The sequence below is a fragment of the Streptomyces sp. NPDC060205 genome, from assembly GCF_042728395.1.
In the GTDB taxonomy this organism is placed as follows: Bacteria; Actinomycetota; Actinomycetes; order Streptomycetales; family Streptomycetaceae; genus Streptomyces.
The window spans coordinates 1-48,995 of the sequence record NZ_JBHWZP010000030.1 but is presented as its reverse complement, the minus strand read 5'-3'; the positions used below and the strand labels follow the sequence as shown (position 1 = coordinate 48,995).

General features: G+C 71.5%; 54 protein-coding genes. 27 read left to right on the top strand and 27 right to left on the bottom strand.

Features of this window, described 5'->3' with window-relative positions; genetic code table 11:
- Positions 1–85 precede the first annotated feature (85 nt).
- Positions 86–1,033 carry a DMT family transporter gene (locus tag ACFWGJ_RS08120; protein ID WP_387321760.1) on the bottom strand — a complete coding sequence of 316 codons (948 nt, stop codon included), beginning with the start codon at positions 1,031–1,033 and terminating at the stop codon, positions 86–88.
- A gap of 73 nt (positions 1,034–1,106) precedes the next feature.
- Here ACFWGJ_RS08120 and ACFWGJ_RS08115 point away from each other — a divergent pair, with 73 nt between their 5' ends.
- The gene (locus ACFWGJ_RS08115) at positions 1,107–2,009 is read left to right on the top strand and encodes a LysR family transcriptional regulator (protein ID WP_387321759.1); all 903 of its coding nucleotides are present in this window, start codon (positions 1,107–1,109) and stop codon (positions 2,007–2,009) included.
- Positions 2,010–2,034: 25 nt separating this feature from the next.
- Here the strand turns inward: ACFWGJ_RS08115 and ACFWGJ_RS08110 are convergent, their stop codons facing one another.
- Positions 2,035–2,502, bottom strand: coding sequence for a pyridoxamine 5'-phosphate oxidase family protein (locus ACFWGJ_RS08110; protein WP_387321758.1), 468 nt, complete (start codon positions 2,500–2,502; stop codon positions 2,035–2,037).
- Positions 2,503–2,678: 176 nt separating this feature from the next.
- On the opposite strand from ACFWGJ_RS08110, the gene ACFWGJ_RS08105 reads away from it, so the two are divergent.
- Positions 2,679–3,329, top strand: coding sequence for a cysteine hydrolase (locus ACFWGJ_RS08105; protein ID WP_387321757.1), 651 nt, complete (start codon positions 2,679–2,681; stop codon positions 3,327–3,329).
- Here ACFWGJ_RS08105 and ACFWGJ_RS08100 read toward each other — a convergent pair.
- The 14 genes from ACFWGJ_RS08100 to ACFWGJ_RS08035 all read right to left on the bottom strand — a co-directional run bounded on the left by ACFWGJ_RS08100 (position 3,316) and on the right by ACFWGJ_RS08035 (position 17,016).
- A complete protein-coding gene (locus ACFWGJ_RS08100; RefSeq protein ID WP_387321756.1) occupies positions 3,316–3,771 on the bottom strand; it encodes a Rieske (2Fe-2S) protein in 456 nt (151 codons plus the stop codon). The genes ACFWGJ_RS08105 and ACFWGJ_RS08100 overlap by 14 nt on opposite strands.
- 122 nt (positions 3,772–3,893) lie before the next feature.
- Entirely contained in the window at positions 3,894–6,035 is a 2,142-nt protein-coding gene (locus ACFWGJ_RS08095) for a prolyl oligopeptidase family serine peptidase (RefSeq protein ID WP_387321755.1), read from the bottom strand.
- A gap of 131 nt (positions 6,036–6,166) precedes the next feature.
- Complete coding sequence (locus tag ACFWGJ_RS08090; protein ID WP_387321754.1) at positions 6,167–6,991, bottom strand: hypothetical protein; 825 nt, start codon at positions 6,989–6,991, stop codon at positions 6,167–6,169.
- Between the two features lie 26 nt (positions 6,992–7,017).
- Positions 7,018–7,560 carry a pyridoxamine 5'-phosphate oxidase family protein gene (locus ACFWGJ_RS08085; RefSeq protein WP_387321753.1) on the bottom strand — a complete coding sequence of 181 codons (543 nt, stop codon included), beginning with the start codon at positions 7,558–7,560 and terminating at the stop codon, positions 7,018–7,020.
- 40 nt (positions 7,561–7,600) lie between these two features.
- Positions 7,601–8,392 (bottom strand): SDR family NAD(P)-dependent oxidoreductase, encoded by a 792-nt coding sequence (locus ACFWGJ_RS08080; RefSeq protein WP_387321751.1) that lies wholly within the window; start codon positions 8,390–8,392, stop codon positions 7,601–7,603.
- Entirely contained in the window at positions 8,392–8,856 is a 465-nt protein-coding gene (locus tag ACFWGJ_RS08075) for a DUF3237 domain-containing protein (protein ID WP_387321749.1), read from the bottom strand. Before ACFWGJ_RS08075 ends, ACFWGJ_RS08080 begins: the two co-directional genes overlap by 1 nt.
- Positions 8,853–9,776, bottom strand: coding sequence for a hypothetical protein (locus ACFWGJ_RS08070; RefSeq protein WP_387321748.1), 924 nt, complete (start codon positions 9,774–9,776; stop codon positions 8,853–8,855). Before ACFWGJ_RS08070 ends, ACFWGJ_RS08075 begins: the two co-directional genes overlap by 4 nt.
- A complete protein-coding gene (locus tag ACFWGJ_RS08065) occupies positions 9,773–10,993 on the bottom strand; it encodes an aromatic ring-hydroxylating dioxygenase subunit alpha (protein WP_387321747.1) in 1,221 nt (406 codons plus the stop codon). Before ACFWGJ_RS08065 ends, ACFWGJ_RS08070 begins: the two co-directional genes overlap by 4 nt.
- On the bottom strand, positions 10,993–12,003 hold the full coding sequence (locus ACFWGJ_RS08060) for a class I SAM-dependent methyltransferase (protein WP_387321746.1): 1,011 nt from the start codon (positions 12,001–12,003) through the stop codon (positions 10,993–10,995). Before ACFWGJ_RS08060 ends, ACFWGJ_RS08065 begins: the two co-directional genes overlap by 1 nt.
- Before the next feature lie 114 nt (positions 12,004–12,117).
- Positions 12,118–13,128, bottom strand: a complete 1,011-nt coding sequence (locus tag ACFWGJ_RS08055) for a polyprenyl synthetase family protein (RefSeq protein ID WP_387321745.1) — start codon at positions 13,126–13,128, stop codon at positions 12,118–12,120.
- The gene (locus tag ACFWGJ_RS08050) at positions 13,125–13,841 is read right to left on the bottom strand and encodes a flavin reductase family protein (RefSeq protein WP_387321744.1); all 717 of its coding nucleotides are present in this window, start codon (positions 13,839–13,841) and stop codon (positions 13,125–13,127) included. The genes ACFWGJ_RS08055 and ACFWGJ_RS08050 overlap by 4 nt, the downstream gene beginning before the upstream one ends.
- On the bottom strand, positions 13,813–15,069 hold the full coding sequence (locus ACFWGJ_RS08045; protein WP_387321742.1) for a DegT/DnrJ/EryC1/StrS family aminotransferase: 1,257 nt from the start codon (positions 15,067–15,069) through the stop codon (positions 13,813–13,815). Before ACFWGJ_RS08045 ends, ACFWGJ_RS08050 begins: the two co-directional genes overlap by 29 nt.
- Before the next feature lies 1 nt (position 15,070).
- A complete protein-coding gene (locus ACFWGJ_RS08040) occupies positions 15,071–16,858 on the bottom strand; it encodes an adenosylcobalamin-dependent ribonucleoside-diphosphate reductase (RefSeq protein ID WP_387321741.1) in 1,788 nt (595 codons plus the stop codon).
- The gene (locus ACFWGJ_RS08035; protein ID WP_387321739.1) at positions 16,855–17,016 is read right to left on the bottom strand and encodes a hypothetical protein; all 162 of its coding nucleotides are present in this window, start codon (positions 17,014–17,016) and stop codon (positions 16,855–16,857) included. The genes ACFWGJ_RS08040 and ACFWGJ_RS08035 overlap by 4 nt, the downstream gene beginning before the upstream one ends.
- Positions 17,017–17,677: 661 nt before the next feature.
- On the opposite strand from ACFWGJ_RS08035, the gene ACFWGJ_RS08030 reads away from it, so the two are divergent.
- The 8 genes from ACFWGJ_RS08030 (at position 17,678) to ACFWGJ_RS07995 (ending at position 25,208) form a co-directional block, all read left to right on the top strand.
- Positions 17,678–18,682, top strand: coding sequence for a hypothetical protein (locus tag ACFWGJ_RS08030; protein ID WP_387321738.1), 1,005 nt, complete (start codon positions 17,678–17,680; stop codon positions 18,680–18,682).
- Complete coding sequence (locus ACFWGJ_RS08025) at positions 18,679–19,200, top strand: hypothetical protein (RefSeq protein ID WP_387321736.1); 522 nt, start codon at positions 18,679–18,681, stop codon at positions 19,198–19,200. Before ACFWGJ_RS08030 ends, ACFWGJ_RS08025 begins: the two co-directional genes overlap by 4 nt.
- On the top strand, positions 19,197–20,222 hold the full coding sequence (locus ACFWGJ_RS08020) for an SDR family oxidoreductase (protein WP_387321734.1): 1,026 nt from the start codon (positions 19,197–19,199) through the stop codon (positions 20,220–20,222). Before ACFWGJ_RS08025 ends, ACFWGJ_RS08020 begins: the two co-directional genes overlap by 4 nt.
- Positions 20,219–21,736, top strand: a complete 1,518-nt coding sequence (locus ACFWGJ_RS08015) for an acyl-CoA dehydrogenase family protein (protein WP_387321732.1) — start codon at positions 20,219–20,221, stop codon at positions 21,734–21,736. Before ACFWGJ_RS08020 ends, ACFWGJ_RS08015 begins: the two co-directional genes overlap by 4 nt.
- Complete coding sequence (locus ACFWGJ_RS08010; protein ID WP_387321731.1) at positions 21,733–22,965, top strand: aspartate aminotransferase family protein; 1,233 nt, start codon at positions 21,733–21,735, stop codon at positions 22,963–22,965. Before ACFWGJ_RS08015 ends, ACFWGJ_RS08010 begins: the two co-directional genes overlap by 4 nt.
- A gap of 34 nt (positions 22,966–22,999) precedes the next feature.
- Entirely contained in the window at positions 23,000–23,452 is a 453-nt protein-coding gene (locus tag ACFWGJ_RS08005) for a type II toxin-antitoxin system RatA family toxin (protein ID WP_387321730.1), read from the top strand.
- A gap of 110 nt (positions 23,453–23,562) precedes the next feature.
- Positions 23,563–24,444, top strand: coding sequence for an ABC transporter ATP-binding protein (locus ACFWGJ_RS08000; protein WP_387321729.1), 882 nt, complete (start codon positions 23,563–23,565; stop codon positions 24,442–24,444).
- A complete protein-coding gene (locus tag ACFWGJ_RS07995; RefSeq protein WP_387321728.1) occupies positions 24,441–25,208 on the top strand; it encodes an ABC transporter permease in 768 nt (255 codons plus the stop codon). The genes ACFWGJ_RS08000 and ACFWGJ_RS07995 overlap by 4 nt, the downstream gene beginning before the upstream one ends.
- A gap of 47 nt (positions 25,209–25,255) precedes the next feature.
- Here the strand turns inward: ACFWGJ_RS07995 and ACFWGJ_RS07990 are convergent, their stop codons facing one another.
- On the bottom strand, positions 25,256–25,756 hold the full coding sequence (locus ACFWGJ_RS07990) for an NUDIX hydrolase (RefSeq protein ID WP_387321727.1): 501 nt from the start codon (positions 25,754–25,756) through the stop codon (positions 25,256–25,258).
- Between the two features lie 72 nt (positions 25,757–25,828).
- Between ACFWGJ_RS07990 and ACFWGJ_RS07985 the strand changes: the two genes are divergently transcribed.
- From ACFWGJ_RS07985 to ACFWGJ_RS07955, 7 genes are all read left to right on the top strand, one after another.
- Positions 25,829–26,668: a HipA family kinase gene (locus ACFWGJ_RS07985; protein WP_387321725.1), complete on the top strand. Its 840-nt coding sequence runs from the start codon at positions 25,829–25,831 to the stop codon at positions 26,666–26,668.
- The gene (locus tag ACFWGJ_RS07980) at positions 26,665–27,087 is read left to right on the top strand and encodes a DUF3037 domain-containing protein (protein ID WP_387321724.1); all 423 of its coding nucleotides are present in this window, start codon (positions 26,665–26,667) and stop codon (positions 27,085–27,087) included. Before ACFWGJ_RS07985 ends, ACFWGJ_RS07980 begins: the two co-directional genes overlap by 4 nt.
- Before the next feature lie 181 nt (positions 27,088–27,268).
- A complete protein-coding gene (gene fabG, locus ACFWGJ_RS07975; protein WP_387321723.1) occupies positions 27,269–28,030 on the top strand; it encodes a 3-oxoacyl-ACP reductase FabG in 762 nt (253 codons plus the stop codon).
- Positions 28,031–28,046: 16 nt separating this feature from the next.
- A complete protein-coding gene (locus tag ACFWGJ_RS07970; RefSeq protein WP_366786977.1) occupies positions 28,047–28,805 on the top strand; it encodes an SDR family oxidoreductase in 759 nt (252 codons plus the stop codon).
- Positions 28,806–29,047: 242 nt separating this feature from the next.
- Positions 29,048–30,637, top strand: a complete 1,590-nt coding sequence (locus tag ACFWGJ_RS07965; RefSeq protein WP_387321722.1) for an ABC transporter substrate-binding protein — start codon at positions 29,048–29,050, stop codon at positions 30,635–30,637.
- A 90-nt stretch (positions 30,638–30,727) separates the two neighbouring features.
- The gene (gene ung / locus ACFWGJ_RS07960; RefSeq protein ID WP_387321721.1) at positions 30,728–31,411 is read left to right on the top strand and encodes a uracil-DNA glycosylase; all 684 of its coding nucleotides are present in this window, start codon (positions 30,728–30,730) and stop codon (positions 31,409–31,411) included.
- 376 nt (positions 31,412–31,787) lie between these two features.
- Complete coding sequence (locus tag ACFWGJ_RS07955; RefSeq protein ID WP_387321763.1) at positions 31,788–32,393, top strand: hypothetical protein; 606 nt, start codon at positions 31,788–31,790, stop codon at positions 32,391–32,393.
- A gap of 31 nt (positions 32,394–32,424) precedes the next feature.
- Here ACFWGJ_RS07955 and ACFWGJ_RS07950 read toward each other — a convergent pair whose 3' ends face one another.
- From ACFWGJ_RS07950 to ACFWGJ_RS07940, 3 genes are all read right to left on the bottom strand, one after another.
- Positions 32,425–32,898: a hypothetical protein gene (locus ACFWGJ_RS07950; RefSeq protein ID WP_387321720.1), complete on the bottom strand. Its 474-nt coding sequence runs from the start codon at positions 32,896–32,898 to the stop codon at positions 32,425–32,427.
- 113 nt (positions 32,899–33,011) lie between these two features.
- Entirely contained in the window at positions 33,012–33,524 is a 513-nt protein-coding gene (locus ACFWGJ_RS07945; RefSeq protein WP_387321718.1) for a DinB family protein, read from the bottom strand.
- A gap of 78 nt (positions 33,525–33,602) precedes the next feature.
- Positions 33,603–34,031, bottom strand: a complete 429-nt coding sequence (locus ACFWGJ_RS07940; protein ID WP_387321716.1) for an ATP-binding protein — start codon at positions 34,029–34,031, stop codon at positions 33,603–33,605.
- Positions 34,032–34,208: 177 nt separating this feature from the next.
- Here ACFWGJ_RS07940 and ACFWGJ_RS07935 point away from each other — a divergent pair, with 177 nt between their 5' ends.
- From ACFWGJ_RS07935 to ACFWGJ_RS07925, 3 genes are all read left to right on the top strand, one after another.
- Positions 34,209–35,447 carry an XRE family transcriptional regulator gene (locus tag ACFWGJ_RS07935; protein ID WP_387321762.1) on the top strand — a complete coding sequence of 413 codons (1,239 nt, stop codon included), beginning with the start codon at positions 34,209–34,211 and terminating at the stop codon, positions 35,445–35,447.
- Positions 35,432–35,971 carry a GNAT family N-acetyltransferase gene (locus ACFWGJ_RS07930; protein WP_387321714.1) on the top strand — a complete coding sequence of 180 codons (540 nt, stop codon included), beginning with the start codon at positions 35,432–35,434 and terminating at the stop codon, positions 35,969–35,971. The genes ACFWGJ_RS07935 and ACFWGJ_RS07930 overlap by 16 nt, the downstream gene beginning before the upstream one ends.
- Positions 35,972–36,068: 97 nt before the next feature.
- Complete coding sequence (locus tag ACFWGJ_RS07925; RefSeq protein WP_387321713.1) at positions 36,069–36,992, top strand: Gfo/Idh/MocA family protein; 924 nt, start codon at positions 36,069–36,071, stop codon at positions 36,990–36,992.
- Here ACFWGJ_RS07925 and lnt read toward each other — a convergent pair.
- The 3 genes from lnt to ACFWGJ_RS07910 form a co-directional block, all read right to left on the bottom strand.
- Complete coding sequence (gene lnt / locus ACFWGJ_RS07920; RefSeq protein ID WP_387321712.1) at positions 36,898–38,541, bottom strand: apolipoprotein N-acyltransferase; 1,644 nt, start codon at positions 38,539–38,541, stop codon at positions 36,898–36,900. The two genes, ACFWGJ_RS07925 and lnt, sit on opposite strands and share 95 nt — an antisense overlap.
- Positions 38,542–38,672: 131 nt before the next feature.
- Entirely contained in the window at positions 38,673–39,158 is a 486-nt protein-coding gene (locus tag ACFWGJ_RS07915; protein ID WP_387321711.1) for a nuclear transport factor 2 family protein, read from the bottom strand.
- Between the two features lie 52 nt (positions 39,159–39,210).
- Positions 39,211–39,822 carry a TetR/AcrR family transcriptional regulator gene (locus tag ACFWGJ_RS07910; RefSeq protein ID WP_387321710.1) on the bottom strand — a complete coding sequence of 204 codons (612 nt, stop codon included), beginning with the start codon at positions 39,820–39,822 and terminating at the stop codon, positions 39,211–39,213.
- A gap of 128 nt (positions 39,823–39,950) precedes the next feature.
- Here ACFWGJ_RS07910 and ACFWGJ_RS07905 point away from each other — a divergent pair, with 128 nt between their 5' ends.
- Together ACFWGJ_RS07905 and ACFWGJ_RS07900 are read left to right on the top strand one after the other, a co-directional pair.
- Positions 39,951–40,391, top strand: a complete 441-nt coding sequence (locus ACFWGJ_RS07905) for a nuclear transport factor 2 family protein (RefSeq protein ID WP_387321708.1) — start codon at positions 39,951–39,953, stop codon at positions 40,389–40,391.
- The gene (locus ACFWGJ_RS07900) at positions 40,388–41,272 is read left to right on the top strand and encodes an NmrA family NAD(P)-binding protein (RefSeq protein ID WP_387321707.1); all 885 of its coding nucleotides are present in this window, start codon (positions 40,388–40,390) and stop codon (positions 41,270–41,272) included. Before ACFWGJ_RS07905 ends, ACFWGJ_RS07900 begins: the two co-directional genes overlap by 4 nt.
- 69 nt (positions 41,273–41,341) lie before the next feature.
- On the opposite strand, the gene ACFWGJ_RS07895 is transcribed toward ACFWGJ_RS07900, so the two are convergent.
- Together ACFWGJ_RS07895 and ACFWGJ_RS07890 are read right to left on the bottom strand one after the other, a co-directional pair.
- Positions 41,342–41,521: a hypothetical protein gene (locus ACFWGJ_RS07895; protein WP_387321705.1), complete on the bottom strand. Its 180-nt coding sequence runs from the start codon at positions 41,519–41,521 to the stop codon at positions 41,342–41,344.
- A 124-nt stretch (positions 41,522–41,645) separates the two neighbouring features.
- On the bottom strand, positions 41,646–41,921 hold the full coding sequence (locus tag ACFWGJ_RS07890) for a winged helix-turn-helix transcriptional regulator (protein ID WP_387321761.1): 276 nt from the start codon (positions 41,919–41,921) through the stop codon (positions 41,646–41,648).
- Positions 41,922–42,105: 184 nt separating this feature from the next.
- Here ACFWGJ_RS07890 and ACFWGJ_RS07885 point away from each other — a divergent pair, with 184 nt between their 5' ends.
- Positions 42,106–42,666: a carboxymuconolactone decarboxylase family protein gene (locus ACFWGJ_RS07885; protein ID WP_387321704.1), complete on the top strand. Its 561-nt coding sequence runs from the start codon at positions 42,106–42,108 to the stop codon at positions 42,664–42,666.
- Positions 42,667–42,980: 314 nt separating this feature from the next.
- Here the strand turns inward: ACFWGJ_RS07885 and ACFWGJ_RS07880 are convergent, their stop codons facing one another.
- Positions 42,981–43,856, bottom strand: a complete 876-nt coding sequence (locus tag ACFWGJ_RS07880; RefSeq protein WP_387321702.1) for an undecaprenyl-diphosphate phosphatase — start codon at positions 43,854–43,856, stop codon at positions 42,981–42,983.
- A 306-nt stretch (positions 43,857–44,162) separates the two neighbouring features.
- Between ACFWGJ_RS07880 and ACFWGJ_RS07875 the strand changes: the two genes are divergently transcribed.
- The 3 genes from ACFWGJ_RS07875 to ACFWGJ_RS07865 are packed head-to-tail and all read left to right on the top strand — an operon-like array spanning position 44,163 to position 47,106.
- Positions 44,163–45,428: a Gfo/Idh/MocA family protein gene (locus ACFWGJ_RS07875; RefSeq protein WP_387321701.1), complete on the top strand. Its 1,266-nt coding sequence runs from the start codon at positions 44,163–44,165 to the stop codon at positions 45,426–45,428.
- Positions 45,425–46,381, top strand: a complete 957-nt coding sequence (locus ACFWGJ_RS07870) for a PmoA family protein (RefSeq protein WP_387321700.1) — start codon at positions 45,425–45,427, stop codon at positions 46,379–46,381. Before ACFWGJ_RS07875 ends, ACFWGJ_RS07870 begins: the two co-directional genes overlap by 4 nt.
- Complete coding sequence (locus ACFWGJ_RS07865) at positions 46,375–47,106, top strand: cupin domain-containing protein (protein ID WP_387321699.1); 732 nt, start codon at positions 46,375–46,377, stop codon at positions 47,104–47,106. Before ACFWGJ_RS07870 ends, ACFWGJ_RS07865 begins: the two co-directional genes overlap by 7 nt.
- 24 nt (positions 47,107–47,130) lie before the next feature.
- On the opposite strand, the gene ACFWGJ_RS07860 is transcribed toward ACFWGJ_RS07865, so the two are convergent.
- Positions 47,131–47,619 carry a winged helix-turn-helix transcriptional regulator gene (locus tag ACFWGJ_RS07860; protein ID WP_387321698.1) on the bottom strand — a complete coding sequence of 163 codons (489 nt, stop codon included), beginning with the start codon at positions 47,617–47,619 and terminating at the stop codon, positions 47,131–47,133.
- Positions 47,620–47,740: 121 nt separating this feature from the next.
- Between ACFWGJ_RS07860 and ACFWGJ_RS07855 the strand changes: the two genes are divergently transcribed.
- Positions 47,741–48,910: a thiolase family protein gene (locus ACFWGJ_RS07855; protein WP_387321697.1), complete on the top strand. Its 1,170-nt coding sequence runs from the start codon at positions 47,741–47,743 to the stop codon at positions 48,908–48,910.
- Positions 48,911–48,995: the final 85 nt, after the last annotated feature.

Genomic DNA, 48,995 nt, shown 5'->3' with positions numbered 1-48,995 from the left:
GCGCGCAGCGCGATCAGGGGGGCGAGGGGGCGCAGCCCCCATGCAGTGACGGGAATGGGTAGGGGCGGCGGGGGCGAGATCCCTTTCAGGTGGCGCGTGGTCTCGACTGTGTGAGGGCCGCGCCTGTCAGGACGATTGCTGCGCCCACCGGGGTCGACCACGTCAGAGGTTCGTTCAGGATCGCGACGCCCGCCGCCGTGGCGATGACCGGGATGAAGTACGTGACCATCTGGGCCGTGGTCGGGCCGACCTCCGCGACCAGGCCGTACTGGACGAGGAACGCGAAGCCCGTGCCGAGGGTGCCCAGGGCGATCACCGCGAGGAGCGGGACGAGGGCGAAGCGGGTCGGAGTCGACGTGAACAACGATGTCACGACGGCCAGTTGCGCTGTCGCGAGGAACAACTGGGCGCCGGACAGCGACAGGTTGGAGTGGCTGGAGCCGGCCAGCGTGCGGCGGACGTAGATCCAGCCGATCGGGTAGCTGAGCGAGGCCAGCAGCGCCATCGCGGTGCCCGCGGCGTCCAGACCGTGAAAGCCCTGCCAGGCCCCTAGCACCGTCAGCACGCCGAGGAATCCGATGCCCAGACCCGCCACCCGGCGCCGGGTCGGCCGGTCCTCGGAGAGGGCGACCATCGACAGCGCCATGCCCCACAGGGGCGAGGTCGCGTTGCAGATGCCCGCCAGGGTGGACGGGATCGTCAGCTCGGAGTACGCGAACAGCGAGAACGGCAGGGCGTTGAGGAGCAGGGCCGCCACCGACAGATGCCCCCAGGTGCGCACCCCGCGTGGCAGCCGCTCGCGCTTCCACGCCATCGCCGCGGCGAGTACCAGCGTGCCGAAGAGCAGTCGGCCGAACGTCACCTGGAACGGGGCGTAGCCGTCCGTGCCCACCTTGATCAGAAGGAAGCTGAAACCCCAGACGAGGGCGAGGGCGCCGAAGCGCAGGCGCCAGCCGAGAGCGGGGCGGAGCGGGGGCGAGGGGGTGGTGGGTGCGGCGAGGAGGGGCGTGCGGGGCTCGGTCGGGGCGCTCATGCGCTCACTCTGGCCGAAGCGATCCCTTAGAACAAGCGAGACTTTTGGTCCGGTATCGCGTAGCATCGCTTACATGTTGAACCTGGAGCGGCTGCGAACTCTCGACGCCCTGGCCCGCCACGGCTCGGTCGGTGGCGCGGCCGACGGGCTGCATGTGACGACCTCGGCGGTCTCCCAGCAGATGTCCAAACTGGAGCGCGAAGTGGGACAGCAGCTGCTCGCGAAGAACGGGCGGGGGGTGCGCCTGACCGACGCCGGGCGGCTGCTCGCCGACCATGCCGCCCGCATCCTGTCCCAGGTCGAGCTCGCCCAGTCCGATCTGGAGGCGCAGCGCGGTCAGGTGGTGGGGGAGCTGCGGCTGTCCGCGTTCCCCACGGCCGCGCGCGGCCTGTTCCCCGCGGCCCTGGCCACGCTGCGCGCCGAGCATCCGGGACTGCGCGTCCGCTCACGCGAGCTGGAGCCGGAGGACGGCGTGGCGGGGGTGCTGCGCGGCGACATCGATCTGGCCGTGGTGCTCGACTGGTACAACAGGCCGTTGCCCCTGACCGAGGGACTGGTCAAGGCCTCACTCCTCGACGACCCCGCCGATGTGGCGATGCCCGCGGACCACCGCCTCGCCGATCGCTCTGAGGTGGACCTGGAGGACTTCGCCGACGACGAGTGGATCGCCTGGGAGGAGGGCGAGTTCTGTCATGAGTGGCTGCTGTTCACCTTGCGGGGCAAGGGGATCGAGCCGGTGATCGCCCACCGCGCGGAGGAGCATCACACCCAGCTCGCCCTGGTCGCGGCCGGGCTCGGCGTGTGTGTCGCTCCCAGACTCGGCCGCGGTCCGGTGCCGGCCGGCGTGCGGACGGTCCCGGTGCGGCACCGGGTCACCAGACATGTGTACGCGGTGTGGCGGGCGGACGCCGACCGCCGCCCGTCGATCAGAGCGGTGGCGGACGCGCTGCGGACGGCGGGGGCGGCGTACGGGTGACACCGTCCGCCGGCCCCACGCGCTGTCACAGGCCGGCGAGTTTGCGGAAGTCCCAGGAGGCCGTCGCCTCGGGCGTCAGACGCATCCAGGCGTGTCTGCCGTCGTGCGGCATCTCGTCCAGGCCGAAGTTCTTGCGGGCGAACGACCGCTCCACGGCGTCGAGTTCGGGGCAGGGCTCGCCCGTGCGCGGCACCTCACCGACGAACTCGACCGAGCCCGACACCTCGACGCCCCGCAACTGGTCGTACTCCTCGCCGGTGTCGACGACCACGGCCACCCGCGGATCGCGGCGCAGGTCGGCCCAGCGCTTGCTGCGGGTGATCGAGTACAGCCAGAGCGACTTGCCGTCCCAGGCGAACCAGAGCGTGCTGACGTGCGGGGCGCCGTCCGCGGAGACCGTCGCGACACGGCAGGTGCGCTGGGTGGTCAGGAACTCGTCCAGCTCCTCCGGCGTCATCATGATTCTTCGTCCCCGGCGCTGAGTTGCGGCCATGCGGCTCCCTCTTCTCCGACTGCTGCGGCATCTTCCACGCGGTGTCTGATGCCGCGTCAGGAAAGCATGGGTCGTCTTCCGTCCGTACGCAATGGTGGTTACGCTCGCCCGCCATCGCCGGTCGGACCGAGCCGGTCCGGGCGGACCGGGAAGACCGTCCGCGACAGGGGAAAGCCATGCCGTCGTACGAAGTGCTCAGCGAACTCCTCGATCCCGCGACCACGGTGCTGCTGACCGTCGAGTGCCAGCAGGGTGTCGTCGGTCCGGACAGCGCGCTGCCGGAACTCGCCCGGGAGGCCCGTTCGTCGGGCGTGCTGGAGCGGATCGCGCGCCTGGTGGCCGCGGCCCACGAGAGCGGCGTACAGGTCATGCACGCGATCGCCGAGCGCCGCCCGGACGGCCGCGGCGCGAACCACAACGCCCGGCTGTTCCGCGCGGCCGAACGTCTGCCGGTGCAGCAACTGGCCGGCAGCACGGCGGTGAGGGTCGCGCCGCCCGTGGAGGTCGCCGCGGAGGACCTCGTCGTACGCCGCCTGCACGGTCTGTCGCCCCTCGCGGGCACCGACGTCGACGCGCTGCTGCGCAATCTGGGCTGCCGCACGCTCGTCGTGACCGGCGTCTCCGCCAACGTGGCCGTGCCCAACACGGTCTTCGACGCGGTGAACCGCGGCTACACCGCCGTGGTCCCGGGGGACGCCATCGCGGGTGTGCCCTCGGACTACACGCCCGCGATGATCCGCAACACGCTCGCCCTGGTGGCCACCATCACCACCACGGACGACGTGCTGACCTGCTTCAAACGGCCCCGCCGGGTCAGGCGAGCGTGATCGAGTCCCCGCTGACCTTGATGTCGGCGGCGGTCAGTCCGCTGGTCGCGGGCCCCTTCTTGACGGCGCCGTCCGCGACGCTGAACTGGCTGCCGTGGGCGGGGCAGGTGATCACTCCGTTGTCCACGCTGTTCACGCGCTGCTGCTGGTGCGGGCACACCGTGGAGAAGGCCTTGAACTCGCCGGCCGTCGGCTGGGTCACGACCACGGACTGGTCGGCGAAGACCTTCCCGCCGCCCTCCGGGATGTCGGTGGTCTTGGCGAGCACCGCACCGCCGGCGGATCCGGTCGACGCGCCGGAGGAGTTCGAGGAGGAGTCGGACGACTTGTCGTCGGAGCCCCCGCAGGCGGTCAGCGCGGCGGCCAGTCCGGCCCCGCCCAACGCTGCCAGGACGGTGCGACGACAGAGTGCCGGAGCAGGCTGGAGCGATTCGCTGGACATAGTGGCGGTCCCTTCCACAGATGTGCAGGTGTGCAGATGTACAAGTGTGCAAATGCCTGGTCGTGCGTTTGCGTGGATGTGCGTCGATCCGATCAGGAGTACGGGCACGTCACCCGCATGGTTCAGGCGCTCCGGAGATCGAGCGACTTCTTGATGAAATCGAGATCCATTCGGAGCAGGGTGTCTATCACGCCTTCCTGTGCCACCAGATGGGTCGCGCCTGCCAATGGGAGCACGCTGTGGGGCCGGCCGGCGGCCAGCAGGGCCGCCGAGAACCGCAACATATGTGCCGGGAACACATTGTCGTCGGCCATCCCATGGACGAGCATCAAGGGGCGTGTGAGCTTGTGGGCGTGCGCCACCAGTGAGCAGCGGTCGTAGTGCTCCGGTTGTACGTCCGGGTGCCCCAGGTAGCGCTCCTTCCAGTGCGTGTCGTACAGCCGCAGATCGGTGGGCGCCGCGCCCGCGACGGCCGCGTGGAACACATCGGGCCGGTGCAGCACGGCTCCCGCCGCGAGATAGCCGCCGAAGGACCAGCCGCGGATGGCCACGCGGCCCGTGTCCAGTTCCGGGAAGAGCTCCGCGGCGGCGCGTACGGCGTCGGCCTGGTCCTCGATCACCGGCATCAGCTGGTCGCCGTGGATGGCCGTCTCCCAGGCCCGGTCGCGCCCCGGAGTGCCGCGCCCGTCGACCGACAGCACCGCGAACCCCTGATCGGCGAACCACTGGTTGACGGCGTGGTGCCACCTGGTCGCCTTCACGACCGTCTGCATGCCGGGCCCGGAGTACGAGTGCACGATCACCGGGAGGCGGTCGGCGCCCGGATCGGACGTTGCCGACGGGCCGGACCCCGGCTCGTACGACGTCGGCAGATACAGCGCCGCACGCAGCGCGCGTGCGCCGAGTGTCAGCAAGCGGGGGCGCGGCCGGGTCACCGGCCGCTCCGCCAGCACCTCGATCCGCCCGGCCGGGACGCCGTCCCGCAGCACGGGCACCGTCTGCCCGTCGAGCGTCGAACCGTCCAGCACGACGGTGCCGCCCCCGACGGCCGCACGGTGCACACCAGGTTCGTCGGTCAGCCGGACGAAACCGTTCTGCGGGTCGTACGACCAGACGTGTGCCTCGGTCGGTTCCCCGGCGGCTGTGAAGTAGAGCCGGTCACCGGCCGTGCCGAGCAGTTCGTGGACGTACATGCCCTCAGGTGTACGGACCCCGGTGCCGGTCATCAGTAGTCCGCGCGTGCCCTCCTGGGTGGTGAGGACGAGACCGGTGGCCGTGGTGGAGGCGGGGGTTCCGGGGACGAACTCCAGCCAGGCGGGGTCCGTCAGGTGGTGCAGCGTCGTGGTCGCTCCGGTCGCCGGGTCGATGCCCAGCACGTACGCCGAACGCTGGTCGCGGGTCTGTACGACGGCGAGGGGCCCGGTCCCGCTCCAGTCCGCCTGCGCGACGTACTCGAAGGCCGGGTCGGTCCACGCCCCGCCCGGATGCGACACGGCCTCCTTGGGCAGGTCCACGTCGACGCGAGTGCCGTCGAGGCCCACGACGTGCAGGGACAGCCGCGCGTTGGCCGTGCCCGCGGCCGGGTAGCGGATTGCGCGCGGGGGACGCCCGGGGTGCGCCGGATCGCCGATGTACCACTGCTGGACCGGCGCGTTGTCGACCCGCACCACCAGCAGCGCGTCCCCGTCCGGCGACCACCAGAAGGACCGCGAGCGGTCCAGCGACTCGGCCGACACATGGTCGGAGAGCCCGTAGGTGACCTCCGGGCCCTCCGGCTCGGCCAGTGCGCGATCACCGGTGCCGTCGGCGCGTACGACCCGCAGGGCGCCCCCGCTCACGTACGCGATGTGTGTGCCGTCCGGACTGGGGCGCGGGGTGACGACCGGGCCGGCCGTGGGAATGCGGCGGGTCACGCCCTCGTCGGTGCGTACGGTCCACAGGGCGCCCGAGAGGGCGAAGGCGACCAGGCGGACGGCCGCGTCGGTGGCGTACGAGACGATGCCCGCGCCGGTCTCGCGGGCCCGTTCGCGACGGATCCGTTCGGCCTCCGGGACCTCGCCGCCGTCACCGAGGGCGAGCGGGTCGGCGAGCGTCCGTTCGCCGCCGTTCTCGTACAGCCAGAGCAGACTCGTCGTGGAGCGGCCGCTCGCGGTGCGCAGGAACAGCACACGGTCGCCGTCGGGCGAGACGACGAAACCGCGCGGCACCCCGAGGGAGAAACGCTTCGTCCGGGCGAACTGCAGGGGCAGGTCCTCAGCGGTCATGGGCACGGGGGTTCCCTTCGGGAGGATGGAATCATGCGGTCGGGCGTTGCTCGGCCCCAGCCTGTTCCGTCCCTCAGGGCCCACCGAAAGAGATCTCCCGGCCGCCCGTGAGTGGGTTCCCTACGGCCGCGTCATCGCGCCGCCGCGGCAAGGATGGTGTGTGTCACCCTCTCGGACGCCGGACCCGCCGCCTCCGAGGCGGCGTTCACGTCGACTATCGTCCAGTCGTGCGTCCTCGCGAAGGTCTCGTACTCGCGCGCGCAGTCGGACTGGAGGTCCAGGAAGGTCTGACCGGGGTCTCCGCCGAAGGCATGATAGTTGTCGAACACCCCGATGTTCTCGGCTTTTCTTGCCGCCAGTACGCGCGCCGGGTCCTCCCGCAGGTAGATGCCCACCCGTGGTGCGAGCACCCTGCCGAAGTAGTCCCTGACGTGGGCGCGGACGGCGGTCAGGGCCGCCGCGTGCTCGGGCGCGCTGAATTCCGCCATGAACAGGCTCTTCAGCACGTTCTTGATGCCGAGCGAGTCCTGGATCACCACATGGCCCTCGTCGACGAGCGGCTGTACCACGGAGTGGTACAGCAGGCTGTGGCCCGCCATCTCCAGCCAGCCGGTCGCCAAAGGGGAGGCCGGGCGCATGCCGGTGATCCGGGACTTCTTCACGTGCTCCACGAGGCCGCTTCCGCGGAGCTCCGCGAAGGACCGCGGTGCCTCGACGCGGCGCCCGGCCACGGTGGCGTCCGCGAAGAAGACGGGGAACAGCTCCAGCCACAGCCGTTCCAGCTCGTTGTACGGATACTCGCCGAGCCGGCCGCCAGCGGTGGCCGCGGCGAGTTCGCCCTGCCAGGACACCCGCCTGACCGACAGCCCGGCCGCCGTGCAGCGGCGCTCCACCACCGGCAGCAACTCCCCTTTCCCCAGGCCGTCGATGCCGAGGATCTGCACGCCGAAACCCACTGTGTCTCCCCGCGCCGCCGGCCGGGTCATTCTGATTCCGGCAGGAACCAGCGGTCCCACGTGTCGTCGTCCCCGTACTCCGGCAGGGCGCGGATCGCCGCCTTCATGGAGCGCAGGCTCCAGGTCGCCCACCTGCCCGGGGTCAGTTCCCCCACCGCGTCGTCGATGCCGTCCAGGTAGCGGGAGACGGGGGCCATGCCCTCCGCGGTCAGGTATTTGCCCCTGATCCGCGCGCAGACCCTTCCGGCCTCGTCGCCGGTGAGGAGACGCCCCGTGCCCTGCCCCAGCACGACCAGGGTGCTGCCGTCCGCGGCCTGGCCCTTGACCAGTACGGACGCCAGACCGTTGGCCGCGATGTTGCGGGCCTTCCTCGTCGCGGAACTGCCCTCGAAATACACCCTGTTGTCGTCCCACAGGAACCACACCCGGGCCAGGTGCGGCGTACCGTCCGGATTCACGGAACCGATCGTGGCGTTCGTCCGCCTGCGCAGCACCCGTTCCACCTCCGGCGTCAGACCACGCCGGGCCCGGTAGGGATCGGGAATGCCCTGTGTTCGGGAGACCGTCATGTGCTGCTCCTCTCTCAGACCTCTCAGACCTCTCGGGCTCTCAGACCGCGGTGAAGCCGCCGTCCACGACGAAGTGCTGACCTGTGATCCACGCCGATTCGTCGGAGGCGAGGAACACCGCCGCGTTGACGACGTCGTCGAGCGTCCCCAGCCGTCCCAGCGGATAGTTCTCCGCCGCGCCTTTCAGGTTCTCCGCATGTGTACGGGGCCTCTTGAGACCTGCCGAGATCTGCGCCTCCAGCGTGCGGTCCACGAGGGAGGTGGGCACGGTGCCGGGGCAGATCGTGTTGGCCCTGATCCCGTGCCGGGCGAAGTCGGCCGCGACCTGGCGGGTGAGTCCGATCGCCCCGGCCTTGGCCGCCGAGTAGGGCGCCAGGCCGGGCACCCCGACCACCCCGGCGACCGAGGCCTGCACGACGATCGAGCCCGACCGCTGCGCGACCATGCCGGCCAGCACGGCGCGCATGCTGAGCCAGGTTCCCGTCAGCATCACGTCCAGCGCGCGGTCCCACACGCTCCGCTCGGTAACCAGGGCGGTGCCCACCGCCGGTATGCCGGCGTTGCAGTAGAGGGCGTCGACGCGGCCGTACCGCTCCACCGCGGTCGCGGCCATCTCCGTCATGTCCGCCTCGGAGCTGACGTCGGAGCGGACCGCCGTTGCGGTACCCCCGCGTTCGGCTATGGCGGAGACGACGGACTCGGCCCGCCCCAGGTCGCGGTCGGCGAGCACCACGGCGGCGCCCTCCGCGGCGAAACGCAGGCACGCGGCGGCCCCCAGGCCGGACGCGCCGCCGGTGACGACCACTGTCTTCCCGGTCAGCCTCCCGGCCATCACAGCACCCGGTAGACGCGGTAGGCGATCCCGGTACTCGTCCTGCGGCCCACGCCCACCGCGACGGTCCGGTTCAGCCACCCGTACTTGGCGGAGCCGGTCTCGAACCGGGGCGTGGTCCGGAAGTAGTACGTGGACGGCGGGACGTCCTCGCCGCCGTCCATGCGTGCCTTCACCTCGGGCGGCACGTGGTAGATGCCGCGGTAGTGGTTGTAGATCAGTTCCCCGTCGTCCGTACTGAGGGTCGCCCGCACATCCAGTTCGGAGGTCCCGTCCGCCCCGCGGACCAGCCAGTCGCCCGCGCCGCCGAGGATCTCCCCGCGCAGCCTCGGGCCCGTGAAGGTGCCGCCCGAGACGACGTAGACGCGGCGGCGCCCGAACGCGGTGTCCCCGATGTCCAGCCGGCTCTCGACCTCCGCCCGCAGCTCGAACAACAGCTCCGTACGCAGCTCCAGATCCTTCATCGTGCCCCCGTCTCCTTGAGATCGCGCTGCCTGGGTTCGCGCTGCCCGGGGCCGAAGTCCCCGAGATCGAACTCCGTGAGGTCGAGGCGGTCGGCCAGCGGACTGCGGGCCAGGGCCGCCAGGATGCGGCGCCGGTTCTGCGCGCGGGGCGCGTCCAGGACGTCGACCCGGGTCCAGCCGTGGGTCTGCGCGAACGTCCCGAAGGCCCGCGCGGTGTGCTCCTGGAGCCGTAGGAAGGAGGACTCGGCGCTCTCCCCGGAGGAGGCGAACGTCTCGAACGTGCCCAGCTCGGACTGCTGCCGCCGCCAGCGCAGGGCCGTCCTCGGGTCACCGGCCACATACACCCCCACATCGGGCTGCAGCACCCGGCCGAAGTAGTCGGCCACCAGCGCGCGGCCGATCGACGCGGTCTCGGCCATCCGGGGCGACAGATGCTCGGCGTAGGCGAACAGCTTCAGCAGATGCTTGTAGCCGTACGACTCCTGCAGCACCGCGCACCCCTCGGCGACGGCCGGTTCGATGACGGCCTGGTGCAGCAGCGTGTTGGCGGCGAGTTCGATCCAGGCCGAGGCCAGCGCGCCGTCGGGCCGCAGATCGTGGACGCGCACCCCGTTCAGGTACTCGGTGCCGCCGCGCGCGTACAAGTCCTCGAAGGAGACGGGCAGTTCGACGGGGGTGCCCTGTGCCGTGCGGGCGCCGCCGAAGTAGGCGCGGAACGACTCCACCCACAGACGGCGCAGTTCCGCTTTCGGGAAGGAGCTCTCCTCTCCTTCCTCCTCGACGACGCCGCGCCAGGAGACGGTGCGTACGGGGAGGCCCTGGCCCCGGGCGGTCTCGGCGAGTTCCTTGACCAGGGTGCTCTTGCCGACTCCGTCGATGCCCATCAAGGCCAGATGGAACCCGGGGGCGCAGGTGGTCATCGCCGGTCCTCCTTCTCCGAGAGGGCGGGGTCCTGCTCCGCCAGGGCGGCGTCCACGTTCGCGCGGAACAGCTGGAGGCCCCACTCGTTCCTGCCGAACACGACGCTCCCGTGCCCGGGGGCGCGTACCGCGCCGGGCCGGCCGAACCCGTCCTGGGCCAGTTCCAGCGCGGCGAAGTCCTCGGCCGCCGCGTCCATGAACTTGCCGATGTTGTCGTCGTAGTACGCCCGGCGGTGAAGGGTGTCCTCCCGGACGGCGTGCAGAAAACGCACGTCGCACGCGTCGACGGCCGTGGGCCGCATCGACATCACGGTGATGTGCCGCTTCTCCAGGAACAGGACCGTGCTGGGGAAGAGGACGTAGGCGATCGTGGCGTGGTCGCGGATGCGCCGGTCCTCGGGCCGCAGGTCCCGGTTACCGAGTACGGACTTCTTGGGGGCGACCAGGCGTACGTGCCTGCCGATGCCGTCCACCAGGGACAGGTCGGGGGCGAAGACGTACTTCTTCATGGCCGGGTGCAGCCAGCGGAAGTGGTAGGTCTCCAGGAACGCCTCGATGCCCAGCTTCCAGTTGAACCGGCCGGGCCGCCGGGAGTGCCCGTAGACGGTGTGCGTGTCCAGTCCGAGATCGGTGAACTCGGCGTCCAGCGAGCCCAGTTGCCTCGCCACATCCGCCACATCCGCCAACTCCGCCGCACCCCGCTCGCCGTCCGCGTCAAGCGTGGCCCATACGAACCCGTGCCGTACCTCCGTGGTCAGGGAGAGCAGTCCGCGTCGGGCCATGTCGATCCCGGGAAACCCGCGCTGCCGGTCGGTGATCCCGCACAGTCCGCCGTCCAGCCCGTACCGCCAGCCGTGCCAGGGGCAGGTGAACCCCTCCGCCACCGCACTGCCCGCGCCGGGCGCGACCAGCCGCGTACCCCGGTGGCGGCACAGGTCGACGAAGCCGCGTATCTCGCCGTCGGACTGTTTGACCAGCAGGAACGGGACGCCCAAGAGGTCGTCGGCCACGTAGTCGCCGGGGGAGGCCAACTGCGTGACGTGGGCGACGATGAACGGCTCCCGGCGGAAGATCCGATCCACTTCACGCCGGTACACCTCCTCGTCCCCGTACGGATCGCTCGACCGCAACGAGACGTGCTCCGAGACGTCGGTGGTCGCCTCGTCGATGTGTGTCAGCAGACGTCCGACGAGCTGGGACTGGGTCTCTTCTCGCATCAGTGGGTTCCTCCGGTCCGACGCCGCGTCGGTGCAGTCGGTGCAGTCGGTGCAGCTGGTGCAGCTGGTGCAGCTGGTGCAGCCGATTCAGTCAGCGTGCTGGTGTCGCGGCGCGGGGCGGCGGCCCGTCGGGCGGACAGCAGCATGGGGACGAGCCGGCCCGCGCGGAACTCGTTGCGGGCGGTGCCGAGCGTCGCGCGGATCGAGTCGACCGACCGTTCGCCGTAGATGCCGTCGGCGCTGCCCCGGAAGATGCTCACCACCTTGAGCCGCTCCTCAAGCAGTGCGATGGCCCACTGCCGCAGGGGCCGTTCGGTGGTGGCGACGAATCCGGCCCGTCGCAGCTGTTCCAGCCGTTCGTCGACGGGCGTGGTGAAGAAGACGCCGGGCGGATGCCTCTCGCGGAACGCGGGGCCCGGCCCCCGTCGGCTGCGCGTCAGGCTGACCTCCTCCGTCAGCACCAGGAGCCCGCCGGACCGCAACAGCCTCGCGGCCTCGCACAACACCTCGCCGGGGCGCGGGAAGTGCGGCATCGAGCCGGTGACCGTCACCACGTCGAGCGAGCCGTCGGGCAGCGGCACGTCGGTCGCGGACGCGCAGATCTCGGTCACCGCGGCCCTGCCCTGCCGTGCGCTGATCAGGCGGCTGACCGCGCAGTGCTCGGGCACCAGGTCGACGCCGTAGGCCCGGCCGACGTCGACACCGTGGGTGGCCAGCCTGTCCACGGTGTGGCGCAGCGCCCCGCCGAAGCCGCTGCCCAGTTCGCACAGCGCCGGTACGCGGCGGGGGAACGCCTCGCGGACGACGTCGGCGATCAGGTCGCATCCGTGCGGTCCGAAGTGCCCCATCTGGTCGAGACCGAGCAGCCCGCTCGGCCGGCTGTCCTCGCTGAACTCCACGATCGCCCGCTCGGTCCGCTCCCAGTCGTAGAGAGCGGGGAACAGGCCCCGGTGGTAGGCGTGTTGAGTGCTGGTCTGGTCGACGTTCTGACGTTCGGATGACCGGGTCATCGGCACACTCCATCCGGGTGCCTCGCGTGCGGTTCAGTGGTGGTAGGGGTCAGCGGGCGTACGGATTGGGGGGTGGTACGGGCCAGTGGTCGTACGGATCGGGAGTGGTACGGGTCAGTGGTCGGGGCGGCCCATCGCGGCGATCTCCGTGAAGCCGCGCCGGATGTCCCCGGCGAGGTCCAGGGACTCCAGCGCCGTCAGCGCGTCGGTGACCTTCGACGACGCCAGCTCGGCCGTACGCTCCCGGCCACCCCCCTTCTCGACCAGCTCGGTGGCGCGCGCGACCTCCGCGTCACTCGGTCCGGGGCGCAGCAGGAACTCCCGCAGCTGGTCCGCCGCCGCGCCCTTCTCCTCCAGGGCGAAGGCCACGGGCAGGGTCGCCTTGCGGGCCTTCAGGTCGAAGCCGGGCGGACGCCCGCCCGTCTCATGGGGGGCTCCCCAGATGCCCAGCAGGTCGTCCCGCGCCTGGAAGGCGACGCCCAGGGCCTCTCCGTACACGCGCAGTTGCTCCAGTACGGGCGTGGGGGCGCCCGCGAGGACCGCGCCCATGGTGACCGCGCAGCGCATCAGCGAGGCGGTCTTCCACTCCGTCATCCGCACGCACCGCTCGACGCTCACCTCGCTCGCCCCCTCCATCTCCAGATCGAGGGCCTGACCGGCGAGCATCGTCGCGAAGGTGTCGTCGTACAGGCTCACCGCCTCGTGCCGGTGGGGTGAGTCCGAGCGCAGCAGCGTCGCGTTCCCGAGGACGAACAGGGAGGCGCCGGCCAGCGTGGACATGCCCTTCCCGAAGACCACCCAGGCCGTCTCGCGCTGCCTGCGGTGGCGGTCGCCGTCCATCACGTCGTCCAGCAGGAAGGCGCAGTTGTGCAGCGCCTCCACCGCGACCGCCCCGGGGACGGCCGACTCGTCCGGTGCGTGCCCGGCGGCGGCGGTGGCCAGGAGGGCGAGCGTCGGCCGTACGCCCTTGCTGCTCTGCTTCTCGACCGGCCGGCCCTGCGCGTCGCGCCAGCCCATGTGGTAGTCGACCACCGCCCGCAGCTCGGGCGAGAGTTCACCGAAGGCGGATCGCAGAGCGGGGACGATCTGGGCGTGGGCGTTCTCCAGAACGGATGGAAGTTTCACGGGGTCCTCTCCTCTTCGCGGGTGGTGTTCGTGCCCTGCGCGCCGCCGAGACTGCGGTAGGCGCGCATCCGTTCCCTGCGCTTGCGCGGATCGTCGGTGAACCGCTGCTCCCCGAGGACGGCCCCGCGCCGGGCGTAGACGCGGTTGAGGTAGAGGAGGACCGGCATGTCCTCCAGCCGCACCTCGTCCTGCCCCAGCCACCGCGCGTCGACGAGGCACTCGGCGATCCGGCCCAGGACCGTCTGGTGGGACGGCGCCGCCTGCAGGTTCAGCTCCTTGCGGCCGAGGTGCCCCACGGCGTCGCAGGCCATCACGATCGGACAGCTCTCCACGTACGGCAGCCCGGTCCCCGGCAGTTCACGGATCTCCAGGCCCGATTCCGCGACCTTGTCGCCGCTGCGGCGCCAGGACCGGGTACCGGTGAAGTCGGCGGCCCACAGGTCCTTCTCCAGCGGCAGGTTCACCACGAAACGGCCGGTGCGGCGGATGTTCTTGTAGGTGTGGCGGCGCGGTTTGATGCCCACCGCGATGATCGCGGGGTCCAGGCACACCACGCCGACCGCCGACATCGCCGAGACGTCCACCTCGCCCTGTTCGCTGACCGTCGTGAGCAGGACGACGGGGGAGGGGACGTAGAAGGCGTTGGGCGGGACCGAGATCTTCGTGGTCGCGCCGCCGCCCGTCTCAGCGGGCCGCCCGGATGATGCGTCCAACGTTCCTCACCACCTTGTGGATGCCGTCCTGGTACGCGTCGAGAAGGTCGTCGCAGGGGTGGTGCAGGCGGGGAGCGGGGAAGCTCAGGCTCGACCGGTAGTACTGCTCCGCGCCCGGCAGTTCCCCCTGCCGGTAGAGCGGGCGGGGCCGGCCGGGACGGTAGTGGGGCGGTTCGAGCCGGTGGCCGGTGAACATCGCCTGCCGGTGCAGCGGCCTGTTGGAGGGGCGGCCGACGTCGAGCCCCTCGGCCCGCAGCGCGGTGACGAAGTCGTCCAGCGGCAGCCCGTCCAGCTCCTCGGGGACGTAGCGCGCCTTGTAGCCGTACCAGCCCCCGCGTGTCACGTGCGCCGCCGTGCACGGGGGCCGCAGCCCGGGGATGTCCGAGAGCCGTTTGCTCAGCCCTTCCAGGACCGCCGTCTTGACGGCGATCCGTTCGTCCAGGTCGCGGTACTGCTCGATGCAGATCGCGGCGGCCGGCAGCCCGATGCGGTGGTTGCCGCCGAGGCCGACCGCCACGTCCGCCGCGGGCAGGGACCGGCCGGCCCGCTCGTGGGTGTGGCCGAGGCGCTGCGGGGCGCGGAAGGTGTCCTCGTCCGCGGTCACCAGGACGCCGCCCATGCCACCGCTGACCATCTTCCGTGCGCCGAGGCTGAAGACCCCCGCGTCGCCGAAGGTGCCGACCGGACGGCCGCGGTACCGGGCGCCGTGGGCGTGCGAGCCGTCCTCGACGACCTTGAGGCCGTGCCGCTCCGCGAGCCGCCCCAGCGCCGTCAGGTCCACCGGGTGGCCCCACAGATGCGTCACCGCGACGGCCCTGGTCCGCTCGGTGATGCGCGACTCGGCGTCGGCGAGATCGATGTTCCCCGTCAGCGGGTCCACGTCGCACAGCACGGGGACCGCGGAGAGCAGGAACAGCGGGGCCACCGTCGCGTGGAAGCTGTAGGACGGTACCAGCACCTCGTCGCCCGGCCCGACCCCCACCGCGAAGTACGCGCACAGGAGCGCGTCGGTGCCGCTCGACGAGGCGAGCGCGTACGGCAGTCCGTGGTAGCCGGCGACGGTCCGCTCGAACTCGGCCAGCACGGGACCGTGGTCGTAGTCCGACAGGTCACCCGAGTCCAGCAGCCGCTCCACCCGCGCCCTGGCGGCCGGTGAGAGCTGGGGCCAGGCGGGCGGAGGGGGCACGGTGACCGCCTGCGGGCCGCCCTCCAGCGCCAGTCGGTCCATCTCAGCCCACCTCCGCGTTCGCCCGGCCCGCGAGCAGCGCCCTGCTCTGGCGGAACCGGTCCTCGGCGGCCACGCGGGCGTCAGCGCCCGCTCGGCTGTCAGTGGTCACCCGGGTCTCCATCAGGTCGCGCTCGCGGGAGCCCTGCCGGTAGAGGGAGGTGCCCTTGCAGCCCAGCTCCCAGCTCAGCCGGTAGACCTCGGCCGCGTCCGAAGCGGTCGCCGAGTGCGACAGATTCACCGTCTTCGAGACCGCGTTGTCGATGTACCGCTGCCACCGCGCCGCGACCCGTACATGCCACGCGGGCGAGATGTCGTGGGCGTACCGGTACTTGGCACGGGCGCCGGGAGGCAGAGGCAGGTCCGCCGGCGCCTTCGTCCGTACGAGGTCCAGCGCGTCCTCGGCGGTCAGCCCCGCGAAGCGGCGTACCTCGGCGAGCAGTTCCCCGTCGACGAAGGTGACCCCGTCCTCGGTCAGCACGTCCTTGTTCCAGACGGCGGCGAAGCGGGGTTCGATGCCCGCCGAGCAGCCGGCGACCATCGAGATCGTCCCGGTGGGCGCGACCGTGGTGATCCCGCAGTTGCGCGCGGGCCTGCTCCAGCCGGTGTGCTCCCAGTTGGGGAACGAGCCGCGCTGCAGGGCGAGTTGACGGCTGACATCCCGGGTCACGTCGCGGATCCGGGAGCCCAGCTCGTCGATCAGGGCGAGCGCGGCCTGCGAGTCGTACGGGATGCCGAGGTGGACCAGGAGGTCGGCGAAGCCCATCACTCCGAGCCCCAGCCGCCGGTTGGCGTGTGCCATCGCGGTGATCCGGGGGTCCGGGTAGCGGCTGGCGTCGATGGCGTTGTCGAGCAGCCGTGTCGCGTCCGCGACGGTCTGCTCCAGCGCCGGCCAGTCGACGCGGCCCGCGCGGCCGAAGGCGGCGAGGTTGACGGAGCCGAGGTTGCTCGCCTCGTACGGGTAGAGGGTCTGCTCCCCGCACGGGTTGGTGGTCCGGATGGGGCCGAGGCGTCCGGCGAGCGGGTTGGCGCGGTTGACGGTGTCGAGGAACAGCACGCCGGGGTCGCCGGTACGCCAGGCGTTGTGCGCCAGCCGCTCCCAGATCTCCGCGGCGGGCACCGTGCGCACGGTCCGGCCGTCCTGGGGCCGGACGAGGGCGATCTCCTCTCCCGCGGCCAGCGCGTGCATGTACGCGTCGTCCACGGAGACGGAGATGTTGAAGTTCGACAAGTCACCCACCCGCGCCTTGGCGTCGAGGAACGCGAAGATGTCCGGGTGCCGCACGGAGAGCGAGGCAAGGTTCGCGCCCCGCATCTTGCCGCCCTGCATCGTCACCGTCGTCTCGGTGTCGAACAGACGCAGCCAGGAGACCGGACCACTGGCGCCGGCCGCCTCGGCGGAGCTGATGCCGGCCCCGGACTCACGCAGCGCGCTCAGGTCGAATCCGGTGCCGCCGCCCGTGCGGTGGCAGGCCGCGGCGAGCCCCAACGTGTCGAAGATCCCGGCGAATTCGTCGGGCAGGGGGAGTACGAAACAACTCGCGAGCTGCCCCTGCCGGGTGCCGCAGTTGTTGAGCACACGTCCACTGGGCAGGAACCGGTTCTCCGCCATCATCGCCCGGAACCGGGCCGCCCAGTGGTGGGCGGCGGACGCGCTCGTGTACCGGGACTCGACGCCGCCCAGTGTCCCGGCGACGCGGTCGAGGATCTCCTCCGCCGTCTCGGTGCGCACGGAACCGGTGCGCGTGGCCGTCCGGCGGCCCAGCTTGGCTTCGAGAACCGAAAAGTTCACCGCGGCCCTCGCAGACCGGGATGCCCCCACCTCACGTCCGTGCTCGCGTCCACGGCCTCGTGGCCCGCGTGTGCCGGCCCCTCACGCAGTGCTGCGGCCACCGAGGACCTGCCGCCCCCTTCGATGCCGAGCAGGGCCACATAAACCCCCCGTTCCACGCGCGGCTCCTTTCGAAAAACACCTGAGGAAACACCTGAGGTGAAGGCCGCTGTACACGGCTCCCGGAAATGTCCTGGGCGTGACGTGATCCCCGGCAAACGGGTTGCCACTTGGCGAACAAGGATAGTGAAGAAAATTGGGAAATCAATGTTGATCCGTTAACTATCCGCTGAGCAGGCATTCCTTTCGGGGAACAAAAGATTCCACGGAGCCGTTCGGGTCGGAGGGCTCTCGATGCCCCTTGCGGTCACGGCTGACCGCGGCCAAGAATGAGGCATCCCATTGGGTGCGGTCACGCTCTTGAGCGGGGCCTGCATGGTGAGTTCGTCGATGTCCCAGGCGGTGCGAGCGTCGAATGACCCGTGCGGCCGGCTCATGGTGAATTCGACAAGCGGGGTCGCGTGTTCTTTTCGGACGCCGACGGATGTCGACGGATTCCGGCGGATTGCGGTGGACACCGGCGGACGCCGGCGGACAGCGTCGGATTTCATCGGACGGGACCGGACGCCACCGGACATCACCGGACGCCAACGGAAGTGCGACGCGAAGAGTCGTGGAGATCGGTATTGCACAGGACGCGGATTCACGGAGAGAGAATCTTGAGGAATGCGCGGCGTCGGAGCCCGAGGGGGAAATACGCAGATGGAGAAAGCCGGCAGTGTGACAACGGCGCGCCGCGACGTGCGGACCGAACGGTTCGCCGCGCACATCGAGGCACACGGGCTGACCCGCGCACGCGTGCTGGAACAGGTGGACGAGTCCTTCGGCGACCCGTTGCTCGTCGTCGCCGCGGGCTCCGTCATCGCGGGCTTCGGCAACGACACCAGCGACCTCGACCTGTACGTCGTCGTACAGGACGACGTGGCCAGCACGCTTCCGCTGATGTCGTACGCGAAGAGCGCGCGCATCGACGTCATCATCACCGGCGCCGGCCAACTCAAGGCCCGGCACGCGGAGTTGAGCGCGGGAGCCTGGCCGCCTCAGGACATTTCCCCGGGCGACCTGGTCGAACAGCGCAAACTGTTCGACACGTTCAGCCGCTTCGGCCTGGGACTCCCGCTGGACGGCACACCGCAGTGGCTGGACTGGCAGCGCCGGCTCGACGGGGAGATCACCGGGTGGCTGCGCGCCTGGTACGCGGTCGAGGCCGTCCGTATGCGGTCCGCCGCACGCGCGCTGGCGGGACACAAACCGCTGGCGGCCGCACTGCGGGCGGGTGAGGCGGTGATCGCCGCCCTGGAACGGCACGCGGTCACCAAGGGCGAGCGCTATTTCAAATGGAAGTGGGTTGGTGAGAAGCTGCGGCGGCTCGGCGACAGGGACGGGCTGGCGGCGTTCGAGCTGGCGATGCGCCCACCGCTGACGGCGGACGAGGCACCCGCGTACCTGCGCCGGGCCGAGGAAGTCCTCGACACCTATCTCTCCGACGTGGACGCGTCCGGCTGGGAGGTGTGTCTGCTGCCCGCGGCCGGCACCTCCTGGCGCCCCTTCGGCGAGGGACACCTGGTCTCCCGCTGGGGGCTGCGTGCCGCCGCCGTCTCCACGGGCAGCCCGGTGAGCGCTCGCGGCCGCTGGACCTACCACCCGGGCGAGCCGTGGCACCCCGATGTCGTGTCGCTCTTCGCCGAGGACATGCTCTGGCTGGGGATTCGGAGCGCGCCGTGACCGTACGCCCCACGCGCGACCTGCGCACCCACGTGACGCACGTCAGCCACGGGGCCGTCATCACCATGGTCGTCACCCAGTCGGCGCTGGAGGACGTCGGAGGCGGCGTCCGCGCAGGTCAGTGGCGGCTGGTGGCCGCCCAGACCCGTCACCTGGTGCAGTCCTGCCTGTACGTGCGCGGCCTGGCGAACGGCGGCGAACCGTACCTCTACGAGGACGGCGGGGCCGTCGACCCGTGCGCCCGCGTCCCCGACGACGTCCGTGTCGAGGGGCTGCGGTTCGTCCACGAGGCCAACGCCCTCGCCGCCGACCCGACCGGGGCCGGGGAGTGGCTCGGGCGCCTGCGCGACTGGGTCGCCGTCGCGCAGGAAGAACTCGGTCTGCACGGCGAACTGCCCGAACTCCGTTCTCCCAACGGCATGTTCGGCGGACTCCGCCTCGTGCGCGGCTGGCAGGAGGCCGTCGACGAACTCGGCCTGCCCGCCATGCTGCCCAGCGAATGGATCAAGCCGCTGTGAACACACCAGGCACGATGCTCATCACCGGCGTCACCGGAGTGGTCGGAGCCGAACTGGCCGGGCAGGCACGGGCAGCCGGCTGGCAGGTCACCGGCTGCTCGGCCCGGGGCGGTACCGGCGCCACGGCCTGGCGGATGGGGGAGACCCCGGCACCACCGGAACTCACCGGCCCCTGGGACGTGATCGTGAACGCGGCGGCCCGCCCCCGCTGGAACCTCCCCGAGGCGCGGGCCACCGCCGCGAACGTCGCCCCCGTCGGCGCCCTCGCGCCCCTGGTCGGCCCCCGGACCCACGTCGTCCATGTCTCCACCGCGTACGTCACCGGCCTGCGCGGCGCCGCCGGATCACAGAGCCCGGACGACTACCGCAACAGCTACGAGTGGTCCAAGGCCGCCGCTGAGCGGGAGGCCGTCGAGCGCTACGGGGCCACGGTGGTGCGCCCGCCCCTGGTGGTCGGCCGCCGCTCGGACGGGGCGGTCAGCAGGTTCACCGGCCTGTACGCGCTGCTCCGCAGCTGCGTCACCGGGCTGCTGCCCGCCGTCGTCGGGGACGGGGAGGCATGCGTGGAGACCGTGACGAGCTGCGACGTCGCCGCGTGCGTACTGGACCTCGCGCGCGAGGGACACGACGGATCGGCAGGACAGCCCGTCGTGCTGGGCGCCGGCGAGGACGCGTGCTCGGTGAAGGAACTGGTCGAGGTGGAGTTCGTCGCGCTCAACGCATGGCGCGCCGCACGGGGGTGCGCTCCTCTGGAGGTCCCGACGATCGTCACCCCTGAGCAGTGGGACCGCTTCTACCTGCCCTTCGCGCGCCCGCACCTGACGGCACGCCAGCTCCGTGCGGTGGAGCTGCTCAGCGCGTTCATCCCGTACATGTCCACGCACGACCCCATCGGAGTGACCCGGCGCGTACCGCCCGTCAGGCCCGCCCTGCGGACGTGCGTCCGGGCGTGGGCCGACCGGCATCCGCGGCTGGCCCAGGGCAGCCCCACACCGTGGGCCGGCGAGGAGGAGAAGACGTGAACGCCGCACACGACCACGACCAGGACGCAGGCGCGTACGGCACAGGCACGTACGACGCAGACGCGTACGACGCTCGCACGTACGGCACAGGCACGAACGACGCGGGCACGAACGACACGGACGCCTATGACTACCGGCGTGGAATCCAGGCCATCTGGCCGGAGACGGAACGGCTGCTGCCCACCTCGGTCACCGAGACGCTGGCCGGGCTCGCGGAGCGGAACGACCGCGCGGGCCGGCTGTCCGACAGCAGTGTCGGGGCGCTGCGCGAAGCGGGCTGGTTCGGGCTGCCCGTACCGCGTGAGTTCGAGGGCGGCGGCGGTTCGATCGAGGAGTGCTGCGCCCTGCAACGCCGGATCGGCGCGGCGGACCCGGCGCTCGCCATCGCGGTCACCATGCACCTGTTCTCGGTGGGCGTCCTCGTCGAGCACTGGCGCCGCGAGCGCGACGAGTCGTGGATGCTGCTCGAAGCGATCGCCGGCCAGCAGCGCATCGTCGGCAACGCCTTCGCCGAGCCCGGACTGGCCGGTGCGCTGACCCGGTCCCACTGCACCGCCCGCCGCACCGGCAAGGAATGGACGGTGAACGGCGTCAAGGTGCCCTGTTCCCTGGCCGAACGCAGCGACCTGCTCTGTCTGCAGGTGCGCGACGAGGCGGGCGGTCCGGAGAGCCTGCTGGTGGCACTCGTCGCCACCGACAGCCCCGGCATCACCGTCGAACGCACCTGGAACACGCTGGGCATGCGCGCCTCCGAATCCGACACGGTACGGCTGCGGGACTGCGTGATCCCCGACGAACTCGTCTTCCACCGCACGCGGCCCGGCTCCCAGGGCGACGAGGTCTTCGCCGCCGGACTCGGCTGGTTCTGCGTGTCGATCACGGCCTGCTACCTCGGGCTGATCTCCGCCGCGGTCGACCAGGCACGTGCCGCGCTGGAGAACGCGCGGATCACCCACCTCGGCGCGTCCCGCTCCGAACTGCCCTCCTTCCAGTCCGCGCTCGGCGCCCTCCTAGTCGAGGTCCTCCCGCTGGAGGCGGCTTGCGCCGGGCTCGCACGGCAGCTGGACGCCCGTACGGCCGATCCGCGCAGCCTCATCCCGGCGCTGCTCGCCCTCAAGTGCCGGGCCGCGGAACTGGCGACCCGGGCCGTCGAGGCGGCCTCCGAACTCGTGGGCGTGGCCTCCTACGCGGCCACGGGGACGGCCTCGCGGCTGCTGCGGGACGCCCACGCGGCCCGCTTCCACCCGCCGACCCGTTTCGCCACCCGCCAGCTCCTCGGCCGCTGGGCCCTCGGACTCCCCTTCACCTTCGAACTGGACGAACGCCCCGGCTTCGCGGGGGACGAGCGGCACAGCGCACGTCCCGACGAGCGGCCCGGCCTCAGGCGGAACGAGCGGTACAGCGCACGTCCCGACGAGCGGCCCGGCCCCGGACGGAACGAGCGGCACAGCGCAGGACCTGGCGAGCGGCCCGGCCCCGGACGGAGTCAGCGGGCCGTGGGCGAGGCCCCATGACGGCCCTGCTCGACCTCGTTCGTGCCCATCAGTCCGCCGGGCGCGCCCTCCTCTTCCGGCTGACGGGCGCCACCGACCCGGAGGTCAGCGGCGACGGCGCCTGGGTCACCAGCGCGGGCGGTGAGCGCTACCTCGACATGGGCTCCTTCGCGGTGTTCCTGCTGGGCCACGGCCACGCCGGACCCGTCGAAGCCGTGGCACGGCAGCTCCGTACGCTCGCCGGGTCCACCAGGACGCTCCCCAACGAGTCCCACGCGCGCGCGGCGGCGGCACTCGCCGCACTGGCTCCGGAGCCGCTGACCAAGGTCATGCTGCTCAACTCGGGCGCGGAGGCCGTGGAAGCGGCCCTCAAGCTCGCCCGCGCCCGCACCGGCCGGACCGGTCTCGCCCACCTCGCGGGTTCCTTCCACGGCAAGACGACGGGCGCGCTGAGCCTCACCGACGCCGCGCCCTTCCGCGCCGGACTGGGGCCGCTGCTCCCCGGCGTGCTCCGGCTGCCGCGCGACGACGCCGCCTCGGCCGCACGGCTCGTACGCGAACAGCGGCCCGCCGCGGTCTTCGCCGAACCCGTACAGGGCGAGGGCGGTGTCCACCCCCTGACCCCCGAGTACGCCGGGGCGCTGCGCCGGGCGTGCGACGAGGCGGGCACGCTCCTCGTCCTCGACGAGATCCAGTGCGGCCTCGGCCGCTGCGGCACGCTGTGGGCCCACGAGCCCCTGGGGGTGCGGCCCGACATCCTGCTGTCCGGCAAGGCACTGGGCGGCGGAGTCATACCCGTCTCGGCCCTCGTCGCCACCGAGGACGCCTTTCGCCCCTACGACCACGACCCGCTGCTGCACACCTCGACCTTCGGGGGCAATCCACTCGCGTCGGCCGCGCTGCTGGCCACGCTGGAGGTCGTCGCCTCCCACGACGTACCCGCGCTGGCCCGGCGGGCCGGACGGAGACTGCACACCGTCCTCACCGGTCTGGTGCGGGACTGGCCGGGGCTGTTCACCGGCGTCACCGGCCGCGGTCTGATGCTCGGACTGCACGGGACACGGCCGGACGTGTCGGCCGAGATGATGCGGGCCGCGCTGAGCGGGCGAATCCTGCTGACCATGTGTCTGACCGCGCCGGGGGTGCTGCGGTTCACCCCACCGGCGTTCATCGACGAGGACGATCTCGCGTTCCTCGCACGCGGACTGCAACAAGCCGCGGCGACGACCCGGAGAGAACTGAGCACGTGACGGAGGGAACCGAGCACATGACGGAGGTCCTGACATGCCCGTGGTGACGGTCAGCGAGCGCCTGCACGCCCCGGCGGAAACGGTGTGGGAGAGGGTCTGCGACGTCGAGTCGTACCCGGCCTTCATGGAAGTGGTCATCTCGACCAAGGTCTACAACGAGAAGGCCCGCGACGACGGCAGCATGGAGGCGATGACCGACTGGGAGGTACTGCTCAAGGGTTCCGTCCTCAAGTGGACCGAGCACGAGGTACGGGATCACCGCGCCCGGCGTATCCGGTACACGCAGGTCTCGGGCGACCTGGAGGTGTTCCAGGGGTACTGGCAGGTCGTCCGTGAGAGCGACACGGTCACCAGGGTGACCCTGGAGGTGGAGTTCGAGATCGGCATCGCCATGCTCAAGCCCATGCTGGAACCCGTCGCCGTACGCGCCATCGAACGCAACTCCACCGACATGCTCCTGGCGCTCGGGGAGCGCGCCACCCGGTGACGCCCGGACCGGCATGGCGACCCGCACCTGCACCGGCATCGCGGCCGACACCGGCATCGCGACCGGCACCGGGATCAGCATCGGCACCGGGGCTCCGGATCAGCGGACTCGTGAAGTCCTTCGGAGGCAGGCGGGTGCTCGACGAGGTGGATCTCGTCGCGGAACGGGGAGAGGTGGTCTCCCTGCTCGGGCCCAACGGAGCCGGGAAAACCACCCTCGTGTCCGTCGTCGCGGGCCTGCTGCGCCCCGACGCGGGCTCCGTCTCGGTCCTCGGCACCGACGTCGTACGCGCCCCCCGCGCCGCACGCGGCCGGATCGGTCTCGCCGCACAGGACGTGGCCGTCTACCCCACCCACACCGTGGAGGAGAACCTGCGCTTCTTCGGGGCCCTGGCCGGCCTGCGCCGCGGCGAACTGCGCACCTCGGTCGACAGCCTGCTGGAGACACTCGACCTGGCGCCGCTGCGCCGACGCCGGGCCCGCGAACTCTCCGGCGGCCAGCAGCGCCGGCTGCACGTGGGCTGCGCGCTGGTCCACCGGCCCCGGCTGATCCTGCTCGACGAACCCACCGCGGGCGCCGACCCGCAGACCCGCCGCGGCCTCCTGCGCCAGGTCCGCGCCCTGGCCGACGAGGGCAGCACCGTCCTGTACACCACGCACTACCTGCAGGAGGTGGAGGAGCTGGACGCACGGGTCGTCGTGCTCGGCGACGGCCGGGTGCGGGAGGACGCGGGCGTGGACCAGCTCATCGCGCGCTGGACCCGCAGCGAGCTGGTGCTCACGTTCGCCGGTAAGGCTCCGGAGCTGCCCTGGCCCGGCGCCAGAGCGGCCGGTGACACGGTGTTCCTGCCCACGGACCGGCCCGGCGCCGACCTGGTCAAGGCGGTGGAACTGACCGGGCGGGACCGCGAACGCCTGCGGGCGGTGGAACTCTCCCGCGCCGGGCTCGAAGCCGCGTACCTGGAACTGCTCGGGGCGGAGCGGGCCGAGTGAACCGCGCCCTGACGGTGGCCCGCCACGATCTGCTCTGGCTGCGCCGCGAACCGGCACCGGTCATCACCATGCTGCTGACGCCCGCGCTGCTCATGTTCTTCATCAAGCCCCTGTACGCCGGGGCCCTGGACCGGCTCGGCTACCGCGGCGTCAGCGGCGCCGAGCTGGCGGTGCCCGGCATGACGGTGATGTTCTCCTTCTTCATGGCGGGCCTCGTCACGGAGTCCGTCTTCCGTGAGCACGGCCTCAACACCTGGGCGCGGCTGCGGGTCTCACCCCTGCGCGACACCGAGCTGATGACGGGAAAGGTGGCGCCCTGTCTGGCCCTGGTCATGGCCCAGTCCTGTGTGCTGTTCCTGCTCGGCCGGACGCTCATGGACCTGCGGGTACGGGGGAGTCTGCTCGCCCTGCTGGCCGTCATGGCCGCGCTGTCCGCCTGTGTGGTGGCCTTCTCCTTCCTGCTGTGCGCCGTCGCCCGGACACGCCGGCAGGCCTTCGCCTACGAGCGGGTGACGACGCTGGTCTGGGTGATCCTCGGCGGCACTCTCGTCCCGACGGAGCTGATGGCGGACTGGGTGGGCTCGCTCGCCAGGTTCACCCCCGTGTACTGGGCGAGCCACGGCTACCGCGAGGTGATCCTGAACGGTGAGGGGGTGGCCGGGGTGCTTCCGCACATCGGGGTGCTGTGCGCCTTCGCCGCCCTGTTCGTCGCGCTCGCGGTGTGGCGGTTCGACGGGGAGGCCGACAAACAGCACTGGGACTGAGGGTGCGGGAGCCAAAGGCCTGCCCCGTCAGGCCACGACCTGTCCTGTCAGGCCACGACCTGTGCGATCAGGTCGTGCACGAGATGGTTCCCCGGCGCGCAGTTCTCCTTGAGCCGGTGGATCTCGCCCGGACCGAACCAGTGGTAGGCGGAGTTCTTCGACCACTCCAGGGCCGGACGGGAGAGATCGCCGTCCACCTCGACGAGGAAGTCCGCCTCGTGCCGCAGGGCCCCGCCGTCGTCACCGACCCACTGGGTGACCCGCAGCAGCCGGCGGACCCGGCGCAGGCGCCAGCCGGTCTCCTCCTCGACCTCGCGGGCCAGCGCTTCGAGCAGGCTCTCCCCGGCTTCGACATGCCCGCCCACGACGTCCCAGGTCCCGGGGAACAGCCGCCGGTGGGGCCCGCGCTTCTGGGCGAACGCCTCGTCCCGCTCGTTCAGGATCACCGCCCCGACGGTCCACAGCTCGCCCTCCGCCGGACAGGGCACCTCGACGCCGGGGTCGACCCGGACCGCCCCGTCCCCCTCGGACCCGTCTGGCTCGGACATGCCGTCCCCCCTGGCCGCAGCGATCGGGGAGCCTCCGGACGACGACTGTGGCAGCCCCTATAACCTGGGGAAATGCTGACAGAAGTCACCGCGACCCGCTACATCACGCCCCTGCGTGAGGGCGGCTCGCTGCCGGGACTCGTCGAGGCCGACGACCTCGGTACGTACGTCATGAAGTTCACCGGCGCCGGTCAGGGACGCAAGACCCTCGTCGCGGAGATCGTCTGCGGTGAACTGGCCCGGCGCCTGGGGCTGCGCGTACCGGGACTGGTCACGATCGGGCTCGACCCGGTCATCGGACTCGGCGAACCCGACCAGCAGGTGCAGGAGTTGCTCAAGTCGAGCGGCGGGCTGAACCTCGGCATGGACTTCCTCTCCCGGGCGATCGGCTTCGACTCCCTCGCCCACGAGGTGAGCCCGGAGGAAGCCGGGAAGGTCGTCTGGTTCGACGCGCTGGTCAACAACGTCGACCGGTCGTGGCGCAACCCCAACCTGCTGTTCCGGGACGGCGAGCTGTGGCTCATCGACCACGGCGCCACCATGATCTGGCACCACAACTGGCCGGGCGCGCAGGCCTCGGCGGCCAGACCGTACGACGCGACCGACCACGCCCTCGCCCCCTTCCGTCCCGACATCCCGGGCGCCGCCGCGGAGTTGGGGCCACGCGTCACGGCGGAACTGCTCGCCGAGGTGACCGCCGCGATCCCCGAGGAGTGGCTGAAGGACGAGCCGGGCTTCGACTCGGCCGACGCGCTCCGGGAGGCGTACGCGCGCCCGCTCCTGGCCCGGGCCGCCACGATCCACGAGCGCATCCGCCTCCAGAGCGACACCGCCGGCAGCGGTCGCACCAGTGACACCAGCGGTACCAGCGGTACCAGCCACGTCCGTGACATCCGGAAGGGCACGAAGTGAGCGAGCGCGACGGCCGGGAAGGCCGTGTCGGCGAGGCCGTCGACCGGGTGGTCTACGAGTACGCGGTGCTGCGCGTCGTGCCACGCGTCGAGCGGGGGGAGTACTTCAACGCGGGCGTGCTCGTGTACTGCCGCGCGCACTCCTTCGTGGCCGCCCGCACCCATCTCGACGAGACCAAGCTGCTCGCGCTCGACCCGGCGGCGGACGCGCCCGGCGTCCGGGCCGCGCTGCGGGCCGTCGAGGGCGTCTGCGCCGGGGGCGCGGCGGCCGGACAGGCCGCGGGCGACGACGCCGGACGCCGCTTCCGCTGGCTGATCGCGCCCCGCTCCACGGTGGTGCAGCCGGGCCCCGTCCACACCGGTCTCACCGCCGATCCCGAGGCCGAGACGGCACGCCTGCTCGACCTGCTCGTCAGGTGAGGAGCACCTTTCCGCCGGGGACGGGCCACCTCCCGGCCAGGTAATGGATCACATGGGCGCGGTGTGCCGTTGACACTGGGTGCCAAGGCTTCTAGCGTCTCGTCCGTTGAAGGTACTAAGCGGTCGCTCACCAGTGGGGTGTACCGTTCAAGGGCTTCCCCAAGGGCGAGGAGAACCAGCAATGTCCACCACTGAGCAGCGCGTCGCCGTAGTCACCGGTGCCGCGCGCGGCATCGGCGCCGCGACCGCCGTACGACTGGCCGCCGAGGGCCGTGCCGTCGCGGTGATCGACCTCGACGAGGCCGCGTGCAAGGACACCGTCGAGAAGATCACCGCCGCCGGCGGCAAGGCGATCGCGGTGGGCGCCGACGTCTCCGACGAGGCGCAGGTCGAGGCCGCCGTGGCGCGCGTCGCCCAGGAGCTCGGGGCGCCGACGATCCTGGTGAACAACGCGGGTGTGCTCCGCGACAACCTGCTGTTCAAGATGAGCGTGTCCGACTGGGACACGGTCCTGAACGTGCACCTGCGCGGCTCCTTCCTGATGACGCGGGCCGTCCAGAAGTACATGGTGGAGGCCAAGTTCGGCCGGGTCGTCAACCTCTCCTCGTCCTCGGCGCTCGGCAACCGCGGCCAGGTCAACTACTCCGCGGCCAAGGCCGGTCTGCAGGGCTTCACCAAGACCCTCGCGTTCGAGCTGGGCAAGTTCGGCGTCACCGCGAACGCCGTGGCGCCCGGTTTCATCGTGACGGACATGACCGCCGCGACCGCCGAGCGCGTCGGCATGGGCTTCGAGGAGTTCCAGGCCGCCGCCGCCACCCAGATCCCCGTCCAGCGCGTGGGCAACCCGGACGACATCGCCAACGCGATCGCCTTCTTCACGGGCGACGCCGCCGGATTCGTCTCCGGCCAGGTGCTGTACGTAGCCGGCGGACCGCTCAACTAGGACGGGGGACAGGGACATGACCACTGTGGAACTCTCGGGCAAGGTCGCCCTCGTCACCGGCGCCAGCCGCGGCATCGGCTACGGCGTCGCGCAGGCGCTGCTGGCCCGTGGCGACCGGGTGTGCATCACCGGCCGCAACGAGGACGCGCTCAAGGAGGCCGTCGAGCAGCTCGGCGCCGACCGCGTCATCGGCGTCGCGGGCAAGGCCCACGACGAGGCCCACCAGGCCGTCGCCGTCGAGCGCACCATGGAGGCGTTCGGCCGCGTCGACTTCCTGGTCAACAACGCTGGTACGAACCCGGTGTTCGGGCCGATCGCCGACCTCGACCTCAATGTGGCGCGGAAGGTGTTCGAGACCAATGTCGTCTCCGCGCTCGGCTTCGCCCAGCAGACGTGGAAGGCGTGGCAGAGCGCGAACGGCGGCGCCATCGTCAACATCGCCTCCCTCGCGGGAGTCTCGGCCTCGCCGTTCATCGGCGCGTACGGCATGAGCAAGGCCGCGATGATCAACCTGTCCCTGCAGCTGGCGCACGAGTTCGCACCGCTGGTGCGGGTCAACTCGATCGCGCCAGCCGTCGTCAAGACCAAGTTCGCGCAGGCCCTGTACGAGGGCCGCGAGGAGGAGGCCGCCTCGGCGTACCCGCTCGGCAGGCTCGGGGTGCCCTCCGACATCGGGGGCGCCGCGGCCTTCCTCACCTCGGAGCAGTCGGACTGGATCACCGGGCAGACGCTCGTGGTCGACGGCGGGATCTTCCTCAACGCGGGCGTGTCCTGACCGGTGACGACAATAAATTCGGCGTTTTAAACCCTGCGTCGTACACGGGTTTTCCACACGGAAAATTCGTGCGGAAAGCGGATATGTTCCGCACAGATTCCAAACAAGAGTCGCAGAGCCGAAAAAAATCGAACAAATGATGTTCGTGCACGTCAAGTGCCCCGCCGTCAGAGCCGTTTGACGCGCGGGGCACTGCGATATGGTCCTGCCCACTGTGGCGGGGCTCATCGAGGAGCGTGCGCGTGTTGAAGCGGAACCGGTCCCTGCGGCACTTGTCGGTGATCGCGTCCATCACCTCCATATCCCTGGTCACCGGATGCGGAGTGTTCTCCTCGGACACCTCCGAGGGCGAGGGCCCGATCATCGTGGGCACGACCAGCGCACCCAGCACCCTCGACCCCGCCGCGTCCTGGGACGGGTCGTGGGAACTGTTCCGCAACATCTACCAGACCCTCCTCAGCTACCCGGCCGGAGCGTCCGCGCCCGAGCCGGACGCCGCCGAGAGCTGCCGCTTCACCGACGACTCGAACCGCACGTACAGCTGCACGCTGCGTCAGGGAATGTCCTTCTCCGACGGACACGACCTCGACGCCGAGGCCGTGAAGCACTCCATCGACCGCATCCGGAAGATCGCCGTGGACGGCGGTCCCGCGGGCCTGCTGGGCAGCCTGGAGCGGGTCGAGACGAAGGGCGCGAACAAGGTCGTCTTCCGCCTCAACAAGCCGGACGCCACCTTCCCGTTCGTGCTCGCCACACCCGCCATGTCGATCGTCGACCCCGAGGAGTACCCGGCCGACGCCCTGCGCGAGGACGGCGAGGTCACCGGGTCGGGACCGTACGGCCTTCAGTCGTACGAGGAGGGGCAGGAGGCCCGGCTCGTCCGCAACGACCACTACAAGGGCTCCGCCGACCGCAAGAACAGCGCCGTCACCATCCGGTACTTCCAGGACTCGGACGAGATGGTGGACGCCCTGAAGGACCGGAAGATCGACGTCACCCTCCGCGGACTCGCAGCCAAGGACGTCGTCGCCCTGCAGGACCGGCGCGGCAAGGACGACATCCAGCTGGTGGAGGGCGCGGGCACCGAGATCCGCTACCTGGTCTTCAACCCGAAGGACCCGTGGGCCAGGAAGGCGGCGGTCCGCAAGGCCGTCGCACAGGTCGTCGACCGGCCCGCCCTCGCCCACAACATCTACCAGGACACCGTCGAGCCGCTGTACTCCATGGTCCCGAGCGGGCTGGCCGGCCACACCACCGGGTTCTTCGACGACTACGGCAGCCCCAGCACCTCCAAGGCCCGGCAGATCCTCCTGGAGGCGGGCATCTCCGAACGCGTACCGCTCACCCTCTGGTACACGACGGACCGGTACGGCTCCATCACCAAGCCCGAGTTCGAGGAGCTGAGGCGGCAGCTCAACGAGACCGGCCTGTTCAGCGTCACCGTCAAGGGACGCCCCTGGAAGACGTACGAGGCCGGTTACCGCAAGGGGGAGTACCCCGTGTTCGGCCGCGGCTGGTTCCCCGACTTCCCCGACGCCGAGAACTTCATCGCCCCGTTCGTCGGCGAACAGAACGCGCTCGGTACGCCCTACAAGTCGCCCGAGATCACCGACGTCCTGCTGCCGGAGTCACGCCGGCGGACCGACCGCGGTGACGTCGTCGAGCAGTTCGAGAAGGCGCAGCACATCCTCGTGGACGACGCGCGGCTGCTGCCCCTGTGGCAGGGCAAGCAGTACATCGCCGCCAGTGAGGAGATCTCCGGCGTCGAGCGTTCCATCGACCCGTCGACGATCATGATGGTGTGGGAGCTGTCCCGCAAGACCAGCTGGTAGCGGGGGAGCCGGCCGGGAGCCCGGCCGATTGTCAGTGGGCGGCGGTAGGTTCTGAGGACCGGAAACAACCGCACCTGTAAGGAAGTTCACGTGACCGACACCGCCATGCTGCCCGAGTCCTGGCGCGGCGTCCTGGGCGAAGAGCTGCAGAAGCCCTACTTCAAGGAGCTCACCGAGTTCGTCGAGGAGGAGCGCGAGAAGGGGCCCGTCTATCCGCCGCGCGACGAGGTCTTCGCCGCGCTCGACGCGACCCCTTACGACCGCGTGAAGGTGCTCGTCCTCGGCCAGGACCCGTACCACGGTGAGGGCCAGGGCCACGGCCTGTGCTTCTCGGTCCGGCCCGGGGTGAGGACGCCGCCCTCCTTGCGCAACATCTACAAGGAGCTGAAGGAGGAGCTGGGCCATCCGGTGCCGGACAACGGCTATCTGATGCCGTGGGCCGAACAGGGTGTCCTGCTGCTCAACGCGGTGCTGACGGTCCGCTCCGGAGAGGCCAACTCGCACAAGGGCAAGGGCTGGGAGAAGTTCACGGACGCGGTGATCCGGGCCGTGGCCGAGCGGCCCGACCCCGCGGTGTTCGTCCTGTGGGGCAACTACGCGCAGAAGAAGCTCCCGCTCATCGACGAGGAGCGGCACATCGTCGTCAAGGGCGCGCACCCCTCACCGCTGTCCGCGAAGAAGTTCTTCGGCTCGCGCCCCTTCACCCAGATCGACGAGGCGATCGCGAAGCAGGGCCACGAGGCGATCGACTGGCGCATCCCGAACCTCGGCTGACGCCCAGCCCGGTCCGCCCAGCCTGGTTCGTCCAGCCCGGTCCGCTCCGATCTGGGCCGGTCCGGTCCGGGCGATCCCGGTCCGGCGGGGGCGGTCCGGCAGACTCGGGCCGGTACGGGGTGATCGGCATCCGGCCGGGGCGGTCCGGATGCCGTCGGGCCGGGTCGGGTGGGGCGGCCGCGGGCCGCCCGGCACCCGGTCAGGACTGCCTCCACGGGGGTGGGGCAGTCCTGACCGGGGCCGGCGGACTCCGGCGGGCTCCGGCCCGGGGTGACGGCCCGGCCGCCCTCGGGGCCGCCTCAGCTCGATTGCCGGTGCCTGCCGTTAGCGTCGGCCGGAGGTGACAACGGCAGACGAGCGGGTGGAGGGCGACGCGGTGGCGGAGCAGCAGGAGCAGGCGGCGGACACGATGACGACCAGGATCGGGCAGGCCGTCATGCTTCTCCACGGCGGCGACCGCGAGGAGGCCCGAAGCCGCTTCCTGGACCTGTGGGCGGAGATCGGCGTGGAGGGCGACGCGCTGCACCGCTGCACACTCGCGCACTACATGGCGGACACGCAGGACGACCCCTCGGACGAACTCGCCTGGGATCTGAGGGCCTTGTCGGCTGCGGACGAGCTCACGGGCGGGCTCACCGACGACCACGTCGCGGAGCACCCGGCGCACCACCAGTCCCTCGCGGTACGGGCCTTCTACCCGTCCCTGCATCTGAACCTCGCCGCGGACTATGTGAAGCTCGGCCGCTCCGAGGCGGCCCGGGGCCATCTGGGAGCGGCGCGGGCGGGCATGGGCGTCCTCGGCGACGACGCCTACGGAGACGGGGTCCGGGCCGGCATCGGCCGCCTGCAGTCGAGGCTGGACCGGGCGGGCCCGGACGGCGCACCCGAACCCGCACCGAGGCGGCCGGGGCACGGGAGAGGCCCGGGAGGAACGGGAGGGCCCGGAGGCGAGACGCTGGGACCGCCCCGTCGGGAGCCCTAGGCCGCCTCCACACGCCTCGCCTCCGGAGGCGTCAACGGCCGTACATGTCCTGGCAGATCGCCGCCTGCGGGCTGTCCGCCCGCCAGCCGCCGTACGTCCGGCCCAGCGCACACACGTCAGCGCCCGTCGACGGTACGGACGCGGGCAGTCGTGGCACGGCCCGGTGCTCGGGCCGCTGCGGCTCCGGGCGCCGCGGCGGTGCGGCGGGGGCCTGCCGAGGCGGGTCCGCCGGGGCGGCGGGACCCGCGGCGGGCGTACGGGCCGGTGCGGACGCGGGCGCCGAAGGGCGGCGGGACGGGCCGACGAGCTCCAGGGCCTCCCGGGCCGGGGCCTGGACGACCCGCTGCTCGGCTCTGCCGTCCGGGCGCGGCTCCGGCACCGGGAGCGGGACGGACGGCACGGCGGGCGTGGGCGTCCGCTGGACGGTCACACAGCCCGAGACGGCGGAGACCGCCGAGACGGCCACGGTGACCAGAAGCGTTGCGGTGGTCGCGGTTCGATGCACCCGCGCAACTCTGCTGGTTCCGCCGTGCTTCGGGGAGCCGACGAGCGGAGTGTGCCCCGCACGGGTGAAAGACCGGCGGCCGATGCCTCCGCGCCCGCGCCCTCGTCCGTTCCTCAGTCGCCGGTCGCCCCGTCGACGCGCTCGCGGATCAGATCGGCGTGACCGTTGTGGCGCGCGTACTCCTCGATCATGTGCGTGTAGATCCACCGCAGGTTGAAGGGCTTGTCGGTGAACCTGCTCCGGCCCTCGGACAGGTCGTCCAAACCGAGCGGCGCCGCGTTGCGGCGGGCGATCGCGATCTCGCCCTGCCAGGTGGCGTACGCCTCCTTCCAGGTGTCCGCCTCGGTGAGATGGAACTCGCCGTCCCGGTCCTCGTCGCTGTAGTAGATCGGCCCCGGGTCGTCGCCGACGAGGACCTTGCGGAACCAGCTCCGTTCCACGTCCGCCATGTGCCGGACGAGGCCGAGCAGGGACAGCTCGGAGGGCGGCACCGCGGCCGTCCTGAGCTGGGAGTCGTCCAGACCCTCGCACTTCCAGGCCAGGGTCTGCCGGTGGTAGTCCAGCCAGCCCTCCAGCATCGCTCGCTCACCGGCGTCCGTCGCGGGTCCCCTGCGCTCGTTGGTCATGAGCGCATCATCGCGGACGACCGCGGCCCCGGCCCACCCGATTTCACGCCGGTACCCCGCGCTGCCCCGCCCCGGTCCTCAACCGTCGGCCGCCGGCCCGCTCCTCAGCTCGGCCCAGACGGTCTTGCCCCAGCGGTGGGGTTCGGTGCCCCACCGGTGCGAGAGGGCGTCGACCAGGACGAGGCCGCGGCCCCTGCTCCGCTCCTCGTCGCAGTCGGTGTCCGTCCTCGGGAGGTCGCGGGAGCGGTCGACGACCGCGAGGAGGACGCGGTCCTCGGCGGGGCGTGTGACGACGACCCGGATCACGGAGCAGCACGCGTGGTCGACGGCGTTGGAGACCAGCTCGGTGATGACGCACAGGGCGTCCTCGGTCAGCCCGTCCTGGTGCCAGGCCGAGAGAGCCGTACGCACCAGGCTGCGCGCCGCACCCGCGCTCTCCGGCACGCGTGCGAGCGTCTGCGAGTACCCGGGATGCCCGGTGGGACGTGGTGTTGCCGTCACAGTCATCAGGACCTCGGGGTGCGGGTGTGATGGGCCTTGACCGAGTGAACGACGCCGGGACGCGGGGAGGCAGGAAAAATCCACCCGTGATGGATACGGCCCAACCGGATATTTCTCCGCGATCTGCACTCATGGCCAGGAATCACTGCCTACCGTGCCTATGTGGACGGCAATGAGCGCTTCATGAGCGCGATGAGCGCGCGGTGCATGACCCAGGCCGAACTGGTCGACGCGGTCAACGCCCGTCTGACCTCCGCCGGACAGGAGGGAACGGTCAGCGACCGGACCGTTCGCTACTGGCGGACCGGAAGAACGAGATGGCCGCACCCCCGCCAACGAGCGGCGCTGGAGGCAGTATTCGGATGTACGGCCGAGGAACTGGGCTTCAGTCCGCCGGCCCGCAACCGTCCCGCCACCGAACCGGAGGCCCCTGTGGACCGCAGGAACTTCCTCACCGTCACCACCGCGACAGCCGCCGTGGTGACGCCGTTCGTCGGTGCGCCGCCACAGGTGGGCACCTCCGACGTCATCCGGCTGCGCTCCGGCCTGGACGCCCTGATGGCACTCGACCGCAGCAGAGGCGGCCACGACGGCCTGGAGCGCGCCGCGTTGGCCGGTGCCGCCGAGGCCCTGGAGAAACAGCGGCTCGGGGCCACCCAGCGCATCCGCCGCAGGCTCTTCTCCGTGGCCGCCGACTACACCGCCACCGCGGCCTGGAGCGCGATCGACGCCCGGCGGATGGACCGCGCCTCCCAACTCCTCGGCCGCGCACTCTACTTGGCCGGAATGGCCAAGGATCCGGTGGCGGAGGTGCGGGTCTGGAACGCGTACGCGATCCTCGCGCACCACCGGGGCGAGTACGCCGAGGCCGTGGACGCCGGTTACGCCGCCCAGGGAACGGCCGTCGCCAGGCGGCTGCCCCTGTACAGCTCCCTGGCCCATGCCAGGACGGCCATCGGCCACTCGAACCTCGGTGACCGGCAGGCCGCCCTGCGTTCCCTGGGGCACGCCCGGGACGCCCTCGGCAAGGCGCGGCCCGACGAGCCCCGGCCGTCGTGGATCGCCTTCTACGGCCCCGCCGAACTGCTCGCCATGACCGCCATCGTGCAGGACCGCAACGGACGCTTCGCCGAGTCCGAGGCCGCCTCCCACCAGGCTTTGCGGACGATCCCGGCGGAGTTCCGCAGAAACAGGGCGCTGGCCACCGGGCGGCTCGCGCTGGCCCAGCTCCACCAGCGCGACGTCGAGCAGGCGTGCGCGACGGCGGCCTCGGTCTTCCCCCTGATGTCGGGCCATCCGATCCCGGGCCGGATGCGCTCCCTGCTCGGCGACTACTACCGGGACCTGATCACTCTTGCGCCGGACGCCGGGATCGCCCGAGAGTGGGGAGACCGCTACCGATCCGAATGGAGCCGACTGTGAGCGCCGATGGCCTGGACATCCGCCGCTTCGGGCACGACGACCTGCCGCGGATCCGGCAGACGATCATCGACCTGCACGCCGCGGCGGCGGGCCCCGACCGGGACGACGACTTCAAGAAGAAGTTCCCCTGGTTCGTGGACCACTGGGGCGGCAACCCGGCGTTCGCCTGCGTCATCGCGTACGAGGGCGACGAGGCGATGGGCTTCGCGTACGGCGCCCCCGCGGTCGAGGGCCGGGAGTGGTGGCGCGAGCACCTCGACGAGGCGCCGAAGAAGGCGGTGACCTTCTCCTACTCCGAGCTGGCCGTTCATCCGAAATGGCGGAAGCAGGGGGTGGCGGACCAACTGTCCCGCGCGCTCCTGGAGGAGCGGCCCGAGGACCTCGCCGTCCTCCTGGTGGACGTCGAGCATCCGCGCGTACAGGCCCTGTACGAGGACTGGGGCTTCCGCAAGGTCGGGGAGCGCCGGCCCTTCGCGGACTCCCCGCTGTACGCGGTGATGCTCGCCGAGCTGCCTCTCGTGTAAAGGTCCTGGCCATGGGGCCGCCGCGGCCGCCGTATGCTTCCGACGACGTCGGGGCGCGCGTGCCCCGGACCCGTGTCCTGTCCCGGAGGAGATCCCTGTGAAGGTCGGTTGCATCGGACTCGGCGACATCGCGCTGAAGGCGTATCTGCCGGTGCTCGCCACCCGCCCGGGACTCGAACTGCATCTGCACACACGGACGCCGGCGACCCTCACCAGGGTCGCCGACAGCCTGCACGTGCCGGCCGGGCGCCGGCACACGGACCTCGCCGGGCTGCTCGCGCAGGGCCTCGACGCGGCGTTCGTCCACGCGCCCACGCACGCCCACCCCGAGATCGTGGGCGCGCTCCTCGAAGCGGGCGTCCCCACGTATGTCGACAAGCCGATCGCGTACGAACTCGCCGACTCCGAGCGCCTGGTGAGGCTCGCGGAGGAGCGGAACACCAGCCTGGCCGTCGGTTTCAACCGGCGGTACGCACCCGGGTACGCGCAGTGCGTCGAGCACCCGCGTGAGCTGATCCTGATGCAGAAGAACCGCGTCGGCCTGCCGGAACAGCCCCGCACGATGATCCTCGACGACTTCATCCACGTCGTGGACACCCTGCGGTTCCTGGTCCCGGGACCGGTCGACGACGTGACCGTGCGGGCCCGCGTCGAGGACGGACTGCTGCACCACGTCGTCCTGCAGCTGGCCGGGGACGGGTTCACGGCACTCGGCGTGATGAACCGGCTGAGCGGTTCCGCCGAGGAGATCCTGGAGGTGTCGGGACAGGACACCAAGCGTCAGGTGGTCAACCTCTCCGAGATCGTCGACCACAAGGGGCAGCCGACGGTCCGGCGGCGCGGCGACTGGGTTCCGGTGGCCCGCCAGCGCGGCATCGAGCAGGCCGTGCTGGCCTTCCTCGACGCCGTGCGCGCGGGCAAGGTCCTCAGTGCCCGGGACGCGCTGGAGACTCACGAACTGTGCGAGCGCGTGGTGCGTGCGGTGACGGAGCGCTCGCCCCGGGGCGCCGCGACCGCCTGACCCGCAGCGCCCGTACGCCCTCGGTGGCGCCCAGCGCGGCCAGGACCAGCAGGGCCAGATACACCGGCCACTCGCCCAGGCGCGCGTACGGGGTGACACCGTGCGCCAGCGGCACCTCGTACACCGCGGACGTGCTCGCGTCGGTGCCGAGCCAGGAGCCGACGCGCTCACCGCCCGGGCCGTAGACCGCCGAGACGCCGGTGAGCGTCGCGTGGACCATCGGGCGGCCCGTCTCGGCGGCCCGCAGTGCCGCGAGCGAGGCGTGCTGCTCCGGGGCCCAGCTGCTCTGGAACGACGAGGTCGACGACTGGGCGAGCAGCACGTCGGCGCCGTCGCGCGCGAGATGCCGGCTGATGTCGGGGAACGCCGACTCGAAGCAGACCATCGGGCCCACCTTCAGCCCGTCGCCGACCGTCATCACCACCTGCCCGGTGCCGCGCATCCGGTCCTCGCCCGCCGCCTTGCCCACGGAGGTCGCCCAGCCGAGGAGCGAGCGCGCCGGGACGTACTCGCCGAAGGGCACGAGCCGCATCTTGTCGTAGCGGTCACCGGTCGGGCCCTGCGGACCCACGAGCACGGAACTCTTGTAGATGCCCGGCCGGTCCGAGCGGCGCGCGTCGACGTTGACCATGATGTCGGCGTCGACCTCGCGGGAGAGCGCGGCGAGCCGGTCCGCCAGGTCGGGACGGTCGGCGAGGTCGAAACCGACACTGCTCTCGCCCCACACCACCAGGTCGACGTCCTGCCCGGCCAGCTTCCGGGTGAGCGCCTCCTCGCGCGCGAACCGCTTCTCCGGGCCGCCGATGCCGTCGATCACGCCGGGCTGCACGACGGCGATCCGGGCCCGCTCACCGTCCTCCTCGGGCCGGGGCGACCAGACCCAGACCGCCGAGGTGGCAACAGCTGTCGCGAGGAGCCCGGCGACCGCCGGGACACGGGAGGACCGTACGGCGACGAGGACGGCGACCGCCACGTTCACGGCGACGAGCAGGAAGCTCAGCAGCCACACCCCGCCGACCGAGGCGAGCCGCAGCGCGGGCGCCACGTCCCACTGGCTCGACCCGAGGAGCCCCCAGGGACCGCCCAACCCCTCCCAGGAGCGGACGAGTTCGACCATCAGCCAGCCGGAGGGCAGCACGAACAGGGCGGCCAGCACCCGGCCCGGCGAGGGCGCACCGGCCAGGAACCGGCGCACCAGCCAGCCCCACGGTGCCCACAGCGCGCCCAGCAGCGCCGCTATCACGACGGTGAAGACATGCAGGCTCGGCAGCAGCCAATGGTGCACGGCCAGCATGAAACCGAGCCCGCCGAGCCAGCCGTCGTACGCCGCGCGCCGGCCCGTCGGAGCCGAGCGCGCGAGCAGGATCCACGGCACCAGCGCCACGTAGGCGAACCACCACAGCGAGGGCGCGGGGAAGCTCAGCATCGGCAGCGCGCCGGCGAGAGTGGCCGCCGCGCCGCGCCACCACGGAGAGCCGAGACGCGGGCCGAGACGTGAGCCGACGCGCGAGCCGAGACCTCGGCGCCAGTCAGTGGCGGACAGGTTCATCCAGCGCCTCCCGCGGCCCTCGAAGTACGGTGCCCGACTCGGTGAGCCGACGGCTTCGGTGACTCCAGTGTGTCCAGTGTGCGGGCACCGAAACGATCAACACACCGGCTGCGCCCGGACGGCCGTCCCCGTCAGGGAGCGGCCGGCTCCTGGCGGCGCTGCGGGACCCGGCGCCACTTCTCGTGCACGACCACCTCACGCACCCGCCAGCCCTCGGCCGTCCGCAGCAGCCCGAAGTCGTACCGGCCGCCGCACACGAAGTCGGGCTCGGTGGATCCGCCGTCCTGTCCGGCGAAGCGCATCGGGTTCACGTAGTCGGCCTGGACCCGGGCGGTGTCACCGCTGTCCTGTTCCAGCAGACCGAAGCGCACCCGCCGGTTGACGATCAGATGCTGTCGCATCGGGAACAGCTCCATGGTCCGCGAGAGCCATGCGGCGATCTGCCCGGCGTCCCCCTCGACACCGCCCGCGGACCGGTAGTCCGCCCGTCCGTCCGGTGCGAACAGCCGCCGGTACGCCTCCCAGTCCCCGTCGTCGACCGCCACCGCGTACTCGGTGACCACCTCGTCGACCGCGAGCCGGTCCATCACCGTCGCCAGTTCCACGCGCTGCGTCATCGGCTCAGTGTTGGCCACGGGGAGGAGCGAGCCAAGGGGCGTGCAGGGATATTCACCCGGCGTGCGCGCTGCGGACGTCCTGGTACGAGCCGTTCAGGAGCTTCGCGGTGAAGGCGGCCAGCGCCGCGCGGAGCCGTTCACGGGAGGCGTCGTGACGGTCCACCAGATGGTCGACGAGGTCGGCGCGGACCGCGGCGAGCAGGGCGTGGGCGGCGAAGTTCCCGTCGCCGAACCCGGGAAGGTCCTCCAGGACGCCTCGCAGGGTGCCGTGCCACCAGTCGTAGTGCCCGGCGCCGTAGGGGCTGCCGCTGCCCGCCTCCTCCAGGGCCAGGGAGAGGTGGCGGTGGTCGAGCTTGAAGCACAGGAGGGCGTCCAGCAGCGCGGGCGCGCGCTCGGCCGGCGGGGTGCCGGGCCCGAGGGGGCGCGGGCCGTCCGTGACGGCCCGGCGGATCGGTTCGAGCCGGGTCTCGTGGAGCGCCCGGATCAGACCGGTGCGGTCGCCGAAGCCGCGGAAGAGCGTGCCCTTGCCGACGCCCGCCTCGGCGGCGATGTCGGCCATGGACACGTGCTCGGGGCTGTCGCTGCGGGCGAAGAGCCGGTCGGCCGCCGCGAGGACTGCTTCCCGGTTCCGTGCGGCGTCCGCGCGGGGCTTGCGTTCGGGCACGGGTTCCTCCGGGGGCCGTGGGGCGCGTGGGATACGCGGACGGGTTGACGGGTTGCTTAAGCGGACCGCGGGTCCGTATAGTCGATCTCAAGCGGACCGCTGGTCCGTATCGTATCGGAGGATCTCCCATGACCACGAGCACAGCTGCGACCACGGGGCCGTCGGACCTGTTCCGGCGGGGCCTGCGGATGCTGATCGACAAGGACATCGCGGCCTGGACCGGCCTCTGGGACGACCGGGGCGTCCTTGAGTTCCCCTTCGCGCCCGACGGGTGGCCGAAGCGGCTGGAGGGCAGGGTCGCCGTCGCCGACTACATGCGCCACTATCCCGACCACATCGACCTGCACGACTTCCCCGACGTGAAGATCCACGAGACCGGCGACTCCGGGACGATCGTGGTGGAGATGCGCGGAGTGGGGCGGGTGGTGCGGACCGGAAAGCCGTTCGACATGACCTACATCGCCGTGGTGACGGTCTCCGGCGGGCTCATCACGCACTACCGCGACTACTGGAACCCCCTCACCGTCTCCCCGGGCAGCGCGACCGACTTCACGCGGGGCGGGCGATGAGCGGCGCCGGTACCGCTCCCGCGGCCGTCCTCGTGCTCGGCGCCACGGGCACCACCGGCAGCCGCGTGGTCTCCCGCCTCGCCGGGGCGGGCCACCGGGTCAAGGCGGCAGGGCGCCGGGCCACTCCCGTCGACGGCGCGGAGGCCGTGCGCTTCGACTGGTACGACCCGGCGACGTACGAGGGGGCACTGGACGGCGCGGACCGGGTGTACCTGGTCGCGCCCCTGGACTCCGCCACCCCGGCCGACGTCATGCTGCCCTTCCTGGAGCGGGCGCGCGCGTCCGGAGTGCGCCGGGCGGTGCTCCTCAGCTCCTCCGCGATCCCCGAGGGCGGCCCGGCCGTCGGGCAGGTGCACCGGGCTCTGCCCGGCCTGTTCGACGAGTGGGCGGTACTGCGGCCCTCCTGGTTCATGCAGAACTTCACGGGCGACCACATGCATGCGCGCAGCGCCCGCGAGGAGGGGGTCATCCTGACCGCGGCGGGCGAGGGGCGGGTGGCCTTCGTCGACGCCGACGACATCGCGGCCGTCGCCGCACACGCGCTGACCGATGCGCGGGCCCCCGGCACCGACCTGGTCGTCACCGGCCCGCAGGCGCTGAGTCATACCGAGGTCGCGGCGGTCCTCACCGAGGTGACCGGCCGCGCGGTCGCTCACCGGCCGCTGACCTACGAGCAGATGAGGGATCACCTGGCGGCTTCGATGCCGCTGGAGTACGCCGCGATGCTGGCCGCCATGGACCGCGCGAACGCGGAGGGCGCCGAGGACCGCACCACGGACACGGTCCACCGCCTGACCGGCCGCGCGCCACGCACGTTCCGCGCCCACGTGCTCGCCGCGGTCGGCGGTACGGGGGCTGTGCCACCGGTGCGGGTGCCGTGACGGTCGCCTGCCGTGCCCGGCGCCGGGCCGGGGGAGGGGTGTCTCAACGGGGTCCGCACACCCCGGAGTTCACGCCGCTTCGACTATCTCTTCCCGCACCGCCGCGGCCCACTGCACGACCAGCAGTTCGTACTCGATGCGCTCCTGGGGCGAGAGATATCCGCCCGCGCGTATCCATAACGCTCGGATCTGCTCATTCAGTGCGGCCGCTGACCGCACGGAACCAGGGGTCGGAGAATTGGTGGGCATGCGCATCAGCGTAAGGCCAAGGACTGACGGTGCGCTACCAGATGACTACCCACGCCGTATGCGCTTGGTCACGCCATAAACGTTTAGGGGCCACCGAGTTGGGAAACGGGACGGCGAGCACGTCTCACTGCCGCTCGGCCCACGTGCGCGACCAGTCCAGCAGAGGGCCCATCGCCGTCACCAGGTCGTCGCCCAGCGGGGTCAGCCGCCACGTCGCGCCGTCCGCAGGGGCGGCTATCCCCGCCTCGCGGAGTTCCGAGAGCCGGGCCGACAGCACGCTGGAGGACATCGCGTCGCAGCGCCGCTGCAGATCGCGGAAGCCGACCGGCGCACCGCCCCGGTGGAGTTCCCAGATCACCCGCAGCGTCCAGCGCCGGCCGAGCAGGTCCAGCGCGGCCATCACGGGACGGCCGCTCTTCGAACCGCGCACCGGCCGCCCGGGCCGGGGTGTCGTGCCCAAGGCTTTCCTCCCCGAACTGGTCGACCCACCGCGCCGGCCGACTCACCGAACCGACAACTCGCCGCGCCGTCCTGTGCGTTCCGACTCTTGCGCTTCTAAAACAGAAGCGCAAGAGTCGGCAGGCATGAAGCAACGCATCGACGGCATCACGCCGCCCTACGATCCCGAGTCCGAGCGCGCCTTACGCCGCTGGATGCCACCCGGCGTCACCCAGGAACCCCTGATGCTCTTCAAGGTCCTGGAGCGCCACCCCGACCTCGCCTCCCGTATGCGGGAACTCGGCGCGAGCCTCCTCGTCCACGGACTGCTCCCCGACGCCGACCGCGAACTGGTCATCTTCCGGGTGGCGGCCCGCTGCGACTGCGCCTACGAGTGGGGCGCCCACGCGGTGGCGTACGCCGAGGCCGCGGACCTGACTCCGGAGCAGGTGCCCCTGACCGTGACCGGCACCCCGGACGACCCGGTCTGGACGCCCCGTCAGAGCGCGATCCTGACGGCCGTCGACCAGCTCCACGACACCGCCCGCCTCACCGACGAGGCCTGGGCCGCACTCCGCGACCACCTCGGAGAACAGGAAGCCCTGGAGTTCCTGGTCCTCGCGGGCTGGTACCGCACCATCGCGTACGTGCTCAACGGACTGCAGATCGAACGCGAACCCTGGGCGAAGCCCTTCCCGGCCGGGTGACCGGTGTCCGCCGGCCGCCCGGAATTTATTCGGATGCCCGCGGGAGCCGTACCCGCTACCGTCGTGCACGTCCGGGTGCGAAGGCAGCGGCTACTTCTCCTCTCAAGAGAGAAACGCGGGTTCGAATCCCGTCACCGGCTCGCGCCGGTGTCGTCCAGCGGCCCAGGACGCTTACGTGCCGCCGCCGCGTCAGATCTCCGGACACCGAGCACGAAGCCGCCCGCCACGGGGGAACCATGCGGGCGGCTTCGTTCTGTTCGGAACCTATGGACGCAGAACCTGTGGATCGTTGCCTCGGTGCGCGGTCGTGGGCGTCAGCCCGACGACTCCGCCGCGTGCGGGCTCAGCGCACCCGTGGCGACCAACACGATGATCACGATGCCGAGCAGGACGCGGTAGTAGACGAACGGCATGAAGCTCTTCGTCGTGATGAACTTCATGAACCAGGCGATGACCGCGTAGCCGACCACGAAGGCGATGACCGTCGCGAAGATCGTGGGGCCCCACGAGACATGGCCGCCCTCGCTGGCGTCCTTCAGCTCGAACACGCCGGAGGCGAGCACCGCCGGGACGGCCAGCAGGAACGAGTAACGGGCCGCGGCCTCACGGGTGTAGCCCATGAGGAGGCCGCCGCTGATGGTGGCGCCGGAGCGGGACACGCCCGGGACGAGGGCCATCGCCTGGCAGAAGCCGTAGATCAGGCCGTCCTTCACGCTCAGGTCCTTGAGCGACTTGCGCTCGACCGCGGCCCGGTGCTTGCCGCCGGTCTCGTCACGTGCCGCGAGCCGGTCGGCCACGCCCAGGATGACGCCCATCACGATCAGCATGGTCGCGGTGACGCGCAGATCGCGGAAGGGTCCCTCGATCTGGTCCTTGAGGGTGATGCCCAGCACGCCGATCGGGATCGAGCCGACGATCACCAGCCAGCCCATCTGGGCGTCGTGGTCGCTGCGCATCGCCTTGTTCACGAGCGAGCGGGACCAGGCCGAGATGATCCGCGCGATGTCCTTGCGGAAGTAGATCAGTACCGCGATCTCCGTGCCGATCTGCGTGATCGCCGTGAAGGCCGCTCCCGGGTCCTCCCAGCCGGCGAACGCCGCGGTGAGCCGCAGGTGCGCGCTGGAGGAGATGGGCAGGAACTCGGTCAGCCCCTGGACGAGTCCGAGGATGAGGGATTCAAACCAAGACATGAAGTTACGTGATCCAAGTGCTGATGGCGGGAGCGCAGCGAATGGGCGGACGGACGTGCCCTGTTGCGGTCTGCGGTGATCAGGCGCGTCCGGGGCAGCGTAGCGCCCCCGGGTGACAGCGCGACGACAGGGCCTCCCCGGAGACGCTCGTGCGCGGTGACGAGGGTGTTGACCCGCGACGATGCGCCGCTTACGTTTCCGCGAGGAGTGAAAGCGCTTGCTGCCGCGGGACCGCCTCCTGGTCACCGTGACGGGCAGGCGTCCGCCAGATCCGCTGTCACGTCCGATGGAGTGCTGATCCCGTCCATGCGTACTGCCCGCGACGCCACCACCAGCAAGACGACCGAGCACACCGAGCACGAGGACACCGCACACGAGAGCACGGAGCACCGGAGCGCCCCGCACGAGCGGCGGTCCGCGGTCCCGCTCGACGGCCGCCGTATCAGGGCCGCCGTCATCGGCACCGGAGCCATCGCCTCCGGCAGCCATCTGCCCGCGCTCGCCGCCCTCGCCGCCGAGGGCGAGGTGGAGATCGTCGCCGCGGTCGACATCGACGCCGGCGCCGTCAAGCGCTTCTGCGCCGACGGCGGTGTCCCGCACGGCTACACCGACCTCGACCGGATGCTGGCCGAACAGCGCCCGGACCTCGTCTCCATCTGCACCCCGCCCACCCTGCACCGCGACCAGACCGTCGCCGCGCTGCGCGCCGGTGCCTGGGTGTGGTGCGAGAAACCGCCGGTGCCGAGCCTCGCCGACTTCGACGCCGTGGAGGCCCAGGAAGGCGCCGACGGCGGCCCCTACGCCTCCATCGTCTTCCAGCACCGCTTCGGCTCGGGCGCGCGGCACGTACGCCGTCTGCTCGCCGACCGGGCCATGGGACGGCCCCTCGTGGCCCACTGCCAGACCACCTGGTACCGCGACGCCGCCTACTACGCCGTGCCCTGGCGCGGAAAGTGGGCGACCGAGGGCGGCGGCCCCGCCATGGGCCACGGCATCCACCAGATGGACCTCCTGCTGGACCTGCTCGGACCGTGGAGCGAGGTGCGGGCCATGGCCGGCCGCCTGGTGCACGACGTGCAGACGGAGGACGTCTCCACCGCCCTCGTGCGCTTCGGCAGCGGCGCCCTCGCGACCGTGGTGAACAGCGTCCTGAGCCCGGACGAGACCAGCCGCATACGGATCGACTGCGAGCGCGCGACGGTCGAACTGACCCACCTCTACGGGCACGGCAACGACAACTGGCGCATCACCCCGGTGCCGGACGCGCCCGCCGAGGACGTGGCGGCCTGGCGGGACTTCGGCGCGGACGTGCCCAGTTCGCACCTGGCCCAGCTGCGCGACCTCGTCGCGAGCATGCGCGCGGGGGAGCGTCCGCGCAGCAGCGGCGCCGACGGGCGGACCAGCCTCGAACTGATCACCGCGCTCTACAAGTCGGCGTTCACGGACACGACCGTCCGCGCCGGTGAGATCGGCCCCGGCGACCCCTTCTACACGGCCCTGCACGGGGGCGCGCCCGGCTGGGACCCCGCAACGCCCGCGACACCCGCCACGCACGAGGAGGCATCGGCATGACCGCACGAGGCGGCCCGCGCAACGGTCTGCGCATCGTCCACGCCCACGGCGACCGCGTCACGGTCACCGAACCCACCTCCGGAGTGGAGCTGTTCAGCTACGTGTACGGTCCGGAGGCGCCCTGGGAGGCCCCGAAGCCGTATCTGCATCCGCTCAGGACACTCGCGGGCAACGTTGTCACGGACTACAGGCCCAACGACCACCGCTGGCACAAGGGCCTGCAGATGACCGCATCGCATCTGTCGGGGGCGAACCTGTGGGGCGGCAACACATACGTTCACGGCGAGGGGTATCTCGAACTCCCTGAGCGCGTCGGCTCGATGGCGCACGTGACCTTCGACCAGGTCGAGGCGGACGGCACCGGTGCGGGCGGCGCGGTCATCGCCGAGCGGCTCACCTGGCATCCGTACGACGGCTCGCTCTGGGCGGAGGAGGAGCGCCGCGTCGAGGTGCACGACGTGGACCCGGCGGCCGGCTCATGGGCGCTGACCTGGACGACCTCCGTCACCAACCGCCGGGACGAGCCCCTGCGGTTCGGCAGTCCCACGACGGCCGGACGGGAGATGGCCGGCTACACCGGCCTGTTCTGGCGCGGTCCCCGCGGCTTCCGGGACGGGCGGATCATCGGCCCCGACGCGGAGGGCCCCGGTCTGATGGGGCGGCAGGCGCCGTGGCTCGCCTACTCCGCCGAGCACGACGTCGCCGACGGGCACGCCACCCTCGTCTTCGCGCACGCCCCGGAGAACGACCACACGGGCGAGGGCGGCGCCCATCCCGCCCACTGGTTCGTCCGCAACGAACCCTTCGCGGCCGTCGCGCCCTCCTTCGCCTTCTTCGACGAGCTGGAACTCGCGCCGGGCGACACGCTCACCCGCCGCTACCGCGTCGTCGTCGCCGACGGTGCCTGGGAGCGCGAGGAGATCGCCAAGTACCTGGCGGAGCACCCGTGGTGAGCCCCGCCGAGCCGCGCGGAGGCTTCACGGGCCTGCCCGGCGGGGTCGCCGTCTCGCATCTGTCGGTCTACGACTGGCCCGCCGACGACGGGGTGTGCGGCGGAACTCCCCACCTCCATCTGACCTGTTCGGAGGCGTACGTCGTCACCGGCGGGCGGGGCGCGGTGCAGACCCTGACGACCTCCGGGTACGAGGTCACGCCGCTCGCACCGGGCACGGTGGCCTGGTTCACGCCCGGCACCATCCACCGGCTCGTCAACGAGGACGACCTGCGCATCACCGTCCTCATGCAGAACAGCGGACTTCCGGAGGCGGGCGACGCGGTGCTCACGCTGCCGCCGGAGTACCTGACCGACCCGAAGACGTACGCCGCCGCGACCGTCATCCCGGCGGACGCGCCCGAGGCGGAGAAGGAGCGGATCGCCCGGGCCCGGCGCGACCTCGCCCTGAAGGGCTACCGTGCGCTGCGCGAGGCGGACGGGCCCGAGCCCCTCGCCGCGTTCCACCGGGCCGCCGCGGCCCTCGTACGGCCCCGGCTCGCCGAGTGGCGCGAGCGGTGGCGGCGCGGTGCCGAGGCGGCTGCGGCGGCGACGGGCGAGCAGCTCGAACGGCTGGAGCGCGGTGACGCGTCCCACCTGGCCGACGCGGCGGTACGGGCCGAGCAGCCGTCGGCGTACGGGAAGTTCGGGATGTGCGGGCGGCTCGACGTGTACCCGGGGGAGTAGGCGCCCCGGTCCACCACCGCGCTCTCAGACCGCCGCGGGCCCCGTGACCGTCCAGCCAGGGGCCTGCGGGTGGGCCGTCAGGTCGTCGTGGCGGACCTCCTCGCCGCACTCCGCGCAGGTGACGACCGGCACCAGTTCGTGGCCGGTGACGTGTCCGCCGGAGTGCCCACGGCCGCCGACGTGTTCCAGCACCATGGGGCGATCGCCGTCGTTGAGATGGCGGTCGCCCCACGCCATGAGGGTGAGCAGCACCGGCTCCAGCTCCAGACCGGCCCGGGTGGGCCGGTACTCGAAGCGTGGCGGCTTCTCGCTGTAGGCGACCTTCTCCAGCAGTCCCGCGTCGACGAGCCGCTTCAGCCGCGTCGTCAGCACGTCGCGCGGAGCGCCGATGTTGCGGACCAGCTGGTCGAACCGGGTGGCGCCCAAGGACACCTCGCGCAGCACGAGCAGGGAGTACTTCTCGCCGACGAGGGCGAGCGTGCCGGCGATCGAACAGGGGCGGGCGTCCTTCATACGGTCCAGTCTACGGGGTGGGTTGGTTCTTCCAACTTACTCGGTTACTGTGGAGTCACTTAGTGGGTTGGGAATCCAAACCCACCTTCTTCGGAGTCGTCTACTCCCAGGGGGCCAGACCATGCGTGACGCAGTCGTCGTCGAAGCCGTACGCACCCCGATCGGCAAGGGCAAACCACATGGTTCGCTCGCCCACGTCCATCCCGTGGAACTCCTCGCCCACACCCTCCGTACGCTCGTCGAACGGTCCGGGGTCGACCCCGCGCTCATCGACGACGTGATCGGCGGAACCGTCGACCAGGTCGGCGAGCAGGCCATGAACATCACGCGCTACGCCGCCCTGTCCGCCGGCTTCCCCGAGTCGGTGCCCGCGACGACGGTGGACCGCCAGTGCGGGTCCTCCCAGCAGGCCGTGCACTTCGCGGCGCAGGGTGTCATCTCGGGGGCGTACGACCTGGTCGTGGCCTGCGGGGTGGAGTCGATGAGCCGGGTGCCGATGTGGTCGAACGTGCCGGATGGCAAGGACCCCTTCGGCCCCGGGGTCGCCGAGCGGTATCCCGAGGGCCTCGTCCCGCAGGGCATCAGCGCCGAACTGATCGCGGCCAAGTGGTCGGTCTCCCGCGAGCAGATGGACGCCTTCGCGGTGGAGTCGCACCGCAGGGCCGCGGCGGCGTGGGAGGGCGGGCTGTTCGACGCCGAGGTCGCGCCCCTGGACGGGGTGACGCGCGACGAGTGCGTACGGCCGGGCAGTTCCCTGGAGGTGCTGGCCGGGCTCAAGCCGGCCTACTACGACCCGGGCTTCGGGGAGCGCTTCCCGCAGATCGACTGGAACGTCACCGCGGGCAACGCCAGCCCGGTCAACGACGGGGCCTCTGCCGTGCTCATCACGTCCAGCGAGACCGCGGCCCGGCTCGGGCTCCGGCCGCTGGCCCGGCTGCACAGCTTCGCCGTCACGGGGTCCGATCCGCTGCTGATGCTGACGGGGGTCGTACCCGCCACCGAGAAGGTGCTGCGCAAGGCGTCACTGACCCTGGACGACATCGACCTCTTCGAGGTCAACGAGGCGTTCTCCAGCGTGGTCCTCGCCTGGCGGCAGGAGACGGGGGCCGACCTCTCCAAGGTCAACGTCCATGGTGGGGCTATCGCGATCGGGCATCCGCTCGGGGCGAGTGGGACGCGGCTGACGACCACGCTCGTGCATGCGATGCGGGAGCGGGGGGCGCGGTTCGCGCTGCAGACCATGTGCGAGGCGGGTGGGCTCGCTAACGCGATGGTGTTGGAGGGGGTGTAGCCGCGGGCTGTCTGTCGGGTGCGGGCCGTCCGTGGCTGAGCGCGCAGTTCCCCGCGCCCCTGAAAAGCGGGGCTGCGCCCCTGCT

Excerpts from the sequence above, each read along its gene's own strand:
- ACFWGJ_RS08120 (WP_387321760.1), bottom strand. The coding sequence starts at position 1,033 with ATGAGCGCCCCGACCGAGCCCCGCACGCCCCTCCTCGCCGCACCCACC.
- ACFWGJ_RS08115 (WP_387321759.1), top strand. The coding sequence starts at position 1,107 with ATGTTGAACCTGGAGCGGCTGCGAACTCTCGACGCCCTGGCCCGCCAC.
- ACFWGJ_RS08110 (WP_387321758.1), bottom strand. The coding sequence starts at position 2,502 with ATGGCCGCAACTCAGCGCCGGGGACGAAGAATCATGATGACGCCGGAG.
- ACFWGJ_RS08105 (WP_387321757.1), top strand. The coding sequence starts at position 2,679 with ATGCCGTCGTACGAAGTGCTCAGCGAACTCCTCGATCCCGCGACCACG.
- ACFWGJ_RS08100 (WP_387321756.1), bottom strand. The coding sequence starts at position 3,771 with ATGTCCAGCGAATCGCTCCAGCCTGCTCCGGCACTCTGTCGTCGCACC.
- ACFWGJ_RS08095 (WP_387321755.1), bottom strand. The coding sequence starts at position 6,035 with ATGACCGCTGAGGACCTGCCCCTGCAGTTCGCCCGGACGAAGCGTTTC.
- ACFWGJ_RS08085 (WP_387321753.1), bottom strand. The coding sequence starts at position 7,560 with ATGACGGTCTCCCGAACACAGGGCATTCCCGATCCCTACCGGGCCCGG.
- ACFWGJ_RS08080 (WP_387321751.1), bottom strand. The coding sequence starts at position 8,392 with ATGGCCGGGAGGCTGACCGGGAAGACAGTGGTCGTCACCGGCGGCGCG.
- ACFWGJ_RS08075 (WP_387321749.1), bottom strand. The coding sequence starts at position 8,856 with ATGAAGGATCTGGAGCTGCGTACGGAGCTGTTGTTCGAGCTGCGGGCG.
- ACFWGJ_RS08070 (WP_387321748.1), bottom strand. The coding sequence starts at position 9,776 with ATGACCACCTGCGCCCCCGGGTTCCATCTGGCCTTGATGGGCATCGAC.
- ACFWGJ_RS08065 (WP_387321747.1), bottom strand. The coding sequence starts at position 10,993 with ATGCGAGAAGAGACCCAGTCCCAGCTCGTCGGACGTCTGCTGACACAC.
- ACFWGJ_RS08060 (WP_387321746.1), bottom strand. The coding sequence starts at position 12,003 with ATGACCCGGTCATCCGAACGTCAGAACGTCGACCAGACCAGCACTCAA.
- ACFWGJ_RS08045 (WP_387321742.1), bottom strand. The coding sequence starts at position 15,069 with ATGGACCGACTGGCGCTGGAGGGCGGCCCGCAGGCGGTCACCGTGCCC.
- ACFWGJ_RS08010 (WP_387321731.1), top strand. The coding sequence starts at position 21,733 with ATGACGGCCCTGCTCGACCTCGTTCGTGCCCATCAGTCCGCCGGGCGC.
- ACFWGJ_RS08005 (WP_387321730.1), top strand. The coding sequence starts at position 23,000 with ATGCCCGTGGTGACGGTCAGCGAGCGCCTGCACGCCCCGGCGGAAACG.
- ACFWGJ_RS07990 (WP_387321727.1), bottom strand. The coding sequence starts at position 25,756 with ATGTCCGAGCCAGACGGGTCCGAGGGGGACGGGGCGGTCCGGGTCGAC.
- ACFWGJ_RS07985 (WP_387321725.1), top strand. The coding sequence starts at position 25,829 with ATGCTGACAGAAGTCACCGCGACCCGCTACATCACGCCCCTGCGTGAG.
- fabG (WP_387321723.1), top strand. The coding sequence starts at position 27,269 with ATGTCCACCACTGAGCAGCGCGTCGCCGTAGTCACCGGTGCCGCGCGC.
- ACFWGJ_RS07970 (WP_366786977.1), top strand. The coding sequence starts at position 28,047 with ATGACCACTGTGGAACTCTCGGGCAAGGTCGCCCTCGTCACCGGCGCC.
- ACFWGJ_RS07945 (WP_387321718.1), bottom strand. The coding sequence starts at position 33,524 with ATGACCAACGAGCGCAGGGGACCCGCGACGGACGCCGGTGAGCGAGCG.
- ACFWGJ_RS07940 (WP_387321716.1), bottom strand. The coding sequence starts at position 34,031 with ATGACTGTGACGGCAACACCACGTCCCACCGGGCATCCCGGGTACTCG.
- ACFWGJ_RS07935 (WP_387321762.1), top strand. The coding sequence starts at position 34,209 with ATGAGCGCGATGAGCGCGCGGTGCATGACCCAGGCCGAACTGGTCGAC.
- ACFWGJ_RS07930 (WP_387321714.1), top strand. The coding sequence starts at position 35,432 with ATGGAGCCGACTGTGAGCGCCGATGGCCTGGACATCCGCCGCTTCGGG.
- lnt (WP_387321712.1), bottom strand. The coding sequence starts at position 38,541 with ATGAACCTGTCCGCCACTGACTGGCGCCGAGGTCTCGGCTCGCGCGTC.
- ACFWGJ_RS07915 (WP_387321711.1), bottom strand. The coding sequence starts at position 39,158 with ATGACGCAGCGCGTGGAACTGGCGACGGTGATGGACCGGCTCGCGGTC.
- ACFWGJ_RS07905 (WP_387321708.1), top strand. The coding sequence starts at position 39,951 with ATGACCACGAGCACAGCTGCGACCACGGGGCCGTCGGACCTGTTCCGG.
- ACFWGJ_RS07900 (WP_387321707.1), top strand. The coding sequence starts at position 40,388 with ATGAGCGGCGCCGGTACCGCTCCCGCGGCCGTCCTCGTGCTCGGCGCC.
- ACFWGJ_RS07895 (WP_387321705.1), bottom strand. The coding sequence starts at position 41,521 with ATGCCCACCAATTCTCCGACCCCTGGTTCCGTGCGGTCAGCGGCCGCA.
- ACFWGJ_RS07890 (WP_387321761.1), bottom strand. The coding sequence starts at position 41,921 with ATGGCCGCGCTGGACCTGCTCGGCCGGCGCTGGACGCTGCGGGTGATC.
- ACFWGJ_RS07885 (WP_387321704.1), top strand. The coding sequence starts at position 42,106 with ATGAAGCAACGCATCGACGGCATCACGCCGCCCTACGATCCCGAGTCC.
- ACFWGJ_RS07880 (WP_387321702.1), bottom strand. The coding sequence starts at position 43,856 with ATGTCTTGGTTTGAATCCCTCATCCTCGGACTCGTCCAGGGGCTGACC.
- ACFWGJ_RS07875 (WP_387321701.1), top strand. The coding sequence starts at position 44,163 with ATGCGTACTGCCCGCGACGCCACCACCAGCAAGACGACCGAGCACACC.
- ACFWGJ_RS07870 (WP_387321700.1), top strand. The coding sequence starts at position 45,425 with ATGACCGCACGAGGCGGCCCGCGCAACGGTCTGCGCATCGTCCACGCC.
- ACFWGJ_RS07860 (WP_387321698.1), bottom strand. The coding sequence starts at position 47,619 with ATGAAGGACGCCCGCCCCTGTTCGATCGCCGGCACGCTCGCCCTCGTC.
- ACFWGJ_RS07855 (WP_387321697.1), top strand. The coding sequence starts at position 47,741 with ATGCGTGACGCAGTCGTCGTCGAAGCCGTACGCACCCCGATCGGCAAG.